The organism is Desulfonatronovibrio magnus, assembly GCF_000934755.1.
Lineage (GTDB): Bacteria > Desulfobacterota > Desulfovibrionia > Desulfovibrionales > Desulfonatronovibrionaceae > Desulfonatronovibrio > Desulfonatronovibrio magnus.
Genome location: NZ_KN882183.1, coordinates 1,800 through 59,470, shown reverse-complemented (window position 1 = coordinate 59,470; position 57,671 = coordinate 1,800). Strand labels below are relative to the sequence as shown.

The 57,671-nt window shown below is 45.0% G+C and carries 47 protein-coding genes, 1 tRNA gene and 1 pseudogene; 25 read left to right on the top strand and 24 right to left on the bottom strand.

Features of this window, described 5'->3' with window-relative positions; genetic code table 11:
- Positions 1-224: 224 nt before the first annotated feature.
- Genes LZ23_RS24820 through LZ23_RS24810 form a run of 3 tightly spaced genes read left to right on the top strand, consistent with a single transcriptional unit; the run spans position 225 to position 2,009 of the window.
- Positions 225-968 (top strand): FeoB small GTPase domain-containing protein, encoded by a 744-nt coding sequence (locus LZ23_RS24820; RefSeq protein WP_198146057.1) that lies wholly within the window; start codon positions 225-227, stop codon positions 966-968.
- Between the two features lie 11 nt (positions 969-979).
- The gene (locus tag LZ23_RS24815; protein WP_198146056.1) at positions 980-1,417 is read left to right on the top strand and encodes a nucleoside recognition domain-containing protein; all 438 of its coding nucleotides are present in this window, start codon (positions 980-982) and stop codon (positions 1,415-1,417) included.
- Positions 1,344-2,009, top strand: a complete 666-nt coding sequence (locus tag LZ23_RS24810; protein ID WP_198146055.1) for a nucleoside recognition domain-containing protein — start codon at positions 1,344-1,346, stop codon at positions 2,007-2,009. The genes LZ23_RS24815 and LZ23_RS24810 overlap by 74 nt, the downstream gene beginning before the upstream one ends.
- Positions 2,010-2,399: 390 nt before the next feature.
- On the opposite strand, the gene LZ23_RS19905 is transcribed toward LZ23_RS24810, so the two are convergent.
- On the bottom strand, positions 2,400-3,128 hold the full coding sequence (locus LZ23_RS19905; protein WP_084591154.1) for a DUF4198 domain-containing protein: 729 nt from the start codon (positions 3,126-3,128) through the stop codon (positions 2,400-2,402).
- 1,121 nt (positions 3,129-4,249) lie between these two features.
- On the opposite strand from LZ23_RS19905, the gene LZ23_RS19900 reads away from it, so the two are divergent.
- The 5 genes from LZ23_RS19900 to LZ23_RS19880 all read left to right on the top strand — a co-directional run bounded on the left by LZ23_RS19900 (position 4,250) and on the right by LZ23_RS19880 (position 9,785).
- The gene (locus LZ23_RS19900) at positions 4,250-4,513 is read left to right on the top strand and encodes a hypothetical protein (RefSeq protein WP_045217052.1); all 264 of its coding nucleotides are present in this window, start codon (positions 4,250-4,252) and stop codon (positions 4,511-4,513) included.
- A gap of 253 nt (positions 4,514-4,766) precedes the next feature.
- On the top strand, positions 4,767-6,818 hold the full coding sequence (locus LZ23_RS19895) for a heavy metal translocating P-type ATPase (protein ID WP_052507552.1): 2,052 nt from the start codon (positions 4,767-4,769) through the stop codon (positions 6,816-6,818).
- Between the two features lie 899 nt (positions 6,819-7,717).
- Entirely contained in the window at positions 7,718-8,131 is a 414-nt protein-coding gene (locus tag LZ23_RS19890) for an HMA2 domain-containing protein (protein ID WP_045217050.1), read from the top strand.
- 460 nt (positions 8,132-8,591) lie between these two features.
- Positions 8,592-8,903, top strand: coding sequence for a polyhydroxyalkanoic acid system family protein (locus tag LZ23_RS19885; RefSeq protein ID WP_045217048.1), 312 nt, complete (start codon positions 8,592-8,594; stop codon positions 8,901-8,903).
- Between the two features lie 585 nt (positions 8,904-9,488).
- Positions 9,489-9,785 carry a hypothetical protein gene (locus tag LZ23_RS19880; protein ID WP_045217047.1) on the top strand — a complete coding sequence of 99 codons (297 nt, stop codon included), beginning with the start codon at positions 9,489-9,491 and terminating at the stop codon, positions 9,783-9,785.
- A 599-nt stretch (positions 9,786-10,384) separates the two neighbouring features.
- On the opposite strand, the gene LZ23_RS19875 is transcribed toward LZ23_RS19880, so the two are convergent.
- Positions 10,385-12,559, bottom strand: a complete 2,175-nt coding sequence (locus LZ23_RS19875; protein WP_052507551.1) for a CHASE2 domain-containing protein — start codon at positions 12,557-12,559, stop codon at positions 10,385-10,387.
- Positions 12,560-13,688: 1,129 nt separating this feature from the next.
- On the opposite strand from LZ23_RS19875, the gene LZ23_RS19870 reads away from it, so the two are divergent.
- On the top strand, positions 13,689-14,978 hold the full coding sequence (locus LZ23_RS19870) for a TolC family protein (RefSeq protein WP_084591153.1): 1,290 nt from the start codon (positions 13,689-13,691) through the stop codon (positions 14,976-14,978).
- Between the two features lie 105 nt (positions 14,979-15,083).
- Positions 15,084-19,001: a leucine-rich repeat domain-containing protein gene (locus LZ23_RS19865; RefSeq protein WP_045217042.1), complete on the top strand. Its 3,918-nt coding sequence runs from the start codon at positions 15,084-15,086 to the stop codon at positions 18,999-19,001.
- Positions 19,002-19,221: 220 nt separating this feature from the next.
- Here LZ23_RS19865 and LZ23_RS19860 read toward each other — a convergent pair whose 3' ends face one another.
- From LZ23_RS19860 to LZ23_RS19835, 6 genes are all read right to left on the bottom strand, one after another.
- Entirely contained in the window at positions 19,222-20,109 is an 888-nt protein-coding gene (locus LZ23_RS19860; protein ID WP_045217040.1) for a hypothetical protein, read from the bottom strand.
- Positions 20,110-20,446: 337 nt separating this feature from the next.
- Positions 20,447-22,336, bottom strand: coding sequence for a SurA N-terminal domain-containing protein (locus LZ23_RS19855; RefSeq protein ID WP_045217039.1), 1,890 nt, complete (start codon positions 22,334-22,336; stop codon positions 20,447-20,449).
- A 202-nt stretch (positions 22,337-22,538) separates the two neighbouring features.
- Positions 22,539-24,464, bottom strand: a complete 1,926-nt coding sequence (locus tag LZ23_RS19850) for an aconitate hydratase (RefSeq protein WP_045217037.1) — start codon at positions 24,462-24,464, stop codon at positions 22,539-22,541.
- Between the two features lie 53 nt (positions 24,465-24,517).
- The gene (gene ade, locus LZ23_RS19845) at positions 24,518-26,245 is read right to left on the bottom strand and encodes an adenine deaminase (RefSeq protein WP_045217035.1); all 1,728 of its coding nucleotides are present in this window, start codon (positions 26,243-26,245) and stop codon (positions 24,518-24,520) included.
- Positions 26,235-26,495, bottom strand: a complete 261-nt coding sequence (locus LZ23_RS19840; protein ID WP_052507550.1) for a hypothetical protein — start codon at positions 26,493-26,495, stop codon at positions 26,235-26,237. Before LZ23_RS19840 ends, ade begins: the two co-directional genes overlap by 11 nt.
- A complete protein-coding gene (locus LZ23_RS19835; RefSeq protein ID WP_045217032.1) occupies positions 26,455-28,062 on the bottom strand; it encodes a carboxyvinyltransferase in 1,608 nt (535 codons plus the stop codon). Before LZ23_RS19835 ends, LZ23_RS19840 begins: the two co-directional genes overlap by 41 nt.
- A 789-nt stretch (positions 28,063-28,851) precedes the next feature.
- Here LZ23_RS19835 and LZ23_RS19825 point away from each other — a divergent pair.
- The 4 genes from LZ23_RS19825 to LZ23_RS25615 all read left to right on the top strand — a co-directional run bounded on the left by LZ23_RS19825 (position 28,852) and on the right by LZ23_RS25615 (position 31,228).
- Complete coding sequence (locus LZ23_RS19825; RefSeq protein WP_045217029.1) at positions 28,852-29,388, top strand: hypothetical protein; 537 nt, start codon at positions 28,852-28,854, stop codon at positions 29,386-29,388.
- A gap of 61 nt (positions 29,389-29,449) precedes the next feature.
- Positions 29,450-30,229 carry a SagB/ThcOx family dehydrogenase gene (locus LZ23_RS19820; RefSeq protein ID WP_045217027.1) on the top strand — a complete coding sequence of 260 codons (780 nt, stop codon included), beginning with the start codon at positions 29,450-29,452 and terminating at the stop codon, positions 30,227-30,229.
- A 312-nt stretch (positions 30,230-30,541) separates the two neighbouring features.
- Positions 30,542-30,955 carry an alternative ribosome rescue aminoacyl-tRNA hydrolase ArfB gene (arfB, locus tag LZ23_RS19815; protein WP_045217025.1) on the top strand — a complete coding sequence of 138 codons (414 nt, stop codon included), beginning with the start codon at positions 30,542-30,544 and terminating at the stop codon, positions 30,953-30,955.
- Positions 30,956-31,000: 45 nt separating this feature from the next.
- Positions 31,001-31,228, top strand: a complete 228-nt coding sequence (locus LZ23_RS25615) for a tyrosine-type recombinase/integrase (RefSeq protein WP_045217024.1) — start codon at positions 31,001-31,003, stop codon at positions 31,226-31,228.
- 173 nt (positions 31,229-31,401) lie between these two features.
- Here LZ23_RS25615 and LZ23_RS19805 read toward each other — a convergent pair whose 3' ends face one another.
- The 4 genes from LZ23_RS19805 to LZ23_RS19790 form a co-directional block, all read right to left on the bottom strand.
- Complete coding sequence (locus LZ23_RS19805; protein ID WP_045217021.1) at positions 31,402-31,620, bottom strand: DUF2283 domain-containing protein; 219 nt, start codon at positions 31,618-31,620, stop codon at positions 31,402-31,404.
- 27 nt (positions 31,621-31,647) lie between these two features.
- A complete protein-coding gene (locus LZ23_RS19800; RefSeq protein ID WP_232300551.1) occupies positions 31,648-31,857 on the bottom strand; it encodes a hypothetical protein in 210 nt (69 codons plus the stop codon).
- Between the two features lie 104 nt (positions 31,858-31,961).
- On the bottom strand, positions 31,962-32,342 hold the full coding sequence (locus LZ23_RS19795) for an Arm DNA-binding domain-containing protein (protein ID WP_045217019.1): 381 nt from the start codon (positions 32,340-32,342) through the stop codon (positions 31,962-31,964).
- Positions 32,343-33,820: 1,478 nt separating this feature from the next.
- Positions 33,821-33,897, bottom strand: a tRNA-Pro gene (locus tag LZ23_RS19790).
- A 79-nt stretch (positions 33,898-33,976) separates the two neighbouring features.
- On the opposite strand from LZ23_RS19790, the gene LZ23_RS19785 reads away from it, so the two are divergent.
- The 6 genes from LZ23_RS19785 (at position 33,977) to LZ23_RS19760 (ending at position 41,466) form a co-directional block, all read left to right on the top strand.
- Positions 33,977-34,690 carry an SIMPL domain-containing protein gene (locus LZ23_RS19785; protein ID WP_045217018.1) on the top strand — a complete coding sequence of 238 codons (714 nt, stop codon included), beginning with the start codon at positions 33,977-33,979 and terminating at the stop codon, positions 34,688-34,690.
- A 59-nt stretch (positions 34,691-34,749) separates the two neighbouring features.
- Positions 34,750-35,550, top strand: coding sequence for an SDR family NAD(P)-dependent oxidoreductase (locus LZ23_RS19780; RefSeq protein ID WP_045217016.1), 801 nt, complete (start codon positions 34,750-34,752; stop codon positions 35,548-35,550).
- Positions 35,550-36,917, top strand: a complete 1,368-nt coding sequence (locus LZ23_RS19775) for an aldehyde dehydrogenase family protein (RefSeq protein ID WP_045217015.1) — start codon at positions 35,550-35,552, stop codon at positions 36,915-36,917. The genes LZ23_RS19780 and LZ23_RS19775 overlap by 1 nt, the downstream gene beginning before the upstream one ends.
- 178 nt (positions 36,918-37,095) lie before the next feature.
- Entirely contained in the window at positions 37,096-37,809 is a 714-nt protein-coding gene (locus tag LZ23_RS19770) for an ABC transporter ATP-binding protein (protein ID WP_045217013.1), read from the top strand.
- On the top strand, positions 37,806-40,166 hold the full coding sequence (locus LZ23_RS19765) for an ABC transporter permease (RefSeq protein WP_045217012.1): 2,361 nt from the start codon (positions 37,806-37,808) through the stop codon (positions 40,164-40,166). Before LZ23_RS19770 ends, LZ23_RS19765 begins: the two co-directional genes overlap by 4 nt.
- A gap of 115 nt (positions 40,167-40,281) precedes the next feature.
- Entirely contained in the window at positions 40,282-41,466 is a 1,185-nt protein-coding gene (locus LZ23_RS19760) for an efflux RND transporter periplasmic adaptor subunit (RefSeq protein WP_045217010.1), read from the top strand.
- A 269-nt stretch (positions 41,467-41,735) separates the two neighbouring features.
- Here the strand turns inward: LZ23_RS19760 and pal are convergent, their stop codons facing one another.
- The 12 genes from pal to cutA form a co-directional block, all read right to left on the bottom strand.
- Entirely contained in the window at positions 41,736-42,332 is a 597-nt protein-coding gene (gene pal, locus LZ23_RS19755) for a peptidoglycan-associated lipoprotein Pal (RefSeq protein ID WP_045217009.1), read from the bottom strand.
- Positions 42,333-42,492: 160 nt separating this feature from the next.
- Positions 42,493-43,839 (bottom strand): PD40 domain-containing protein, encoded by a 1,347-nt coding sequence (locus tag LZ23_RS19750; protein ID WP_045217007.1) that lies wholly within the window; start codon positions 43,837-43,839, stop codon positions 42,493-42,495.
- Between the two features lie 12 nt (positions 43,840-43,851).
- Complete coding sequence (locus LZ23_RS19745) at positions 43,852-44,673, bottom strand: energy transducer TonB (RefSeq protein WP_045217006.1); 822 nt, start codon at positions 44,671-44,673, stop codon at positions 43,852-43,854.
- 4 nt (positions 44,674-44,677) lie between these two features.
- Positions 44,678-45,085 carry a biopolymer transporter ExbD gene (locus LZ23_RS19740; RefSeq protein ID WP_045217004.1) on the bottom strand — a complete coding sequence of 136 codons (408 nt, stop codon included), beginning with the start codon at positions 45,083-45,085 and terminating at the stop codon, positions 44,678-44,680.
- A gap of 139 nt (positions 45,086-45,224) precedes the next feature.
- Positions 45,225-45,923 (bottom strand): MotA/TolQ/ExbB proton channel family protein, encoded by a 699-nt coding sequence (locus tag LZ23_RS19735; RefSeq protein ID WP_045217003.1) that lies wholly within the window; start codon positions 45,921-45,923, stop codon positions 45,225-45,227.
- A gap of 20 nt (positions 45,924-45,943) precedes the next feature.
- Entirely contained in the window at positions 45,944-46,726 is a 783-nt protein-coding gene (locus tag LZ23_RS19730) for an NAD-dependent deacylase (RefSeq protein WP_045217001.1), read from the bottom strand.
- Between the two features lie 37 nt (positions 46,727-46,763).
- Positions 46,764-47,429 carry a histidinol phosphate phosphatase domain-containing protein gene (locus tag LZ23_RS19725; protein ID WP_045217000.1) on the bottom strand — a complete coding sequence of 222 codons (666 nt, stop codon included), beginning with the start codon at positions 47,427-47,429 and terminating at the stop codon, positions 46,764-46,766.
- A 24-nt stretch (positions 47,430-47,453) separates the two neighbouring features.
- Positions 47,454-47,948 (bottom strand): bifunctional nuclease family protein, encoded by a 495-nt coding sequence (locus tag LZ23_RS19720; RefSeq protein WP_045216999.1) that lies wholly within the window; start codon positions 47,946-47,948, stop codon positions 47,454-47,456.
- Complete coding sequence (gene miaB / locus LZ23_RS19715) at positions 47,948-49,279, bottom strand: tRNA (N6-isopentenyl adenosine(37)-C2)-methylthiotransferase MiaB (protein ID WP_052507549.1); 1,332 nt, start codon at positions 49,277-49,279, stop codon at positions 47,948-47,950. The genes LZ23_RS19720 and miaB overlap by 1 nt, the downstream gene beginning before the upstream one ends.
- Before the next feature lie 407 nt (positions 49,280-49,686).
- On the bottom strand, positions 49,687-50,271 hold the full coding sequence (locus tag LZ23_RS19710; RefSeq protein ID WP_045216997.1) for an adenylyl-sulfate kinase: 585 nt from the start codon (positions 50,269-50,271) through the stop codon (positions 49,687-49,689).
- Positions 50,272-50,530: 259 nt separating this feature from the next.
- On the bottom strand, positions 50,531-51,613 hold the full coding sequence (locus LZ23_RS19705; RefSeq protein WP_045216995.1) for a phosphotransferase family protein: 1,083 nt from the start codon (positions 51,611-51,613) through the stop codon (positions 50,531-50,533).
- 404 nt (positions 51,614-52,017) lie between these two features.
- Positions 52,018-52,338, bottom strand: a complete 321-nt coding sequence (gene cutA / locus LZ23_RS19695) for a divalent-cation tolerance protein CutA (RefSeq protein WP_045217072.1) — start codon at positions 52,336-52,338, stop codon at positions 52,018-52,020.
- A gap of 677 nt (positions 52,339-53,015) precedes the next feature.
- Here cutA and LZ23_RS19690 point away from each other — a divergent pair.
- The 5 genes and pseudogenes from LZ23_RS19690 to LZ23_RS19670 all read left to right on the top strand — a co-directional run.
- Positions 53,016-53,582, top strand: a pseudogene (locus LZ23_RS19690) (peptide-methionine (S)-S-oxide reductase); the annotation flags it as partial.
- A gap of 713 nt (positions 53,583-54,295) precedes the next feature.
- Positions 54,296-54,919 carry a hypothetical protein gene (locus tag LZ23_RS19685; RefSeq protein WP_045216991.1) on the top strand — a complete coding sequence of 208 codons (624 nt, stop codon included), beginning with the start codon at positions 54,296-54,298 and terminating at the stop codon, positions 54,917-54,919.
- A 154-nt stretch (positions 54,920-55,073) separates the two neighbouring features.
- The gene (locus LZ23_RS19680) at positions 55,074-55,661 is read left to right on the top strand and encodes a hypothetical protein (RefSeq protein WP_045216989.1); all 588 of its coding nucleotides are present in this window, start codon (positions 55,074-55,076) and stop codon (positions 55,659-55,661) included.
- A gap of 38 nt (positions 55,662-55,699) precedes the next feature.
- Entirely contained in the window at positions 55,700-56,245 is a 546-nt protein-coding gene (locus tag LZ23_RS19675) for a glycine cleavage system transcriptional repressor (RefSeq protein WP_045216988.1), read from the top strand.
- 1 nt (position 56,246) lies between these two features.
- Positions 56,247-57,620: a PFL family protein gene (locus LZ23_RS19670; protein ID WP_045216986.1), complete on the top strand. Its 1,374-nt coding sequence runs from the start codon at positions 56,247-56,249 to the stop codon at positions 57,618-57,620.
- Positions 57,621-57,671 lie beyond the last annotated feature (51 nt).

Genomic DNA, 57,671 nt, shown 5'->3' with positions numbered 1-57,671 from the left:
GGTTTTAGCGTATTTGCTACTCAAGCTTGCCCGGTGAAATTGACCGAAGGTCTACGGCTACTCAGTACTTACTTGGGCGAGTTTTCGAACTGGCAAGTGACAATAATCTCTTATGTCCTGGCCTAAACATATATTCAGCTTAGATTTAAGCATTTTCCGGCAAAGTGCGCATTAGTGACTTACCGTTTCAATCCTGTAGAAATAAGCATAACCATGTGCTGCTCATGGGACCTCCCAATGTTGGAAAAAGGGTAATCTTTAACTATCTGACAGGAATGAATGTCAATTGCGCCAACTATTCAGGGACTACAATAGATTACCTGGCAGGAAAAATTTCCATTGCCGGCAAAAAAATGCTTCTTGTAGATGTGCCCGGAACCTATACCCTGAATGCTACCAACCAGGCGGAGCAGGTAGCAGTAGATATGCTCAAGGGGCTGCACAGGGCAGGTTATCAGCCGTCTTTCATGCACTGCAGTAATGATACCGGGGACTATTCCAGTGCCCTCTCACCAAGACCTGGCTCTGTTGTCTGCGTGCTGGATGCTAACAATATTGAAAACAGCCTTTATCTATTGTTGCAGATTATGGAGTTCAAAATCCCCACCATAGCGGTTTTGAACAGGATGGATCTTGCCAGGGATAAAAACCTGAGCATTGACCATGTAAAATTAAGCAAGGATCTCAATATTCAGGTTATTCCAATGGTTGCAGTTGAAAACCAGGGATTTGATCAGTTGGAATCTGCTCTGGAAAATATTGTTCTAAACCCTGTTGAGCCGGAGGTAAACTGGGATATCAATTGTTCATGCCTTTGGAAGGTTGCTGAGAAACTACGCGGAAAAATCTGCGTTCAGGGAAAGCTGAAAAAACTTTCCAATAGAAGTGTCTGGGGTAATAAACTTGTCAGTCCCTGGCCTGGCCGCCCTTGGCCTTTCTCGTTTTACTTATCTCTTTTGCACTCATAGTGGGCGTCGGCATGCAACTTCACCAGCTTATTCTTTTACCGCTGTTCAGAGGGCTTATCATCCCGCAAATCGTTATGATAGTTGAGGCCCTTGTCCCACAAGGAGTCATCAGAAACATCATGATTGGCGAATACGGTTTTCTAGTCAAGGGCATTGAGTGGCCATTCACCCTGGTCATGCCATATGTGCTTTCATTTTACGGGGTAATGGCTGTGCTGGAAGACAGTGGATATCTGCCCAGGCTGGGGGTTCTTCTGGACGGTATTCTGAATAGAATAGGACTGCAGGGATCAAGCATTATTCCTCTACTGCTGGGCTACGGATGCGGCATTCCAGGGATTCTGGCCACAAGAGCCATCTCGACAGGAAAGGATTATGATCGCCACCATGATCTGCATGGCTGTTCCATGCATATCTCAGACAGGTGCCTTTATCGCCATGCTTTCTGAACGTTCAGTATCAGTAGTTCCTGCAGTTTTTATGCTCTCATTTGCAGCATTGCTTGTTTCGGGCTTAATTATGGATAGATTATTTAAAGGGCCAAGACCTTTGACTATCATTGAAATTCCGGAACTCCTGCTTCCAAGAAGACAAGTTCTGATGAAAAAAATCTGGGTCAAGTTAAAACACTATGTTATGAACGGTGCTCTGCCCATGATCATTGCTGTGGCCATTGCGGCTCTACTTTACGAAACAGGAATCATGGCCTCTGTGGGGAGTCTGCTCAGCCCCCTCGTGGTTCACTGGCTCAGAATGCCCGAGGAAGCATCCATCCCCCTGATCCTGGGTATAATGCGCAGGGAACTGGCAGTCCTGCCGTTGTTAGAGATGAAACCGACTACACTTCAGCTTTTTGTGGGCGCAGTAGTGGGTTTATTCTACGTGCCCTGCATTGCTATAATTGCTACTCTGGCCAGGGAATTCAATGTCAAAACCGCCTTATTCATGCTGATTCTGACAAGCACTACAGCTTTTCTTGCAGGAGGCATATTTGCTAGGATGGAGTTTCTGGAGTTTATGTTTAATTTTAATGAGCTATAGAAGTGAGCATTTATCAGCATTTTGCATGGTTTAAACCGAAACCGAACCCGTGGGTAACTGTCTTGATAAGTTGAGTCTGAATTATGCAGGCTTTTAAAAATGCGGAAGTAAGCCTCCTTCACATCGAAGGACAGTCACTTTTCTAATAATCAGGTCAGACCTGCAATGTGCAGTTACTATGACAAACAGCTGATTATTTATGTTTTCAGTAATACGTAATGCTCTCAATTAAGAGTCATGCAGCTCCTCAGCCATGCAAGGCAGAAGAGGGGAATCTATTCGTCCCCATTATCGTGAAAAGGGCGAACACGAGGTTCGCCCTTAATTTTGAAGGTAAGCAGTGGTTTTGCCTGGGTCGTCAAAGTCAACGTTGGTAATTGGCAAATAAATCTACATGGAACCTATGTACAATGTTGACCTGAACCTGACTTCTGTTATGGCAATGCCGGTGCCGGCTACTTCCCTGGCTGGTACTCTGTGATCAGTTTCAAGAACATATCTTAACTCAGGATTAATTGTGAAGGTAACTTTGCCGTCTGCAGGTACATCATACTCCGCAATTTCATCATAAAGTATTGAGGTTGGCTCCAGGGACTCAAAAACTTCAATCTCCCCTCCAGATACTGGCTGACCATCGTATAATACCTGGACTGTCAACTGTTTGTGTCCATTTGGTAAATCTGTAATTTCTACTGGAACTATTTCTAATGGGATATCAACTGGATCATGGACCAGTGAGCCAGCCTGACTTGCCCAGACAACGCTTTTGCTAAAATCTCTGATTTCAGTAAGTCTGTATCTATTAGGGTCACGTTCAAGAACGAAAATGTGCTGCCCGCTATTGGCCAATGTTACAGATGCCTCGTAATGATTATCAAGTTCTGTGAGGTCTACCTGCTTAGTATCACCTCCTGGCGTAAATATGAACAGATTCAGATTGGTCAGCTCTCTTTCATCTAATGGATCGTCTGCATGAGCAAAGAAAGCTTTTAATTTAAAATTTTGGCCGGCATTTACCTGAAAGGGAACCTCAGTCCAAATGCAGTGAGCCATTGCTAACGTAGCTGTCGCAAGCATAATTAATACCGAAGCGCATAGTGTTTTGAACCAATAAGTCATGATCTTCTCCTTGGGTTTAGTTAGTGGTTAAAATTAAAAAATGGTAAATTTCCGTTCACGGTAAGCGCATAAGTTAATTGCTGTGAACGCTTAGTAATGAAAGTGATAAACGTTGTCAATATTTTTGTTTAAGTTTTTTTCTAATAAACAGGTCTGACGAGTAGCAGTTCAAGCTCACGGATTGACGGGACGAATCCATGAGGTAAACTTATTGGTACAAAATTTTGGTTCTTCGGGTTAAAGCGTGTTTGCTTCTTACAGGTAACTACAATCGTTTTGCTAATAAATTCAGATTACTATGGCTTTACCATACAGATTGCTTTGTTCGCTTAGGCTCCCTCGTGGGTGACAGGTTTTAAGCAACTACATCCCTGACAGCTCAGGTGTCATTGCGAGCGAGTCTTCGAGCGCGCCAATCCCAAACGCGTTAAGGCTGTTTTTTAGTGACTCCCAAGTTCGGTCCCGGACCGCCCGGATGAGGAGCTTACAAAAAGAATATTTCACCCCCGGCCTAAGTAGGCATAGAACCGCCCAGGTGAAAACCGTTAAGCTGAGACTGCGTCTATTTCACAGGGCAGGCAGGACCCACAGAGAGGAGGGCAGGCTAGAATAATCTTATATTCACATCCACCGAGCCGGTCTATATGCACTACATGCTCCTCGCCCGGGGCGGATGAACCTGTATTTTTCCACTACAGCCAGTTTCTGCCATGACTCAATGTGATCTCAATCTTTATTATTGTTTCTCGTTGGGAATGATCTAATTCGGGCTGTGCCCACAACCCAATTTAAACAAGGATCGTTAAGTTGTGGCGATAACCGTACTTTTCAGACTGAAGACTGAAGGGTGAAGGCTTAAAGCTAAAGAATAAGATTCCTGGGCATTATTGCTTTTTCAAGGTTAAAAAACTTTCTTGTATTTTCTACATCATTTTAACGGTAAGTTACTAAAGGATTCAAACTGTATGTTACTAATTTCCAGAGCAGGAGCGTCACTCAATGCAGTTTTCTGGTTTGGTCTCAGGCGCACAGGATAAAACGTTTTAAAAAAATACTTGACTTCAGAATGCTTGAAAGGTAGTGATATTAATTATCGTTACATGCAAACAAAAGGAGGAAGTATGAGTGACTTTGGAAAAGGATTAATTTTGTTTAGCGCAGGGCTGGTGGCAGGATATCTTGGTACCCGAATTATTGAAAACCCGCAAAGTAAAGCAAGGGGACTTGCGGTAGGTGCCATTTCCCAGGGACTTGATCTGAAAGAAAGGATCATGACATCTGTAGAGAAGGCAAAAGAGAATGTAGAGGACATGGTTGCTGAGGCCAGGCAGGAAAAGGACGGGAAAATTGGCATTGCTGAAGCTGGAAAGGAAACACAGCAATAAGTTTAAACTTAAAAAAACAGCAGCAGAAAGGTGCTGGTCTGATTAAATAGTAATGGGCGATTGCGTTTCGGCCATTTATATTGTTGCTTGTTAATAGGGTGTCGTGACTTTATAATGGACCTTATGCTTGCATTTTCAGTTCATCAGGCCAGGTGTCTAAGAGTGTGAAGAAGTATCTTCAAATTTTTACGTAAAGGCTTTGTCCGGATTATGTCGCGGAGAGGTCTTCAGAAATGCAAACGGAGCTTAAAAATTGAACTCAACAATAAGAATAGTGCACGAACTGCCTGGCAGGATCAGATATAGAGTTGATCCCGGAATTGACATCCACTTGCTTGCTGCAGCAATCCAAGATGAGCCGGACGTCATTAAGGTGGACTACTCTGCCAGAACCCGCAGTTTGCTGGTCTATTCATATACGTCGGAAAATGAAGATGTTTGGGGCATTGCCCGAGAGTTCGACAGTCCTTCATGCACTACTCAGGCAGGAGGAATCCCTTTGCCTGTTGTTAGACGCAATCCCCTTTTCCTGCCCTTTTTTCTGCTACGACGTTTCCTACCCGTCTGGGTCCGGTTTCTCATGTCTTTGAGACGGGCCTGGCCATTTCTTGTCAAGGGGTTCAGGTCGTTCATGCAAGGCCGGGCTGACCTGAACCTTCTTGACTCCTTAGCCATTGGCATTTCATTGGTTAAGGGAGAGTTTCGTTCAGTTATGATAATTACAACCCTGCTTAACCTGGGAGAATACTTAGAAAAATGGACTCGCAAACGATCTGTGGAGAATCTGGCCAACGCTCTTATGTACTCCAACGACAAGGTCTGGATCTCTCAAAATGGCACAGAGATTGAGAAGCATGTTAAGGATATCCAGCCAGGGGAGATTGTAGTAGCCCGCAGCGGACTTCAAATACCGGTTGATGGTGTTGTCACTAAGGGAGTCGCCATGGTGAATCAGTCCACCATGACTGGAGAACCACTGGCAGTACCCAAGGAAATTGGAGGCAGTGTGTTTGCAGGCACTGTAGTGGAAGAGGGTGAGGTTCATATCAGAGTAACCAGGAAAGAAGATGAAACCCGGGTCTACCAGCTTATGAAGATTATTGAGGAGTCGGAAAAACTCAAGTCAGGGCTGCAGGCCAGAGCTGAGTATGTAGCGGACAGGATTGTTCCGATGACTCTCATGCTAAGTTTGTTTACCTATCTTTTCAGTAAAAATTTAAACCGGGCCCTGTCTGTTCTGCTGGTTGACTATTCCTGCGCCATTAAGCTGTCAACGCCCCTGACCACGCTTTCAGCAATGCGCGAAGCAACTTGCAAAGGGGTGGCCATTAAGGGAGGAAAGTTTCTTGAAACCATGGACAAGGTGGATACTTATGTTTTTGACAAGACAGGGACTTTGACCCAGGCCAGACCTGAAGGTAAGGAAGTAATCGCTTTTAATGGTTTTGAAAGACATGAGGTCCTCAGGATGGCGGCCTGCCTTGAAGAGCATTTCCCGCATCCTGTTGCCTCGGCCGTGGTCAAGATGGCGGACGATGAAGGGATCATCCATAAAGAACGTCATTCACAGGTCAAAAATATTCTTGCTCACGGCATTCTTTCAACCTTAGACGGTCAGGAAGTCATGGTGGGCAGCAGGCACTTTATCGAACAGCACGGACAGATTGATCTTGTTCCATATAGTCAACAGATATCTACTCATCTTGCAAAAGGCCTTTCAATACTTTATGTGTCAAAAGGCAAGCAACTGGCAGGTTTGATTCTGATTGAAGATCCTTTGCGGGAAGATGCAGCAGACTTTATCAGACGTTTACGGGCCTCTAACCCAAAGGAGATTCATCTTCTGACAGGTGATGGCTCTCAAACAGCGCGTCAGGTTTGTGAAAAGCTGGGTTTGATCCATTACAAGGCAGAACTTTCGCCGGAAGACAAGGCTGTTTATGTCAGAAATTTAAAGAAGCAGGGGGCTGTGACAGCCATGATTGGTGACGGGATGAACGATACCCCGGCCCTGTCAGCGGCGGATGTGGGCATTTCAATGAAGCACGGAGCTGATCTGACAAAAGAGATGTGCGATATACTCCTGACCAATTCAAATCTTGATGGAATATTCACTGCCAGGAGAATTGCTTCGGGTTCCATGTTTAGAATCAAGCAAAACTACTCTATTATTGTAGGGGTGAACTCAGCGCTTATATTACTGGGTCTTGCAGGCAGGATTTCGCCAATGCTCTCAGCGACCCTGCATAATATGACAACCTTGCTGGTAAGTCTCAACAGCCTGCGCCCCTTGGATCCGGAATAAACAAAGTATCTGCTGCTAATGCGGGCTGTACCCACAACCCAATTTAAAACAATGATCGTTAATTTGGGGCGATAACCGTACTTTTCAGACTGATGGCTGAAGGCTGAGAGCTGTAGTCTGAAGGCTGAAGGCTGAAGGTAGGAGACTGATGGCTGATGAATGAAGACTCAAGGCTGAAGAATAGGGTTTCTAAGCATTATTGCTCTTTCAAGGGTAAAATTTTCTTGTTATTTTTTACAGGACTGAAACGGTAAGTTGCAAAAAATAGGGAATGTCCCGGAATAACACAGTAAGAAACGCGTATTGCTCCTATTATTAACATTTAACTGATAACTTGTAACTCCTGCTTTCATGAAGAATCAGAATGAATCTGATTTTGTATCAGTTTTTTTGAGAGTTCAAAGTTCCTGATTGCAAGCGCTTTGAGGCTTCCCCCATTGGTTGGACAAAAAATGGGTCAAGTTAAGGTGTAGACCTCGTAGTATTTTCAAGGGCAGGGACAGAACCTGTGAGTAACTTATACCCCTTGTTCCTAAGCTGGAGTCTGGGAATAATAGTAATAAGGAAGTGATCATTTAGATCAAACCACCCCCAACCCCTGCTGAATTAAGGAAGTGAGTACACCGTGCTGTGCTCCAGATACGACAAGGTTGTGTGACATCAACCTTCTGAAATAATTGACATAAATTGGGACAGTCCACGCGATGTATTATCTGAAAGTAGAATAATGTGGTGAACAGACACTACTATTGATTACAAAAAAATGACTGGTCTGTAAATAAATGCTGCTGATTAATCTTTTCATACTGCAAAAGTTCCTGATTCGAAGTTTAATGAGTTAGTTAATGTTTATAGTATCGCAGGACAGTTAACGTTCAAGCGCCCGAAGGAGTGATGATATGCTGGTAAGTGCAATTCCCGGTAGACTTAGAGTAAGACATGATGCTCTGCAATTTAATCAGAGCGCCAATGCTGTTCAGTCCACACTGTCTGAACTGGAGGGCATACAAAATTTATCGTTGAATACAAGAACCTGCAGTGCCCTGATTGAATACGACCCTCGTGTCATTGATCAGGCAGTAATAAGCAGCAAGCTGGCAGAGTTTCTTCCTGATCAGAAAAGGTCAGAAAAACCGAGAACAGCCTCCTGGAACAAGGGACGAGTCTCCAAGAGAGGAATGCTGGCCTGCCTTGGGGCAGCTCTAATTATGGCTGTTCTGGATGAGGAAGATGCTCATATTATGTTTGGTATAGGCTTCCTGGGTTTTTTGGGCCTGCACCTCAATGTACATAGCAAGAGAGTTCTCAAGTAAAATTATCTGATGCGGGTTGTGCCCTTAACCCAGAAGTATCTGTTTAGCGCTTTACATGTGGCATGGCTTCCTGCCCTGAGGCATACAGCCCGGAGGGGGACTGGCTCTTTCGGGACCCACTTGTCCCCAAAAATGAGATATTTGAAGCACAAAATGATGTTTAAGTGGGTCCCGGAGTGCCTGTCCCCTGCTTTCCTTAAAAGCGCTAAACAGATACACCCAGAAAAATATCTTTTCAGCCCCCTATGCGACTCAAGCTCGCCCGGATGAATAAAACTGCGTTTACGGCTACGCCGTATTTAATTAGGCGAGCCTTCGAGTGGGCGAGAAACAACATATTCTTATGTCTTGGTCCAAACATATATTCAAAATGGATTTAAGCCTTTTCCCGGCAATGCAAGCTTTAGACGGATGAACCAAGAAATTCAGCCATTCCAACATTTAATCACGAATATTTTTGATGCCACACGCTTCCATAGTTGTTAAAACACCACTCAATCCGGATACAGTATTAAAGAGAATTCAATACCTTGCAGATGATTTGCTCAAGGAACATGGTACACAAGTTATTACTTTACATAATAACCTTGATTCTGAGAACCCGGATGTCACTCTTAATATAGGCGGCTACACTCTGCACGGCAGATTGTTCATATATAGTGGCTGGGTTGAACTTAATGTAAAATATCCCTGGACTGCCTCAATTTACAAAAACAAAATCAAACAAGAGGTACACGAGATACTTTACAGTCTGCTTAATGGTGACACATAAGAGTTGGTTTTTGTAACAGCTTAGACGTTGAAATCCGCGCTGGGACTGTTATTCAAGGTGGCGGCGGTTCCCAGCCGCCTGGACTTTAATAGCCTGCAGGATGCAGGCTCCGCTTACCAGGACAGTTACTCACAGGCTCCGGCTTATAGAAAGGCCGTAACTGATGCATTTCTAAAAAAGTTTTAAATATGGTCTTGACAGTCGTAAAATATGCATTATAGTTCTATTAAGTTCAATTTTTCACAAGGGTAGAGCTTATAACATTCTGAAAATCTCATCGTTAACATATAAACATTAATATCAGTGTTAACGCCCTGCCAATTGTCAGTTTCAAAGCTTCTAATCAACCAGAAATTCAAACTGCCACTCCTTTCTCAAACCTGACACTGCTTGCTACGAGTATTCAACGCTAAACTGATTCTACTTATTAAATTCGAATTATTCGCCTCTTTTACTGAATCGCACATCGATTCTATGCTATTTGTTACGTAAAGTATTGGCCAATCTGATTCTAACCAAAACTTAAATGCATCTAAGCTGCAATTGATAGGGATATTAACCTTTATACAGTAAAGGAGGTTGGATATGTCAAACTTTCTGAACAAAGCTTACAGGGCATTTTTTGTATTTGTTGCAACTGCTGCTTATCTTCTGGTTGCCAGCCTTGGAAGTGTGAAGGCCACTGAAATTGCCTGGCACTACTATGACATGCATGGTCAGATGATGGGAGCGCCAAAACTTACTGATCCTCTAACTATAATCGTGACATTTCTTATCATTTTCTCCATAGGCCTGACGATCTGGGTGGCAAGCAGGAACGCTGACGAGAAGGAAAAGGAAGTTGACGAAGGAGTGAGCAGATCCCTTGAAGTTCCAAACTGAAACTGTACCCTTCAAGTATCTGACAGTTGCCCACACTTGACCCCAAAATTTATTTTAACCGCGAAGAGCGGTTAAAATTCTTATTTAGTGCTATAAGTACTATAATCTTATGCTAAATAAGTGATAAGAATAAAATAAAAAATATCAAAAGTATTACGCTTGTTGAAAATGTGCTCGATTTATTTCAAATTGGCCATACCCCACTCGTAGTGGGGTCATGTGTGGGCAACTGTCAGTTCAAGTATGGGGGCAAACAAAAAAAACCGGTCCGAATCACTTAACTATTTAAGCTGTTTCGGACCGGTTTTCATTTGTCAGCACCAATGCGGGCTGTTCCCACAACCCAATTTAAACAAGGATCGTTAAGTTGGGGCGATAACCGTATTTTTCAGACTGAAGTCTGAAGGCTTAAGAATAAGGTTCATGGGCATTTTTGTTCCTTCAAGGTTAAAAAAACTTCACTGTTTTTTTCTACAGGATTGAAGCGGTAATTTACTAAATGACAAACAATTGAGAAAAATGCCCGTGGCCGGTTTAGTAAACTTAAATGGCTTATGGCCTGCATGGATATACTAGCCCAACACACATACCGATCCCGATTACTTGGTCTGCATGACCCATACTCCATCCCAGTCAGGGCCAGGTGGAGACTTTGCCATTTGTCTGCATCGATCAATGTACTTAAGACAGGGATAATCCTGAGGTTTAAGGGTCAAAGCTTTTTGAAACTCTGAAATTGCCTGTTCCCATTTCTGGGAGCGGTAAGCAGCCAGACCTTGTTCAAAAGGCGCGATAAAGGCAAGTTCTTCCTGGGTAAAATGATAATTTCTAAAAGGCTCAAACACTGCGACAGGCTTTTGTTTTCCCTTGACCCTGACCAGGTCTAATTCTCGATAGGCAAAATCATCTCGCGCCTGATTTCTGGTAAATTCACTGACCAGTATTTTGACTCCATACATTTTGGTCAGGCCTTCCAATCTTGAGGCCAGGTTGACCTGATCTCCCATAACTGTATAGTCAAATCTTTTAGCTGAGCCCATATTGCCTACAATGACTTCACCGCTGCTAATGCCTACGCCGATCTCTATGCTGGATTGTCCTGGTATGCACCACTTTTCCTGGCACTCATGCAGCCTGTCAAGCATTTCAATAGCGGTTTTCTGGGCAACTCGGGCATGGTCGGGCATGTCCTCCGGGGCTCCAAAGAAAGCCATGATTGCATCACCCATATACTTATCCAGTGTTCCCTTGTTCTTTAAAATTACCTCAGTCATGGCAGTAAGATAGTCATTCATGAAGTTGACAAGTTCCTCTGGCTCCATGGCTTCTGAAATATTGGTAAAACTTCTGATATCGGTAAAAAGAATAGACAGGTTTTTTTTATCGCCGCCAAGTTTCAGCAGAGATGGATTTTTGACCACCCGTTTTACTACATCAGGGCTTAAATAGTGTTCAAATGTGTTTTGCAGCTTTCTCTTTTCCTTTTCTTCAATCCAGAAGTTTTGGAATGTCAGCAGACTGAAGTTTCCGGCAAGCGTCAATAAGGGCATAAAAGGTGAAAAATAAATGCCCTGGGACTGAAATAGATACATTGTGCCAAACCATAACCCGGCTGCACATAGCATTAAGGGCAAAACAAGCCACAGTCCGGACAACCAGATTATGATGATGGTTGAAGCTATTCCTGCCGCAAGGATAAGAATCAGTTCAGTGCCCAGTGCCCAGTCAGGCCTGTGCAGAAAATCGCCGGTAAGAATATTGTCAACTACAGTGGCATGGGCCTCAACTCCTGGAAAGACATTGTCCAGTGGCGTAGACCGTATGTCCTTAAGTCCGGCAGCAGAAGTGCCAATAAAGACAATTTTATCCTGAAAAAGTCCCTGGCTGGTTCTGTCACTGAGGATGTCAGATGCTGAAACATAGGGAAAAGATTTGCCTGGTCCGCGATAGTTCAAAAGAAGTTGTCCTCTTGAATCCAGCGGAATAGTTTGAGCACCAATGCGAATTGATTCTACACCTCCTGCAGAGGATCGAACCGCTGCCTGGTTCAGGCCCAATGCATTAAGTAAGGCTGCCAGGGCAAGGCTGGGATAATAGTTGTCATCGTAGGACATTAGAAGCGGAACACGCCGGATAATGCCGTCGGGATCAGCAGCGACATTCATAAAACCTGAACTATCTACTGCTTTGGACAGAATATCTATGTTGCCTGTAATGCCTGCAGCATGAAACAAAGAATCGCTTAAAGGAGGAGCTCCCGGTTCACTGACAGTGGCTATGCGCAAAGGATGAATATGTGCCCGGTTGTTGCTGACCGGCTGAAGGACATGATCTCGCACAAGATCGAAATAAAAACCCAGGGTAAATGGACCTCCCTCTAAGATATTGGCCAGAATCTGATCATTATCTTCAAGCCCCTGGGGTAAATTGGAAAAACTCATGCTTACGCCAAGTTCATCCTCCAGCTGTTGCTGAATGATATACGGGGAGGTCCGATCCAGTTCAGCAAAAACCATATCCAAGGCTATGGAGGCGGCTCCGTCCCTGCGGATCTTTTCAAGCATGAGAGCTACTCTGTATCTGGGCCACGGCCATTGACCGAATTCAGAGAGACTTGCTTCATCAAGATCAACAATAATAACTGATTCGTTTACTTTACCATCATAAGATAAACGAAACACAGCGTCAAAAACGTTTAGTTCAATAACCCGCAAAAACTGAGGCTGAAAAATGAACAAGCCTGCCATGAAAGCAGTAAAAATGCTGCCAGTCATAAGTGGCAAGCTCTTTAAGGCCCTAAGTCCAAATAATTTGCGCAGAAATTGCATGACGATACTGACCTTTATCTCAGCCGCAAAAAAATGGCTTGAAGTAACTGGATTTTTTTTGCTGGCGAGATCACTAAAAATAATGTTACATGACGTCTAAGTTTTTCAATTTTCTGATTTTTGTTAATCAATATTTGGAATCAGCCTTAAGGTCAATAGAGGTCGAGCAGGTTTTAACTGAATGTATTTCAGCTTGACTCCAAAGGCAATGTGCATGTCAAAATTTTGATAATTGCAGAGAACTGTCATTTTAGTGCGATTTTGCTGTTGACATAATAGTGAATTTATGTCCAAATTTTATATAAAGAAGATGTGTTTTTCAGGTCATACTGCCGGGGTTTTACGACTTTGATCATACTCAGCTATATTCATGCAGATGACCATTATGTGCTTTACTTGATAATTAACTGCAATCGTATATGTAATAAAATCAGTGTATTATGGTTTTGCCATGCAGATTGCTTCGGTCGCTTAGGCTCCCTCGTGGGTGACAGGTTTTCAGCAACTACATCCCTGACAGCTCAGGTGTCATTGCGAGCGAGTCTTCGAGGGCGGCAATCTCTAACGCGCTAAGGCTAATCTTTAGTTACTCGCAGGTTCGGTCCCGGGCGCGCCCGGGTTAGGAGCTTACAAGTAACTTCAAAAAAAACTGGACCCCGGATCAAGTCCGGGGTGACGGTTAAAGCAAACTATTACTCTTTATCGTCATTCCGGCGAAAGCCGGAATCCAGATTTTTTCTTGTTCCCAGGCTGGAGCCTGGGAACAAGGGGCAAGTACGGGTCTGTTCTTCAATGTGGAGGCGGCTTCCAGCCGCCAGGAATTTAATAGCCTGCAGGATGCAGGCTCCACTTTAAAGACAGTTACTCGCAGGTTCGGTCCCGGGCCGCCCCAGGGGAACAAATATGTGACAGTTCTTCAAGGTGGAGGCGGCTTCCAGCCGCCAGGAATTTAATAGCCTGCAGGATGCAGGCTCCACTTTAAAGACAGTTACTCGCAGGTTCGGTCCCGGGCCGCCCGGATGAGGCGCTTCTAAAATTTGTATTTTAAACATCATTTTTTTCATTGAGGTGTTTTATGATCAGGATATCCGTGCTGGTTTTTTTTGTCTTTTCCTGTTTGTTGATTCCAAAAGCGCACTCCATGTCTCTTTATCAACTGCTTGAAAATGCTGTTGAGGAGCATAACCTTATACAAGCCGCTGAAGCAGGCAGGCAGTCCGCTATTCAGGGAGTAAGACAGACAAGAGGTGAGTGGTATCCACACGTTTCCGCATCAGCCAATATTGGTCAGGAGCACATTGATCCAGCGAGCAGCAGGTCTGCGTCAAGTAAAACAAGAAATCACCAGACACTCAGGGCTTCTCAGCTAATTTATGATTTTGGTCGCTCCGGAGCCGGCATTGATCGGTCTCTGGCTGTGCTGAATCGCTCTGAAGTAGAGCTCTTAGCTACCCGTCAGGATGTAATGCTTCAGGGTATCAGCGCTTATCTTGATGTTTACAGGTTTGCGCGCAGGCTTGAGCTTGCCAGGCAATCAGAGAAGAGAATAGTTGATTTAACAGGAGTTGAAGAAACCCTGGTAACGAGAGGAGCTGGTCTTGCTTCTGATGTTCTGCAGGCCAAATCTCAGCTTGCAGCAGCCAGGGCCACACGAGTCAGGGCTGAAGGACAACTAATAAACGCCAGGAGTCGCTTTAAGGCAGTCTTTGGTTTAGATCTCACCGATGAGCAAGTAGGTAGAATGTACCGTCCAGCCAGACCTCTTGATTATCTGCCGGCAACTATCCATGAGGCTCTTCAGGCAGCTTCTGAAAAAAGCCTTGATATGCATCTGGCAGAGCATAATATTGATATTGCTGATCATGAAATACGATTCAGACAAGCAAGGTATCTGCCAGAAGTGCATTTAATTGGAGAGCTTAAGCGAAAGCAAAATGATTCCGGCATCAGTGGTACCAGAAATGAGGCCCTTGGCATGGTGGAGGTGACCTGGGACATATTCAGTGGTGGCAAGGAGCGAGCAGCTGTTATGCAGGCCATACATAACCGTCAGGAAATGGAAAGGGTGCGAGACGATCAGGAATATCTTGTTCAGGAAAGAGTGGTTACCGCCTGGCAGAACCTGATCACCTCAAGAGAGACAGCGCGTTTTCTTAAAGATCAGGCCGAGATTCTTGAAGAATTTCTGGAGCTTGCCATGCGTGAAAGAATGCTTGGCACCAGGTCGCTGCTTGATGTCCTCAACGGTGAGGTCACTTACCTTGCAGCCCTGAGTAACTCCATTTCCGCTGAAATAGATCAGGATCTGGCCATGTATTCAATGCTCTATACAATGGGTACATTGGAGCTTGACGTTTTGAGATAAAATTTTGGTAATAGTCATGTACTTTGCATGTGGCATGGAGACTGCCTGTCACCTGTTTCTTCTTAAAAAGTGCTGAACTATTACAATTTTTGCAGGAGAAATGATATGTCTTCCAGCCCAGGACAGGAAATCGGCAGAGTTATTGGATCCAGCGGAGATGTAAGGGCAGAGCAGGACAATGCTTTGCGTCCTCTGGAAATTAATGATCCGGTTTATGAAGGTGAAAGAATCATAACTGGTCCGGATTCCAGCGTAGAGATCCGTTTTCTTGATAATACCATTTTGTCTCAAGGACCAGATTCAGCACTCAGCCTGGATGAATATATATTTGACCCTCAGGATATGGACAACTCGGGTCTGTCATTTAATCTCATGCAGGGTGCATTTCGTCATGTATCCGGCAGGATTGCCGAGGAGAACCCGGAAAGAGTCAATCTTGAATCCCCGCTTTCCCTGATAGGTATCAGGGGTACTGTTACAGTACACAGAGTGATGGTAGATCAGGAATCTCATGGAGCTGAAATTATTTCGGAGGGCTTCAGTGTTATTATTCAAGACACTTTTGGCGAGATCAGAATTATTACTTCACCCATGAATATGATGGACGTTTTTAGAGACCAGCCCATGGGTTTTATGCGCCCCATAACTCCACAGGAACTGCATTTCTTTCATTCTTTTGCACCTAATGCTCTGGCTGAAACAGGCCCTGGCGGTTATTTCGATTCTCAGGATATCTCGGGTTTTGATGATACACCGGATATTTTCTCACAAGATACTGCAGCTGCTCCAGATGACTCTCGGGAAGTGCCTGAAGATCCCCATCAGGATATTCCAGACCCAACGCCTCAACCTCAAATTCAGGCACCAAATCAGCTGCAGGATCAACCAGAAGAAGATATGGTTGGTGAACCGGCACCTGTAGACCTCGCCCAGACCAGGGCACATAAGATTACAACCAAGGAAATGTCTGAAATAATTCAACCTGCACCTGTTTCTACGCCAACTCCAACCCCTGCACCTACACCTCAGCCTACACTTGGGCCTACTCCTGAGCCGCAGCCAACACCTACTCCAACACCTGAGCCAACACCGACACCTACGCCTTCACCAACACCTACGCCTGAACCGACTCCTACACCTACGCCTGAGCCTACTCCAACTCCTACACCAGAACCGACACCAGAGCCAACACCAACTCCTACTCCCGAACCAACACCAACACCTACTCCAACACCTGAGCCAACACCGACACCTACGCCTTCACCGACTCCTACGCCTGAACCGGAACCAACACCGACCCCTACTCCAGAGCCTGAACAAATAGACATCTCCGATGCAAACTTGAAAGAAGCCATAATGGTCGAGTTAGGCAGAGGTCATGAACATATACTCAACAGGGACGATATGGAGGAATTGTTAGTTCTGAATGCATCACAATTAGATATAACAGATCTGACTGGCCTGGAATATGCAGTGAACCTGAATCAGCTGTACTTGAATAATAACAACGTGAGTAATTTGTCAGCTTTAGCTGAACTTGAAAGTTTGACACATCTACACTTGTGGAACAATAATATCAGTGACAGCAGTTTGTCAGACCTATCCAAGTTGGAAAGCCTGACTTTCCTGCATTTGGGGAGCAACATCAGTATTAGCGATGTGTCTGCCTTGGGCAATCTTCTTAACTTGCAAGAACTTCACTTATCATTCAACAATATCAGCAACATATCTGCTTTGACAAATCTTGCAAGCCTGCACACTCTGAATTTGTGGGGCAATAATATTAGCGATATATCAGCTTTATCCAGTTTAGAGAATCTGCATAGTATTCAACTGGGCGATAACAATATCGTTGACATATCTGCATTGGCTCAGCTTGCGAGTCTGCACAGTCTTTACTTACGAGGTAACGACATTAGAGAAATATCCTATCTGTCTAATCTTGAAAATCTGAATTTACTTGATTTGTCTGCTAATCAAATCAGCAATATATCTCATTTGTCAGGTCTAAACAGTCTTGTCTATCTTAACTTGGAGAACAACAACATTAGTGATATTTCCCCTTTGTCAGGATTAACCGAGCTTAAAGATCTTTTCATTGACGGGGTCGATGAGGTGATTTTTGGTAGTGACGGTGATGACTTTATTGACACTTTTACTGTTTCTTCTGAAAGTAGCGTAGCTGTGTTAGCCTTTGGTGGTGATGACACTATAGATGCATCCAACAGCACGGCTACCAACTATCTGTTAGGCGGGGGAGGAAACGACTATCTGATCGGCGGATCAGGAGATGACATTATTTATGGTGGGAAAGGTAATGACACTATCTTAGGAGGAGAAGGTGCTGATGAACTTTGGGGTGGTGATTCCAGCAATCCAGGGATGGGAAGTAATGTATTTGTATTTAGAAGCTTACTCGATTCCCCAGCAGATTCATCATTCAGCAAAGTAATGGATTTTAATCCCGTGGATGATGTTCTGAAGTTTGAGATTCAGGGATTACAACAAGATATCGGCTACATAGGCAGCGATTCATTTACAGGGGGTGGCAGTCCTCAAGCCAGGTTTGCTGAAGGTATTCTTGAGATAGACGTTAATGGCAATGCATCAGCTGATATGAAGATCGAACTTCAGGGAGTGGGTCTTGAACAGCTCGGAGATCCGGCCACAGGCTCTGTCATAGATTGGCTTGACTGGATATATGATGGGCCTGATCCAGAAGACCCACCAGGGCCTGAGCCTGAGAACTGGGAAACATTGACACATACTTATGATGATAACCCAGGGTATTATGCCTGGTTTACTGAACGCAATTTTGAAATTCTTGTGGATCCCAATGGGGATGGCGACAGTCCTGAATTATCACCTGTAACAGGCAGTGATTACGCCATCTTCGGCTTTGGAGGTAATGACAGCATATCAGTAGTTACAAGTGCCAATGATCATTATATTTACGGCGGTGAAGGTGATGACAATATTGTCACAGGATCTGGTCAAAACACAATTTTTGGTGGTTCTGGCAATGATACTATCGTGTCCGCTGATGTCGGCCATAATGGACTTGGCCATGCAACTAATGATATACTTGATGGCGGGGATGGCGAAAATGAGCTTCATCTTATGAAAGGTGATTTTGATGAGAATGTATTTGATACTGATGACAGTTTGCAAAATATTCACATTATTCGACTTTCAGGTGGCGAGGATGGGGCAACAGGAGTCGATCTGTCCGGGCAAACTGAGGGATTTGAAGTGCACAGCAATAACAGTGTATTTGGAAATGACATCATAGGCGGTTCGGGTAATGATACGATTATAAGTGGAGCAGGATATGATCACCTGACAGGTGGGGAGGGTGATGACCTTTTTCATATCACTGGAGGGGAGGTACTTATTGAGGACCTGGGCAATGGACAGGACAGCCTGGTTGTTGAAAGCGGTGCTGGAGTGACTGCTTGGGTTTATGAAAGCGGTCAATGGATAGCCACAAGTGACTCAATAAATAATGGTTCGGCCACAATAGATGCCCACTATGGAGTTGAAAATGTAATTGATCTTTCCCAGGCTGGAGGGGACAATGGTTGGTTGATCAGAGGTTTCTTTGAATCAGACTCTCTAGTTGGCTCTGACCAGGATGACACCATAGAAGGCGGTGGGGGTAATGATACTATTACTGGCGGAAAAGGCGCAGACGAACTGTGGGGAAGAGGCGGCATTAATGTCTTCAAGTACTTGAGTGAAGATGATTCCAATTTAGAAAGATACGATACAATTATGGATTTTAACGTTGCAAGCGATAAGCTATACTTTGACATTCAAGGCTTTCATTCTTTCGAGTGGAGAGGTTCTGATGAATTTGATGGCAGTGGTCCTCAAGCACGATATGAAATTGATAATGGGGCTGCCGTACTTTTGATTGATGTAAATGGGGGAGGAGCGGCTGATATGAAAATTCTACTTGAGCAATTGGCTGAGGATGATATGGCAGATTTTGGATCAGAAAATATTGTGCTTGCCAACTGATGATTGCTTTGTCCCTGGTTCCTGAGCTGAAGCATTTCAACAAGAGCCAAGTACCTGAAATGGATCTCCTCAATGGAAATAGGAGCAGCCCCTGCGAGGAACCATTAAAAAGCTTGATAAAGTCTGTGATTTTGGCAGAATTGAATATTTAATATTTTATAGATAAATTGCAGCAGGTATGCATGGGGACAGGCACTCTGGGGCCAGGACGTAAGTGAGTTTAGCTATCCTGCTTTTGAGCAATTCTGATTTTTCCACCTATCAGTCCGGCAAAAGCTGTGCCTGCATGCATGATTTCCAGAAATTGAGCATATTCCCTGGCAGGCTTGTAAACTTTGAACGTGCGCATTATCCCAAGACTGGCAGCACTTTCCAGCGGTCCAATGAATCTGGCTGATCTGTCCATGAACCAGGGCCTGGCTGCAAAATGTTCCATTTGAGCCTGGTTCAGGAAAAAACAGCCTGAATGAGGGTTGAGCGTTCTGGAAAAGATTAAGGGCATACCCATTATCTCTGCCTTGATGGCGGGCTGCTGTCTGACATTTTGATATTCACTGGTAATATCCGGTCGCAAATCGCCGTCAATATATACTTTTGAGTAAGGCCCTCTGGCTGTGTTTTCGTATCGATGTGGCAAAAGCACGCATATGTTGCCAGTGTTTTTTGTGAACCAGTGCAGTTTGGCAAAAAAAAGAGGGTCATTTATTATGAGATCGTCTTCTAAGTAGCAATAATAGTCATATTGTCCAAGTCGTTCCTGCATCAGTCTATGACATTCGTAACCCAGAAACAAAGGATCTGCATCTGTTTCAATATGCTCATATAATGTCTTGCAGAGAGGAAGGCGGTGTAGAAGATGTTTTTTGCCTGTTGTCAGCATTGCAGCATGGATGTTGCACTGCATGGCCTGGCCTGCTGGTATGGCGGTCCTGGAGGCTATGTGCAGCATGCAAACAGAATGTCCGAATATCTGGTGCAGGGATAAAACTTGCCTGACTAACCCGCGAAGACGTTTTTCAGCTTTTTCTTTTTGCGAGCCATGCTTTGCTCCTTTTGCTATTTTTGCTTCTGAGTCAAAAAAATGGGGTATAGTGAATAGTATACGCATGCCGTTAATGTCTCTAATGCGGGCTATGCCAACAACCCAATTTTTAACAAGGATCGTTGAGTTAGGGCGATAACCGTACTTTTCAGGCTGAAGGCTGAAGAATAAGGATCCTGAGCATCATTGCTCTTTCAAAATTAAACTACTTTCTTGTTTTTTTTTACATGATTGCAACGGTAAGTTAGTAATTACCATTCCCCGGCTTACGCTGCAATAAGCACTTGGACGCATGCCGGGAAAAAACAATGCCAGTTATAAAAAAAGCCCTCCATTGGGAGGGCTTTTTTGTGCAATCATTTTTGTGAATAATTGAGCTGAACGGGGTCTGGTGCTTTATATCTTAGCTGTCAATAATATCAGGACGAAGAATTCTGATTCTTGCCTGATTGCGCAGCATATTCACGAAAGACTGGAATGCTTGCTGTTTTTGCATTTGGGCAAAGTGTTCGACCCATTGGTCCTTTTCCTGCTCAAATTTTTCAGGGTCAGGCAGAATGATTTCAGAAACTCTGGCAATAACGTATCCGTTGCCTATTCTGTATACTTCAGGCAGCCATTGTCCTTCACCTGCAGCAAATGCAGCCAGTGCAATATCCGGAGACATGCCAAGACCTGGTATAAAGCCCTGTCTGTCGAAGGCACTGCTGCTTTCCAGTGATGCGTTGATATCACCTTCCATATCATCTTCATTTATTGAGGCCAGGTATTCTGCAGCTCTTTCCCGAGCCATTTCCATGGCTTTCTGTCTGGTAAGTGTGTTGACGATATCGTCCTGGACCTCTTCCAGATCCCTGACCTTTGCATCCCTGGCATCTATTTTTTCAGCAAAAACATAGCCCTGTTCAATCATGACAGGTGTTTCTGTCACTTCTGAAATCGTCATGTTGAAAAGCTGGTTAATTGCAGTAGAAGGCAGGTCCAGATCCCTTGGTCCATCCTGCATGGAGAAAAAATCTGTTGTCCGGGTATCTAAGTTCAGACGCTGGGCAGCTTCATCTAAGGTACCTCCGGTCAAGAGAATCTCCAGGATATCGTCCATGATATCAGCAAGTTCGTCCATAGCCTTGTCTGCGCCCAGTTCCATTCTGATGCTTGCTCTTACCTCATCAAGCTCCTGGGTGCCTTCTGGTATGTACTCATGCAGTTTGATGATGTGCCAGCCAAACTGTGTCTTGACAGGTTCGCTAATTTCTCCTGCCTCAAGGTTAAATACCGCATCTTCAAATTCCGGAACCATTCGTCCCCGGCCAAAAGTTCCAAGGTCACCCCCCTGGCTGGCGCTGGGGCATTGGGAATGCTCCATGGCCAGTTCTGCAAAGTCTTCGCCATCCTGAAGTCGAGCGCTTATGGCAGTTATTTTTTCTTTAGCCTCGTCCTGCTCATCCTGGGAAGCATCCTGCGCTAAAGTAACTAGAATATGGGATGCTCTGACTTCTTCAGGAGTAGTATATTCGGCCAGATTAGCCCGATAATATTCCTCGATTTCATCTGAAGAAACATCCTGCATGGGGGCAAGGGCTCTGGGAGTAAGCTGAAGGTAGCTGATCTTTATTTTTTCCGGGACCATAAACCTGGACTGGTTTTCCCGGTAGTGGGCTTCAATATCTTCCTGGCTGATCTCCAAATCCTCTTCAAAATCAGACCAGGAAACTTTAAGGTAGTCAACTTTGGCCTGAGACCTGATATAGTTGAAAAAATCCTGCACTTCTCTGGGATTGGGTCTGGAAGGTAGAGCAACATATTCTTCCATTTTCTGCATAAGCAGATTGTTTTGAAAATCCCGCTCAAACTCAGCTGGCGTGAGATGATGGGCTCGCAATATCCCCTGATACAGCTCGGGGTCAAACTGGTTGTCCTCTCTCAGAAAGGCTGGCAGCTGCGTAATTTCCCTTTGCAGTTCAGAACGTGATACCTGCAGCCCAAGTTCTCTTGACTTTTGCAGAAGCAGGGTGGAGTTAAGCAGCTGATTGAATATCTGTTGCCTGAACTGCATTTCCCTGAGGTCTGCTGCTGTAAGATCAGGATTCTGTTCGCGTACATTTTGGGCAGTGGTTTCATAGGCTCTGATAAAATCATTGATGAGTATGGGCTCATCATTGACAATGGCCAGCACTCCATCACGGTCTCCGGTAAAGCTGCCCACTCCCCAAAATACAAAGACGATGACGATGACAGCAAAAAGCAGTTTGACAATCCATGATTGGGCATTGTCTCTTAACACATCTAACATAATATCCTCTCTTAACTCTCGACAAATTATTACTTAACCAGTTGAAATGTGGACAGCTCTAAGAGGCGGCTTTCAGCCGCCTGTTGCAGCTGCCTGCTGGATGCAGGCTCCAAAAATAAAGGCCGTTAATTCCAGACAATGAGCCGGACGTGTCCATATGAGCCCCTTAAAACAGTCACGCAACAGGAATAAGAACAAAAACTCAGTTTTTCTCAGCTTTATTCTTAACAAAGTTCAGCAACCCACCTGCTCTAATAATGTCCAGTTCACCGGCAGTCAAATCGTTTTTAACTTCAATTGTATTGCCTGATGAAGTTGAAATGGTTGTTTGCTGTCCCGGCACAAGGGTTTCAGTGTCCAGGGAAATTATTTCGTCCTTTTCAATTAGATCGTAATCCTGCGGTTTGGCCAGGGTCAGTGGCAGGATGCCGAAGTTTACCAGATTGGCTCTGTGGATCCTGGCAAAGGATTTAACCAGAACAATCCTGACGCCCAGAAAGCGTGGTCCGAGAGCTGCGTGTTCGCGGCTGGAACCCTGTCCGTAATTATCTCCACCGAGAATAATACCCTGACCGGCATTTTTTATTCGCCTGGTAAAGTCAGGATCAACTCTGGAAAAGATATATTCGCTTATGGCAGGAATGTTGGAGCGTAGTGCAGTTACTTCTGCTCCTCCCGGCAGTATATGGTCCGTTGAAATATTATCTCCGCATTTGATGGCAACCGGCAATTCAAGCCTTTGCGGCAATGGGTCAAATTCAGGCAAGGGGACAATATTGGGTCCACGATATATTTCCACATCAGTTCCATCTCCTGGAAACACAAATAAATCTCTAATGGATGGTACTTTGTCAGGTAATTGGGGGCGAGGCAGTGGATCTCCCCAGGTATCAGGACTGGTGAAGCAGCCATCTACAGCGCAGTGAGCTGCTGTTACCGGACTGACCAGGTAAACCTGAGCATCCTGGGTGCCGCTGCGCCCTTCAAAGTTACGATTAAAGGTCCTGGCGCTAACTCCGTTAGAGATTGGAGAGCCTCCCATACCTATACATGGGCCGCATGAACATTCCAACAGCCTTGCTCCGCTGTCCAGCATATCACTCAAAAGACTTTCCCTGGAAAGCATTTTTAAAACCTGCTTTGATCCGGGTGAAATCATCAGGTCAGTATCTGAATGAACTTTCTTGTTCTTCAGGATCAAAGCACTGATTTTCAAGTCGGAATATGATGAGTTGGTGCAGGAACCAATGGCCACCTGGTCTACCTTAAGACCTGCTATCTCAGATATATTAACGCTTAGATCCGGCATATGCGGACGTGCAGCCATAGGTTGGATTTTAGAAAGATCAATTTTTATTTCTTCATCATAGTCTGCGCCTGGATCTGCATTTAATGCTCTAAAGTCCGACTCGCGGTCCATGGTTTTAAAAAATTGCCGGGTAAGTTCATCAGCAGGAAAAATTGAAGTGGTAGCTCCCAGCTCAGCTCCCATATTGGTAATGGTAGCCCTTTCCGGGATTGATAAATCCTCTATTCCCGGGCCGCAATATTCCATAACTTTTCCTGTTCCCCCCTTAACTGTGAGCTGGCTAAGAATGAACAGAATAATGTCTTTGGCTCCTGCATGCCCCTTAAGGCTGCCTTCAAGGTACACACGGACAACCCTGGGCATGTTGATAACATAAGGTTCACCTGCCATGGCCAGGGCTACAGACAGTCCGCCGGCCCCCATAGCCAGAGAACCTACACCGCCGGCTGTAGGGGTGTGGCTGTCTGATCCGATAAGGGTCGCCCCGGGAACAGCAAAGTTTTCTAAGTGCAACTGGTGGCAGATTCCTGTGCCGGCTGGAGAAAAAACAATGCCGTATCTGGCAGCCACGCTACGAAGATATTTATGATCGTCAGGGTTTTTAAAACCCATCTGCAAGGTATTATGATCAACATAACTTACGGACAAATCTGTCTTTACCCTGGGCAGACCCATGGCTTCCCATTGAAGATAGGCCATGGTACCGGTGGCGTCCTGGGTCAGGGTCTGATCGATTCTTAAACCTATTTCACCTCCAGGCGTCAGGTCTCCGTAAATTAAGTGTTCTTTGATAATTTTCTGTGTAAGGTTAAGACTCACTTGTCCTCCTCAAGTATTAAGTTTTTGTAATGGTTAATCGAAAAAGTGGGGATTTAGATCCATAAGTCAATAATCTCAAACTTATCAACATCTACCAGTCCTTTATCCGTGAGTTTGAGGCTTGGTATAACAGGCAGGGCCAGAAAGGAAAGAGTCATCAAAGGGCTTTGGTGGTTAATGCCCATTTCTTTAATGGCCAAGTTAAGATTGTCTTGTAACTCAACAACCTTTTCTAATGGCTGATCACTCATAAGGCCGGCAATGGGCAGGGGCAGGGCGGCTAGAACATGGCCATTGTCCACTGCACATAGCCCCCCTCCCATTTCCGTCAGCTTAAGGGCCGCAACGAGCATATCGGAATCATTGGCTCCTGCAATGATCAGGTTGTGGGAGTCATGGGCAACAGTTGAAGCCAGTGCTCCGCGTGACAAACCAAGGCCCTTTACAAAGCCCAGTCCTACATTGCCGGTTTGTTTGTGCCTTTCAATAACCGCAAGTTTGATTAAATCCTGGTCTGGAGCTGACCATGCAAAACCATCCTTGATAACAGGATGGGCTTTTATGGATCCAGTGATGACCTGCTCAGCAATGATTTCAATGGCGCGCACAGCAGTGCCTCTAACAGGAACTGCAAAAGTCTGCTCAGTAATTTTACATATGCGCATGGAGTTGCCAGGCATTTTGGCAGGGGATATAAATGAGTTGTCTTCCAGCCTGCGCCCTTTCGTATATACATCCAGGATTTCAAAATCATGCAGATTTCTAAGCAGGACCATATCTGCCCGATAGCCGGGTGCTATGGCTCCGCGTCGTTTAAAATTGAAATATCTGGCGGGATTGATGGTCACCAGCTGCACAGCCCTGACCGGATCAAGCCCCATCTTTACAGCACAGCGCAGGTTATGATCAATATGGCCCTGTCTAATAAGATCTTCGGGGTGCCGGTCATCGGAGACCAGGGAAAAACCTGGCCAATTGCTGTCATTGACTAAGGGCAGTAACGCCCTGGTGTTTTTAGCTGAAGAACCTTCCCTGATCATGATAAACATGCCCTTGCTGAGCTTTTCTCGGGCTTCTTTTAAAGTAGTGCACTCATGATCACTGCCAGGACCAGCCAAAATGTATGCGTTAAGGGGTAAACCTGAGAGCCCGGGAGCATGACCATCGATGGGTATGTTAGCGGCCATTTCAAGCTTGGCCAGCACTTGGGGGTCTTTGTAAACTACACCTGGAAAATTCATCATTTCACCAAGCCCGGCAAATCTATGGGAGTATTTTTCCAGGAGATCCTGGAGTTCCTGGTGATCCAGCAATGCACCTGCATTTTCAAGGTGTGTGGCAGGTACGCATGATGGTAATGTCAGAAAGATGGAAATGGGCAATTGGCTGGATGATTGTAAAAAGTATTCGATACCCCTTGTGCCCATGACATTAGCAATTTCATGCGGGTCACAAACAACAGTGCATGTTCCTCTCTGCGCCACAGCTTTTGCAAACTCCGGAGGAGCAAGAAGTGTGGATTCAATGTGGATGTGTGACTCAATGAACCCGGGGCAGAGAAAAGCGTTGTTGCAATCATGAACCTGCTGGGCTTCGTAGTCACCAAGGCCAATAACAAACCCATCTTTTACTGCAACACTTGTTTTTTCCACCAAACCGGCCAGGGTGTTGACAAGTTGAACATTGGTCAGAACAAGATCGGCTGGAATATCTCCTCGGGCAGCATCAATGAGCTGTGGCAAATCACGATAAATCATATCAGAATAAATATTATGATTCATATCCGAGGTTGAGTCTGTTGATTTTTTTACGGCAGAACTCCACCTCCACTTCAAGGCGCAGACTGTCCTGCTTCAGGTTGAATATTTCCTGGTGATGAAAAATCTTTCTGGAGGGATCCTCGGCAGCCATGAGCTCTTTTACTTTTTGCTGACAAGCTTTTTTTTGGGCCAGAAACTCCTCCATTTGAATATTCAGCGACTGAATCTGCTCAGTCAACGATTTTTCTTCGGACTGGGGCCTTTGGGACATTAGGCGCATCTCCCGTGTTTTTACTGTTTGATTTGTCAACCCCGGAAAGATTGGTAAATATTTTCCAGAAACCAGGCCAGATGGAGGTGATTATGCCTGGATTGGCAAGGCAGATACCTTTATCTTTGAAAGACAGAAGGCAGTATCCCAGAGTCCAATATGGATCAGGGCTGTTCCAGGGCTGGTCTTTGGTGCTGTTTTTGTTTCTCGGGTATATTTTGAGTCTTCCTTTTACGTAATCAACTTCATGAGCATAACCAACATTGTCTAAGATGTCAGCAAAAATCTCCAGTTGTGGAGAACTGGGGGGCACCAGCATATCAGCCTGCCTGTCTCTCACAGAGGCAAGAGCCAGGGGCAAAGCCAGCGGTAACTGTTCTGAGAAAGAGGTGAAATCAAAAAAGTAGTTTGGATCCAGAGAGCCAACCTGCGCGCTGATGCTTTGGCCATGGATGTGCACTTGTACACCACATACTTTAAGAATCTGTAAAACCTTGTCAGCCTGCGGGCAATTGGCAGGCCAAACTCCCTGAAGTTCAACCCTGCCTTTGCTTAGTCCTGCCATGGCAAGCAGAAAACCGGAAAGTAGCGGATCTGCCGGGATGGCGATGTTTTGGGGCTTTGGCTTGGAAGGATGTATTACGATTCGGTCATTATGATGTTCAAGTACAACTCCTGCCTGACTGAGAACAGAAAAAAGGGAGTTGAACTCATTATCCATAAATGCAGAATAATTGAATGTTATTGGTTTTTCATACGTAAAGGCTGCCAATAAAAGAGCCTTGACAAAGTCCGCATGGATGGACGCCGGAATGTACAGCTCTGCAGGAATAACTGCGCCGGTTTCCAGTCTTGCAGGCAGTGAAAAGCTGCCAGGTTCAATGGAGTTAAGCCTGGCTCCCAACTGTGGTAAAAAGTCCTGGAGCCATTTGAGATCTACAACCTTTAACCGGGCTGAGCTGTTGAACTTGATGCGATTAGGTGCACCCAGGGCCAGACAAAGAAAAAGATAAAAATTGAAAAGACTGTGATTGATGAATAAGTTGCGGTTGTCCATATCTAAGACATGATCGTCCTGACTGGTCAGCAAATTATCATTCCAGTTAAGACCTCCACCGCACTCATTAGCGATTTTAATCAGTTCAATTATATTATCATTGATGGTGAAGCCGGCAAGTTCAGTTTTGTCAGTGCATATGGCGAAGAGAAAGGCTGTGTAATGAGTTTGATCAACCGAACCGGGAGCTGGCAGGTTAAGGCTGACAGGCCTGCCTGTGGGATAGAGACAAAAGGGTTTGTCAGATGACCCTTTTTCGGCCATGGAGTATGCTAAGCTGTTGAGCATGGTGAACATGCGGCGTAGAATGCTCTGGTTGGATCTTTTCAATGAATCTTTCCATATCCCCCATAGTTCCTTTTCCAGTTCAGGGTCAGAGAAACTTTTGTGATTTTGCTGTCTAATGCGGGTTAATCTGCCGATTATTCCTGATCTTTTGGCTATGAGTGAAGCAAGTTTGCGGTCTATATCCTTGAGCTCATCATTGATGTTCATATTGTGTTTTTTCATAAACTTCCCTTAGTATTGAGGTAGATGCAAGAACATTATAGTATCAGAAGGCGCTGAAGGGCAAGTAGCAATTTGTGTGCTTAAGTTTAAGCGTTAACTAATCCTTGTGTGTTTTATATTATTTGGAAGCATAATCTGATTTGACTGCCGAATAAAACAATGATCAAATAAATTGTCAGCAGGTTGTAAACACAGAAGACCAAGCCCCCTGCTTTTCTTGAAAATGGCTAAACACTCTCCAAAAAACCTCTAAGTAACTACAAACGTATATGTAATAAATTCAAAGCATTACGGCTTTACCATACAGATTGCTTCGGTCGCTTAGGCTCCCTCGTGGGTGACAGGTTTTGAGCAACTACATCCCTGACAGTTTAGGTGTCATTGCGAGCGAGTCTTCGAGCGCGGCAATCTCAAACGCGTTAAGGCTATTACCTCTTTTTTTGTGGCTTAAGCCACATTTCAAAGAAGCGGCTGGAGCCGCAAGAACTAAACGTCCCCAGGCTGGAGCCTGGGAACGAGGGTACAAGTTACTCACAGGTTCGGTCCCAATTTCCAAATATGGGACTGTTCTTCAAGGTGGAGGCGGCTTCCAGCCGCCTGGAATTAAATAGCCTGCAGGATGCAGGCTCCACTTTAAAGACAGTTACTCACAAGTTAGGTCCCGGTCCGCCCGGGTGAGGAGCTTGCAACATATACTACATAACTGATGACAAACAACAGGGTTGCGGGTACAGGCTCGACAATATAACTTTATAACAAACCGTAAAGGATAATAACAGGGAGCGCAGAGTGAAGATACTGGATGCTAAAGAAGTGGATATAAAAATTCCTTTTGATCTGGAAATTTTTATGGGTCTTGCCCAGGTCAGGGGGTTGGAGGGCAGAGAGACAGCGGAAATGATAGAGTACTGGAACAGGTGGCGCCCAGACCTGAAGATCTTTACTCTGGGAAGGAAAAGAGGTTATATCCTCGTATATATGGGCAGGGATGTTGAGGATGAACTTGAGGCTTTATGGGACCAGTCGCCGTCCAAAGGATTTAAGTTGCAGGCCCTTGTTCAGACCATGATTATCGGAGTCTTGAGAGAGCTGCTTCCTGAAATAAAGGAAAACCAATGTGCTCCAGTGCCTAAGCCGGGGACTGTGCTTACTAAGTCCTTGAGAAAAATCGGGTTAGAACTTTATGAGGATGGGGCCATGAATTACAAATATTCCACCTTGACATTTTATCCTTATAGAGATGGATGTGAGATATGCTACCTGAAAAGCTCATGCCCAAAGATAAATCTGCCTGAAATGGCTGGCCTGTTCAAAGCAGGGGAATAGTCACCTTGATTACAGGCAGATAATCATTAGTCAGCCGGATTAACCGGCACAGGAGAAAAGCATGACTAAAGAAAGCTACATGGCAAACCGCGAGTTCCTGAAAGATTCACTGCGTAAGAGAACTGATTTTTCCATGACCGATCAGAACAGAGGAATTCCAGCTCCTCCAATTGAGAAGCCTTTCGATCCTGAAGTTCTGAGAATCAAGCTGGACGGTCCGGAGAGCTGGACAGAACATATTAACAGTGCAGGCTTATATCAGTTAGTGGGCAAGCGCAAAAGCAGGAGAAACTACTCAAGGGAACCTCTTGATTTTGCGGAGCTTTCTTTTTTGCTTTGGGCAACACAGGGAGTACGTAAAAGGGCTGGTCTTGGGACAGCTTTCAGGACTGTGCCTTCGGCAGGTGCCAGGCACAGTTTTGAAACGTATGTTGCAGTTTTGAATATTAAATGCCTTGATCCAGGTCTATACAGGTTTCTTCCTTTAAGTCATGAGCTTCTTTTCATAAAGGATATTCCCGATGCAGAGCTTTTGCTTGCCGAGGCTGCTTTTGGACAGAGATTTGTCGGCAGCGGAGCTGCTACATTTATTTGGTCCTGTATCCCCTATCGTATGGAGTGGCGCTATGGCCCCACGGCATACAGGGTGATCCTTATGGATGTCGGCCATGTCTGTCAAAATCTCTATCTGGCCTGTGAAGCCATGGGAGCAGGCACATGCGCTGTGGCAGCCTATGACCAGGAGGCCATGGATGACCTGCTGGGTCTTGATGGTCAAGACGAGTTTGTCATATATCTTGCTCCAGTTGGCAGGGCTTTGAGCCTGAGACCTGGATCATAGTTAATATCTCTCGCCAATGGACGTCCAGCTTGAAGTTACTTGATTCTTGCCAGGCTGGTACTTTTTTTTGTAAAAATGTATCTGCTTAGTGCTATTAGACAAACCAGGTTAGGCATCCCGGGACTAAATTTAGCAGCATTGTGAGCTTAGAATATCTCCCTGTTCAAGACAAGTGGGTTCTGGAAGAGTCAGTCCTCCTCCGGGCTGTATGTCTTTGGGCAGGAAGCCGAGCCACATGCAAAAAGTGCTGAACAGATAAGTAAGAAAAATAGCCTGATACATGAAAGGCATGCAAAACAAGCAGTACTTAAAATGCAGATAACCGAAACCGTATTTATACCAGACTGTGAAATAGATTTTCAGGCTGTGCGGGCATCAGGTCCGGGCGGGCAGAATGTGAACAAGGTATCAACAGCTGTACAGCTTTTCTTTGAAATCAAGAGTTCATCTCTGCCGGATAACTATAAAGACAGGCTGCTGGGCTTAAATGACAGGCGTATTACCAGGGATGGCGTGGTGGTTATCAAGTCCGGCAGGTTCCGGTCACAGGAAAAAAACAAAGAAGAAGCCATGAACCGGCTTAAGGATTTAATCCTGAGCGTGACCAGGGAACAGAAAAAACGCAAGCCTACCCGGCCTTCCAAAGCTGCTCATAAGAAACGCTTGGACCTGAAGGCAGAAAAGAGTCAAAAAAAGCAGATGCGCAAACCTGTTGAGCCTGATTAAGCCCAGCCATTGAGATTAGGGGGATCATCAGCATATTCAACATTAATGCTCGATGTCCGCTGGGAGGACATAGAGCTGGAACGTAAGACATGGAAGTTCCCGGTTACAAAGTCAGACAAGCCCAGGACTGTGCCGCTTTATGACAAAGCTCTGGAGATATTACAAGATCTGTTCAGGGTAAATGAGTATGTGTTTCCGATAAAGTCTGTAACAATTTCGAGCAATTCTATCTGTTCTATAGATAGCTTAATCTCTGATTTTTCAGCAAGGTAAGTCAACCGGTGAGATAATGGACCTTGTGGCATGAAACAGTTCCGCACTGATCACAGGGGCGAACTGAATCCCGGCAGCAACAACTGAAAAAATAATGTCCCTTATGTTGATTGCTGCTCCATAATCAAAGCTCCTTCACAATTTTTGCGATAAGACTTTCACCGAGGTCTATGCTAAGCAGCTACTGTCATGATGTTAGGATCAAGACCCTTGAGATAAAAATCCTGCAATTGAATCTTGTGCCCAGCGTTATCTATATCGATTCCAACAAGTTTTCCTTGGGCATCATAATCAAGGACTACTCCCTCAGAAATCTCCACACTTTCAGCGCTCGATTCATCTGATAATTCAATATACAGAGAATCTGTTTCATCGTAATAATTTAACTTCATAGCTTAAACCTCCTGTCCGGGAAAGCATTATGTATGGTCCTTGTCATCTAAAGTAACCACGCGCAGAATACGGTTGTCCAATTCCGGTATCCTTCCCCAGAAGCGATATCGATTATGTTCTTGTGGCTCTGATTTGATTGGATTTTCAACTACTTCTACGCACCATTCTTTTTTTAGATATGGTCGCTTTTTCAGGACCTGTTCTTCAAAGTATTTTGTATACAGATAAGTTGGCATACACCGAACAATTCCTTTGTCACAATATTTTTTGATAGTTCATCCATGTAAAACTGATTGGCAAGGTACACTTAAAAAAATAATGGCATTTTTCCGGTCCGCCATCACCCGCTTGGATATCTTGCCCTGGAATTATGGATAAGTGCAATAGATACTAACATAATAGGCTTTTTAATCGCAGGCAAGGGGGAATTGCTAAGCCTGGCCAGTTCTTCTCTTGGGTCAAATCCGATTATGGTCTGGCTTTTAAGTGCCTTGGCCCGGGACCTTGCCTCATCTAAGGACATGGTTTCAGGCGTGCCTATTTTAACCTGTTTGAGTTTTCCCAGTTTGTCCCTGTATCTAAGGTAATGCGTGGACCTTCCACTGGACCGCACTTCCGGCATAAAGCCTGCAATCTGTGAGTCGAAGTAATCAACTTTTGCCTTATCTGTGGGTAGTGTTGGGTTTTGTACAAAATGTGGTTTTAGATCTACTTTGGGCATAACTGCCTCCTTTTCAAGTTATAGGTTCCTTTAGAACTTACAAGTAACTGGAATCGTGTTGCTAATAAAATCAGACGGTTATAATTTTCACATTTTCACGATTTTTGCTTATGATTGATGCACATTTGCCAGAAAAGTTCCGTCAAAGATGAGAGCGTTACGCCCGGCACAGCTTCCTGCCCGGAGGCTTACAGCCCGGAGGGGGACTGTCCCAATTTCCAGAAAAGTGACAAAGTCTTAAAGTTACTCACAGGTTCGGTCCTGGTCCGCCCGGGTGAGGAGCTTAAAACGAGAAACAGGGCAGTATTTTGAAACAGGAGGCCCTTCATGGATGCTTTTGGATGTGTCAGGCATGCAAAAGAGCATAAACGCTCTTAAAATGGACGTTAGGGGGCTTAAATTGGAAATGCATAAAAACCACCAGCCATAAAGCCAGTGGCTCTCAGTAAAAAAGAATATTTTGTCTGTCCCTCATGGTTGTGTTTTGTTGTCCCTCATGGTTGTGCTTGTAACAAAGGAAGTGCTGGGGGCTGTCATTGATATAAAAAAATCACCTGGCAAAGGAAGTCCTTGACAGCTGGATGGAATTTCCTGAAAAATTCAATGTATTTCATAAGCCTGATGCGGGCTTTGTTCACAACCCAAATTAAACAAGGATCGTTAAGTTGGGGCGATAACTGGACTTTTCAGGCTGAGGCTGACGGGGGAAGACTGAAGACTGAAGATTGAAAATTGAAGGCTGAAGGGGTAAGAATAAGGTTCATGGGCATTATTGCTCTTTAAAGGTTAAAAACCTTTCTTGTTTTTCACTACGGCTACAGGATTGGATCGGTAAGTTGCTAAATCAATAAAAATGAGAGAGGTTTCAGTGTAATGGCGGTGACCAAAAGGAAAAACGGTCGATGGCAGGTAGTCTTCAGAGACTATAATCAGAGGGTGGTTAGCAAGTATTTGCTTAGAAGCTCCTCACCTGGACGGACCAGGACCGAACTTGTGAGTAACTTTACGAGTCTGTCACTTTTCTGGAAATTGGGACAGTCCCCGCGAGGTACTATAAAAAAGATTGATACTGCATTGGTTCCTGGAAGAGATTTGCTTTGATGACAAAATTTACACAGCGAGGGACAGTCCCTGTGCCAGGCGAAAAGCTCTCATCTTTGACGGAACTTTTCAGGCAAATGTGCATCAATCATAAGCAAAAATCGTGAAAATGTGAAAAATATAACCGTCTGATTTTATTAGCAAAGCGATTCCAGTTACTTGTAAGCGTGCAGGGTAAAAAAAGATGCGTGTGTTTATGATGCCGGGATAAAAGCTATGAAGGCAGCACAGAAAGAACTGTCTGAAACACGTAAAAACAGTTTACTATCATCCCGGACCTGACCAGTAAGCCCGCAGGAAAAATAACTCAGGGAGATGTGCTGTCTGTAAAAGAAAAAAGGGGGCTAACGAATAACTCGTTAACCCCCGTGAATTCGTGGTCGGGATGAGAGGATTTGAACCTCCGGCCCCTTGAACCCCATTCAAGTGCGCTCCCAGACTGCGCTACATCCCGTGAAATTTACTCGTTAGTGCTACACTGTTATATTGTCAATATTTTTTTCATTGCCAATTAATATTAAAAGGAGGAAGTAATGGATAATAGAGCTTCCAACAATTTTATGGCAAGTATCATTGTCTCTCTTGCCATTGTGACAGCAGCCCTGGTGCTGAGTTCAGGTATTGAAGATTTCCGCTCATATGACAGGTATGTCAGTGTGCGCGGTTTTGCCGAGCGTGAAGTTCAGGCTGATCTTGCTTACTGGCCCATATCATTCAGTGCTGCCGGCAACAATTTGCAGAGCATCCAACTGGAGCTTGACGCATCAGCTGAGGCTGTGTTCGACTTTTTAGAATCACAGGGCCTTGGCGGAGCAGAGGTTTCAGTTTCTGCACCACGCATAACGGATCAGCATACTTTTGGTTTTGCAGAGCACCAGCAACCGGCTAACCGCTTTACAGCTCAAAGTGTAATTACTGTCCGAACTAATGATGCAGCAGCAGTCAAAAATGCCATGTCAGCAGCAGGAGAGCTTGTATCCAAAGGGGTTGTGCTGATCCATTCCTATGAGTTTCAGCCTATATTTGAATACACCGGACTGGCTGAGATCAAGCCTGAAATGATTGCTCAGGCCACCCAGGATGCCCGACAGGCAGCCCAGCAGTTTGCTCGTGATTCCGGCAGCACTGTGGGGGCTATTCGCAGGGCGAGTCAGGGCCTTTTTACAATCAATGATCGTGATCCTTTTACCCCTGAAATTAAGAGCGTTCGAGTTGTGACCAGTGTTGATTACTTTCTGGAGGAATGAAGTCAGCTGTCTTCAGCAATGATTAACAACCGAGACAGGGGGCATGAATAATTTTGAAAATGAAGAACACTTCGGTTCTGATTACGGGTGGAGCGGGTGGGCTGGGCAGTGCTTTATGCTCAACTCTTGCGAGAGAAAGTGTTGGCAGGATCATTATTTGGGACCATGACTCAAAAGCTGTGCAGATAATGCAGAAAAAATATCAGAACAGCAGTTTTGAGTTCATCATACAGACAGTTGATGTTGCTGATCCCAGGCAGATAAAAGCTGCATTCAGTCAGCTGGGCCTGGCCGGCATCACAATTGACCTTCTCATTAACAACGCGGCAATGGCTCACAGCAGTTTTTTCAGCAAGCTCCATGAGCAGGATATATTGAACTGCCTTGCAACTAATGCTGCCGGACCCATGTTAATTTCTTCAATCCTTCTGCCGAAAATGATGCGAAAGGGCAAGGGGCATATTGTTAACATCTGTTCAGCTGGAGCCCTCATCCCGCTTCCAGGCATGTCAGTGTATGCTTCATCCAAGGCTGCGCTTGCAGCCTGGAGTGAGGCTCTGCACAGGGAGCTTGCAATTGATGCCTCGCCAGTTAAGGTTACCACTGTTTATCTGGGGCATTTATCAACGCCCATGTTTTCTCATGTTAAGGGCGCGGCCTGGATGCTTAGACTTGACCCTCAAAAGGTCTCACGCAGCATAATTGCGGCAGTTAACAAGGACCGCTGTGTTGTTTATATGCCCTTAATGATAAGATTTGCGCATATGGCTAAGGTTGTACTGCCCAAATCCTGGTTTGATGTTTTTTTTCGCATGCTTATGCTGAACAGCTTCATGAAAACTCGTGAAAAGGCTCGCTGATGGATATTGATAAACTTTTCAGTCTTCAAAATGCTTTTTTTCTGTCTAATGAAACCAGGTCGCTGAGATTTCGACTCAACCATCTTGGGCAGCTTAAACTGGCGGTTCAAAAGGCGGAAAAAGATATCCTGCAGGCCCTCAAGCTTGATCTCGGCAAGTCAGAACTGGAAGCATTCAGTACAGAATTATCTGTTTTTTATAATGAAATTGATTTATGCTTCAGTAAACTTAAATCATGGTCTAAAGTTAGAAGAGTCCCCACTAATTTGATCAATCTGCCAGGGGCAAGCCGCATTATTCCAGAACCGTATGGTGTGTGCCTTATTATTGGACCCTGGAACTACCCGTTTCAGCTCACCTTCTGTCCACTGGTCTCAGCCCTGGCTGCAGGCAACACTGCGATAATAAAACCAAGTGAATTATCTCCAGCCGTTACCCGGATCAGTGGTGAAATCATTAATTCACTATTTTCACCTGAGTATGTGCGTGTGGTACCTGGAGGAGCAAAGACTGCTGCCAGGCTTTGTGCCCTGCCTGTTCATAAGATTTTTTTCACCGGAAGTACCAGGGTAGGAAAACTGGTTGCCTCAGCAGCTGCTGTTAACTTGACCCCGGTTACTCTTGAGCTGGGTGGCAAGAGTCCGGTTATTGTAGCTTCTGATGCCAACTTGCCTCTTGCTGCGAGGCGCATAGCATGGGGAAAAACCCTCAACGCAGGGCAGACCTGTATTGCCCCGGATTATCTTCTGGCCCATAAAAGTATTGTGCATGAGCTGCTTGAGGTTTTAAAAAGTGAGTTCAGCAGATACATCCGCAGTGTACCTGGTTCTGACCAGGATTATGCAAAAATTGTCAATTATAATCATTACCGCAGGATCTTATCCCTTGCTGATCGTGATAAAGTGATTTTTGGAAACTTTTCAAACCCTGATTCGCTTTATATCTCACCGACAATTCTTTATCCAGTCACTTTCAGTCATCGTTGCATGCAGGAAGAAATTTTCGGTCCGCTCCTGCCTGTTATGGAGTATGAAAATATTGATGAAATTATACACCAGATCAGAAAACTTTCCAAGCCACTGGCACTATATGTGTTCAGCTCCACCAGGAGCAAAGCGCAATATGTGCTGGATCACGTATCCTCGGGCGGTGCAGCTGTTAATGATGTGATTATGCATGCTGCTAATCATCATCTGCCTTTTGGAGGAGTAGGGCAGTCAGGTGCAGGGAGGTACCATGGCCGGGCTGGATTTAATGAATTTTCTAATCTAAAGAGTGTTTTATATAAACCATCAGGATTTGATGTACCGTTGCGCTATCCTCCCTGGACAGCATGGAAAAGGAAGTTGATGAGTTTTTTTCTTTGATAAAGGCTTTGCAAAACTCGGGCAGAAAATTGCGCATCACCCGGGGGACCGGGACCGAACCTGTGAGTAACTTAATCTTGCCTGTCCATGATTTTGACTAACGGGCTCAGGGCTGGTCAAAGAGGCAGTAATGGCGAAAACAAATCATGATGCAGGCTTTATCTGAAGGTAAAATAATGTGGAGAAGAGATACCCCATTTTTAAGATAAAAGGACTAACCAAGGTCTACACCATGGGTGAAGTGCAGATCCATGCTTTGCGTGGAGTTGATCTAAAGCTTTACCCGGGTGAGCTCATAGTTCTGCTCGGAGCTTCAGGCTCAGGAAAGTCAACTCTTATCAACATAATTGGGGGGCTTGACTCTGCAACAGAGGGTGATGTTTATTTTAATGAAAATCGCCTGTCATTTGCCAACAACCGTCAAATGACGCGTTTTCGCAGAGAACATATTGGCTTTGTCTTTCAGTTTTACAATCTTATCCCCAGCCTGACTGCTTTAGAAAATGTATCCATTGTAACTGAAATATGTTCTGATCCCATGGATCCCGGTGATGCTCTGAGCATGGTGGGTTTAAAAGACCGTCTGCATCACTTTCCTGCACAAATGTCAGGAGGCGAGCAGCAGCGCGTTGCTATAGCTCGGGCCATTGCCAAAAAACCCACTGTTTTAATGTGTGATGAACCTACAGGGGCGTTAGACTCCAGGACAGGCATCAAGGTACTTGATGTTATCCAGCAGGTCAATGCCGGCATTGGAACTACTACAGTAGTGATAACTCATAATGAGGTTATTGGTAAAATGGCTCATCGCATCGTAAGGATAAGTGATGGACGCATATCCGGGATAATTACCAATGAGCACAGAGCTTCTCCTGAGGAACTTGAGTGGTGAGCGTACTTAACCGTAAGCTTGCGCGAGACTTACTCAACTTCAAGGCTCAGGCTGCTTCCATTGCTGTAGTTGTTGGCTCAGGTGTAATGGTTTTAATCCTGTTTGCTACAACACTTGATTCCATCAGGCAATCCCGTGATGATTTCTACCTCTCCAACCACTTTGCACATATTTTCACAGAAGTTACAAGAGCGCCGGAACTTTTAGCTGAGCGCGCTGCCCGTATTCCGGGCGTTAATATCGTGGAGACAAGGGTTGTAGCCCCGGTAAGAATTGAAGTTTCTGGGTTTAACGATCCCATACGAGGCACAGTTTTATCTATCCCGGACGGTCGTCAACCTTTGCTTAATCAGCTGCATATCCATCAAGGGGTTCTGCCGCCAGCACATTGTGATCACCGGGTAGTTGTCAGCGAGTCGTTTGCCAATGCGCACGGACTAAAAGTAAGTGACACATTCAAGACCGTAATCCGGGGGAGAATGCAGAATCTGACCATTTCAGGCATCGGACTTTCACCGGAGTATATATATCAGGTGGGCCCGGCAGACATCATTCCTGACTATGAGCGCTACGCCATTATCTGGATGAATCGCAAGGCTCTTGCCGGGGCATTCAACATGGAAGGCGCCTTTAACAGTCTGATCTTGTCAGTACAGGCTGGAGCCAATAAGAACTCCATCATTGATGCTCTTGATCTTCTGCTTGAGCCTTACGGATCAGTGGGTGCTTACCAACGGATTGATCAGCTGTCACACCGTTTTCTTGATCAGGAAATTGATCAGTTGCGCGTGATGACAGTGGTCCTTCCAGCCATTTTTCTGAGTGTTTCCGCTTTTCTGCTGAATGTATTACTGGCAAGGATAGTCAGAACCCAGAGACAGCAGATTGCTGTATTAAAAGCGTTTGGTTATCAAAACCATACCATTGGTTTCCATTTCATTAAGCTGACTTGCATAATTATTGTTGCCGGTTCTCTGCTTGGAACACTGCTTGGTATGTGGGCTGCCGAGGCAATGGCAGTTCTATATGCAGAATATTTCAGATTTCCGGAACTCTCATTTAAAATGCGGGTTGAGTTTATTGTTGCAGCTGTGTCTGTTGCGTTTGGAGCCGGATTGCTCGGCACTGTTCGCGCAATCATGGAAGCTGTGAACAGACCACCCGCTGAAGCCATGCGGCCACCTGCTCCAGAAAAATTTACAAAAGGGGTTATGGACTCACCCTTGCTTAGTAAATTTATACACCAGCCAACCAGGATAATTATTAGAAATCTAACGAGGCAACGCGCCAAGACACGTATGTCCATACTTGGTATTGGCCTTGCCGGGTCACTTCTTGTTCTTGGCAGTTTCCAATTCGGGTCTGTGAACCACATGCTGGATACACAATACAACCTTATATTGAAGATGGACGTTCAGGTGGAGTTTGACGAGCCTGCTTCCCTGAGCGCTGTAGCCGGGCTTTCTATCCTTCCAGGAGTAATGTATGTTGAGCCTTATCGTGATGTGCCGGTGAGGCTCATACATAATCGGTCCCAGTTCAGAACAAATATCTCAGGTGTAAATCAGCAGCCAGTGCTCAGATCAATTCTTGACAATGATTACCAGCCTGTAGAAGTACCCCTGGATGGCCTGCTTATTTCTAACTATCTTGCTGAATACCTGGAAGTCACTATTGGCGATGTGATTCAGGTGGAGATTATGGAAGGCCGGCGCGGAATTTATGATATCTCTGTTGCAGGAACAGTTCAGGAGCCCATTGGTGTGAATGTCTATATGCACAGGCCTGCACTGAATAAGCTTATGCGCGAGGCCCCGGCTATTTCAGGAGCCTGGATGCTGACTGACACACAACTCAATGACCAGCTGTTTGCCAGGTTGGGCCAGATCCCCAAAGTTGCAGGTATCTCACAACTTTCCAAGGCAGAGCAGAATATCAGGGGATATATAGATACTACTATACTGTTTTTCATGTTTATATTGCTCGTGCTTTCAGGTTCTATAGTTTTTGCAGTAGTATACAACAACGCCCGCATTGCCTTTGCTGAAAGAATTCGTGAACTTGCAACTCTGAGAGTTCTCGGTTTTACCATGGGCGAGATTTCATGGATTCTAATCGGTGAAATGGTTATTTTGTGTATTATTTCCATCCCCGCAGGATGGGGTATTGGAATTTGCTTTTCATACTTTTTGAATCAAATGATGGCAACGGATCTGTTTAGACTGCCTTTTGTGCTTACTCTTGACATTTTTGCCTTTTCAGCAGCAGGAGTTTTGTGTGCGGCATTGTTGTCAGTTTTTTTTATTAAGCGCCGTTTAAACAGGCTTGATATGGTTGAGGCATTGAAGGCGGAATAGTGTTTCTAACGCTGGATGTGCCCACAACTCAACTTAAACAAGGATCGTTAAGTTGTAGCAATAACTTGACTTTGAAGGCTCAAGGCCGGAGGCTGAAGCATGAGGATATAAAATAATGCTGAAAAAAATAATAATGTTTCTTTTTTTTGCTGGTCTAACTGGTGTGCTGATTTATTTTTTGCTTCCTTCACCTCCTCAAGTAAATGTTCTATCGGTGCAAAAAGGAGAATTTATTGAGTTTACAGAAGATGAAGGCGTAACATCTCTCAGACACACGTATAAAATCTCTGCACCTCTTAATGGTTTTATGCAAAGAATTGATCTTGAAGTCGGGGATAATATTCAGCAGGGCCAAAAGCTGTTCAGCGTTGAACCTGCTCCGGTTCAGGCTCTTGACCTTAGAGCTCATCAACAGGCCCTGCATAATCTTGAAGCTGCTGAATCAAGATACAAGGCCATGATTCAGACCAGTGAGTCAGCCAGACATGAGCACAGCCTGATTGTTAAGGAATATCAGAGGAACAAGCTTCTCTTTGAGCAAAATTTGATTTCTCAGGCACAAATGGACAGATATGAAGCTGCATTCTATCAGAGTCAGGCCGGCCTTAGGGCAATTTTTCATAACGTTAAAGCAGCTGGATATGAAGTCAGTAACGCCAGGGCTGTGCTGGATATTGCCGCTGGATCAAGGTTTGGTGAAAACAGTTTTCTGTATATAAAATCACCTGTCTCCGGGGTTATAATAGGGCGAGAACGTTACCAGGAAGGGCCTGTTATCTCCGGGGAGTCCATTCTTAAAATAGCTGATTTGAATCAGTTGGAAGTCAGGGTTGATCTTTTGTCAGTAGAAGCAGTCAGAATAAAACCCGGCATGGAGGTTATCATAGAGCACTGGGGTGGTGAGCAGGCATTAACGGGTGTGGTCAGAATGATAGAACCTACAGGGTTTACAAAAGTTTCCGCTCTCGGTGTTGATGAGCAACGGGTGCCGGTCTATATTACTCTTAATACCCCAAGAGATGATTGGCAGAGCTTGGGGTACGGTTACCGCGTTGAGGCCAGGTTTATTATTTCAAGATACCAGGACGCAGTCTACATTCCAACCAGTGCATTGTTCAGGCAGGATGATAAATGGACTGTTTTTGTCATAATTGAGGACAGAATTTTTTTCAGGGCAGTAGAACCGGGAACGCGCAGCGGTTTGTTTACCATGATTGAAGAAGGCTTGGAACCAGGAGAACTTATAGTTAATCATCCAGGGGATAATTTGCACGATGGGCAAAAAATTGAGGTCAGGTAGATCTTGTCAGCAAATAAATTTGGATAGATATCTGGTCTCTATTCTCACATGGCACGGCTTCCTGCCCGGAGGCATACAGCCCGGAGGGGGACTGGACTTTATGGGGAGGCAGAATCCAGTCGTCTAAGTTTTAACCTTCTGCGGGATGCAGGCTCCAATGAGGGGACCGGTACTCAGAAACTTATCTATCCATCATGATTAAATGTCAGAAAAATAAGTTGTGCAAAAGCCAGTCCCCAGTCAATGTATAAGCGGTGCTGTAGCGTTATCTATTGGAGAATTTTGAACTCGGCTCTTCTGTTCTGAGCCCAGGCACTTTCATTGGAACGAGGATCCAAGGGCCTTTCTTCGCCGTAGCTTATGATCTGCAATCGCTGAGAAGGTACTCCCAGCAGGATCAGAAACTCGTAGGCTGCTCTTGCTCTTCTTTCGCCAAGGGCAAGGTTGTATTCGGCTGTACCTCTTTCGTCGCAATGTCCTTCAATGACTAAGCGCAAAGTGTCGAATTTTTTCAAATTCTCGGCAATCTTCTGGAGTTCCGACCTTGCTTCCTGGTTTAGTTCGTAAGAATCAAACGCGAAGTGGATGCGAGTAGCCAGAATGACATCAATAACCTCTTCAAGAAGCTGCTCATCGCTTACGCGGTCTCGTTCCCGGGCCAGCCTTTCCTCCTGCAGTCTTCTTTCTTCAAGGGCCTGCCGTTCCATCTCCTGTCTTCTTTGTTCTTCAGCCAGTCTTGCGCGTTCCTCTTCGCTCAACTGAGCGTGAGGGTCCCGGGGGGTATCTACAGTTTGTTTGCCGCAACCAAAGCTTAAGACCAAGGCAGCGAGCAAAGCCAGCAAAATAAAATACCTCTTCTGATTCATAACTTCCTCCTGTACATTCTAATCGTAGTTTAAAACACGGGTATGGATAAAAACAAAAAATTCTGTAATGCAGGATCATAGCATTTGGATCGCTCCAGTCTTGGTGCGAGAATAAACCTGTAGCCATCTCTTCCCTTCCCTCTTCAGCCTTCAGCCTTGCCTAAAATTCAGGCTCTCTTCCCCAGGCTGGGGCAGTGGCATGTCCGTCGCCTGTAGGTATAATTATTGGAGAGTCGCCGTTGCGGGTAGTCAGGTAAAGCCTGTAGCGTCCATCTCGATTGGATGAAAAGGCAATAAAGTATCCGTCTGGAGCAAAGCTTGGGTCCTCATCATTGCCTGGACCAAAGCTCAACTGTCTTTCTCTCCCTGTTTCGAGATCGGTCAGAAATATTCGGTGTCCATCCGGAGTTTGCCTTGTAAACGCGACATATCGACCATCAGGACTAATGGTTGGGTTGGTATTGTATCTGCCATCATAAGTAACCCTTTGTACCTGGTTGGTGGCCAGGTTAATAACAAAGATATGAGGATTACCGAGGCGGCCAGATGCAAAGGCCATTTTATTCCCAGAACGATCAAAGCTGGGCGAAACATCTATGGCCCAATGTTCCATTATTGCTTTGTCCATGCGAAAATCTCTGTCTAACCAGTAAATGTCCGGTCTTCCCATGGGATCAATGCTCACGCTGAGTCTTCCGTCTGGAGCAAAAGCAGGGGATATGACTGTATTGCCAGGTAAATTATATACACTGACTTCATCTGTGCTCCTTGTCCAGACTCCAAGAGAGTTTCTGTTGTCCTTGAGCAGGGTAAAGGCGATTTTTTCACTGTCAGGAGACCACTCAGGACTTAGTGCTATGGCATTCAGACTGGTGATCCTTCTAAGGTCATGCCCCAAAGGAGTAACAGTCCAGATTTCCTTTATATCATCATGTTTGCGCTCAAATGCGATCTTTGCCTGGAAAAAGCCACCATGACCGGTGAGGTAATCCATAAGTTCGGCACAAAAGCGACGCACCATCAGATGAATTTGATCGGGTTCGTGAACCGTATAGGCTTTTCCCAGGACCATACGTTGCCCAAACACCTCAAAGGCCCTGAGCTCCACAGACCCTGGCAGCCCAGCCTGCTGATCCACGCCAATAGTAATGAGCATATCAACCCTGGAAAGATTGAATTTTCGAAAATCAATATCTGCTCCACGAACCCCAGCCACTTCAGGGCCTCCAAGAATTTCAGCGTCACGGGTATCTCTCAGAAAGGGCAGCAGGCGTAAGTTCTGTCGTAACAGATTGCGGATACGTTCAGGATGCTCATTATCCTGGAAAACGTCATGGCCAAGGGGCAGAGCAGGTGCAATGAAAATATTGATCTGGTCTTGACCTGGTCCGAAGATGTCAATTTTAAGGCTTTCCTGGGCCAGCAGAGATGAGTTGGACATGAGCAGTAAAACGCTCAACACGATTAAAAAAGTAAGTTGTTTGGGAAGAATTTTTTTTATAAGCATATTTTAACCTTATTATTTTTTGAGATCTAAGTGGGCTATAAGCGTAATTTCTGTTTGGCTGCGCAGGTCCTGGAGGTTGAAGTCAATTATCAGTGTTCTGATTCTTGTTGTAGGTGGTTCAGGCAGTTGTGCGGTATCCTCAATGGCTCGCAGGGCTGAATGGTCAAAATCCTCTCTGCCTGAGCTTCGGACTACACGGGAACTGATAATCCTCCCGGTCTGATCTATGCCAACCTCAATTCTAACCACAAGGTTGGAAGAACCTCCGATTCTCGGGTATCTCCAGTTACGTTTGATCAGCCTTTCGGCTCTTGCTGCATAAATTTCCTGAAGTCCGGCCTGCTCTCTTGGAGCCTGTCCCTGGGCCTGTCTTTCAACGTCTTCTCTAAGGGCTGCAAGCTCTTGAGCCAGCCGCTCCTCTGCTGAAGGAGTTTTATCCTGTGCTGGCTCAGGGGGGGGCTCTGGCGCAGGAGCAGGCTCGGGTGGAGGCTCAGGTTTGGGAGCTGGCTCAGGCTCAGGCTGCGGCTCTGGTTCCGGCTTGGGTTCAGGTGTTGGATCCTGAGGTATTTCCACTTCTGCAGGTTCAGGTTCAGGCACTGGCTCTGGTTCCGGAGGAGGAGATGGTTCAGGAGGTGCCGGAGGGTCTGGTGCTGCAGGGGCAGGTGGGTCAGGAACAGGTGCTGGTTCTGGTTCAGCCATATATACAAGCTCCACCATGTGTACCTTGCGGTCAAGGTCAATGGGGTGCTGTTTTGTAATGCCGGTATAAGTAACCGAAACAATGATGAAAATTAGATGCACTGTAATAGAGACCAGGAACGAGGCTAATTGCATAGTGTCAGTCCTCTTCAGGGAGGGCAACAACTCCAAGTCGGTCTATTCCAGCTTCTTTAATTCTTGACATTACATTAACCACAAGTCCGTATGGAACCACTTCGTCAGCCCGCAGGTAGACAAGTCTGTCCCGGTCCTGAACTATTCTTTCCAAATGCGTAGCTATCTGACTTAATTCCACTTCATACTCATCAATACTGATTTTATTTTCCCGGTCTATGCTGATGACTAAGTTGTCATGATCTTGTGGCAGGGTTTCAACGGTTGTGGTTCTTGGCAGATCAACCTCAAGACCCTGGGTGAGCATAGGAGCAGTGATCATGAAAATAATGAGCAAAACAAGCATTACATCCACAATGGGAGTAACATTAGTCTGGGTAATAAATCCCTTACCCAGGGGATCAAAATCCATGATTTTTCCTCCAAAGCAACATGAGAGTCAGATATTTTTCTGCCCGGTGGTTTACTTATTTCGTAATAGTTTAGACCGTTGGATGTAGCATGGGGCCCGGAGTGCCTGTCCCCTGCTTACCTTAAAAAAGGCAAGACTATTATTTTTTTTCCATCCAGGGCAGTTCACGCTGGGCCCGGTTCAAAAAAGATCCGGCAAAATCAATAAGATCGGATTGAATGTTGTTGAGCCTTTCCCATAGAAGATTATAAAATATGGTAGCCGGGATTGCAACTACCAGCCCGAATGCAGTAGTAATAAGAGCTTCAGATATGCCTGGAGCCACTGTAGCCAGTGTAGCACCTCTTTGCACCCCAATGGAATGAAATGAATTCATAATGCCCCAGACCGTACCGAGCAGGCCTATAAGCAGGGATGAGTTGGCGCAAATGGCCAGAAAAGTCAAAGATGAGGCAAGTCTTTTCAAATGAGAACTCACACCCTGGCGCAACACTCGTCGCACATTGTCCTCAGCTATGCGAAACTTGACACTGGCAGAGAGATTACTTTTTTCCAGTTTCTGAATTTCCTTGAGAGCAGCCAGGCCAATTTCATAAAGGGGCGAATGAGCACTCTGGCGCGATGATTTCATGGCTTCAGCCAGATCAGCGGCCCGGTCAAAGTTTTCTATTTGTTCCTGAACTACAGATCTGAAACGCTTGAAGGTAATAAATTTGAATATAATTATGGTCCAACTGGACACAGACATAATTAAAAGAACAAGCATGATGAACTGTATCAGCAGGGATGACTGGACCACCATGGACCAGAGACCCTGCTCTGGAATTAAGGTATTCATACGTTCAGGCCTTTTTATGCTTAGCTTGTGTTATTTGTTAATATATGGTGTTCTATTTTGCTTAAAATTTCTGGAAGGGCGATTTCTGCAGGCATGTCCAGTTTGATATCAGACAAACCGTCGTAGGCCGTGGAGCCGAGATTGATTTCTATCACAGTGCCGCCATTGTTTTTGACCAGGGTTGGTATAATATTGGCTGGAGCTACTTCGCCGGATGTGCCGATGATCACTACAAGATCCGTCTTGTCTGCATATTCACGGGTTTTATACATAGCCTGTTCAGGAATGCTTTCACCAAAGAAAACCACAGCTGGCCGAATGATGCCCTGGCAATCCATGCACAGCCAGGGGATATCATTCTTTGTAAGATCTAAGGCCATGACAGATGGATAGGTTTTAGCGCATGAATTGCAGAAAAAAGACCCGCAACCTCCGTGAAATTCAACAACTTCCTTGCTTCCTGCCTCCTGATGCAGGTTATCAATGTTCTGGGTAATGACTGCCTTGATTATTCCTGTATCTTCAAGACCAGCCAGGGCGCGGTGGGCTGGATTAGGTTTTGCCTGGGCAAACATTTTAACAGCATCCAGTAGAAACTCCCACACTCCAGCCTGATTGTTTCTCAGAGCCCATTCAGAGCATACTGATTCCGGATCAAATTTTGACCATAATCCTCCAGGACTTCTAAAATCAGGAATACCGCTGGGTACTGATATGCCGGCTCCGGTCATGGCAATGGCAAAATGGGATTTTTGCAGGGCTTGAGCAGCCTTTGTGCAAAGTTGTTTCTGGTAATCTTTCATGTTTTTTAGGTCTAAGGTCTTCCAGTTAAAATCAAAACTATTTCGCTATTCGTGTAGAACCTGCTTTGGCCAGGATGTCAAGAGAGTTTTGTTCAGCCTGAAGATACTCCTGTTCACTCATGCCGGCTCCAAGAGCGATTTTGTAGCGCATTTCCTTGCTTACAAGATCTCCCGGGGCATGGGCATCATTGTTGATAACCAGTTTAAATCCATATTTTCTCGCCATGGATAAAACATGACCATTGGTCAGGCTGTGCCCCTTTCGTGTAGTTATTTCCACATAAACTCCTTTGTCTGCAGCAAGCGAGGCGTCTTGTGGAGTCAGCAAGCCTGGATGGGCCAGCACGTCCACCCCGGCCATAATTGCTGCATGATTTGTACCTGCGGCAACAGGCTCAACAATGGTCTCCCCGTGCACGACAACTATCTGGGCACCAAGATTTCTGGCTGTGTCCATGAGCTGGGGAATAAGGGCCGGAGGTACATGAGTCAGTTCAACTCCGGCAAGAATTTCAATTTCAGTATAAAGCGAATAATCATTGACCATTTTCTGCAGGTTGGAGAGAATATGCTCAACATTGGAATGGTCTGCATGGTCGGTGAAGGCAATGGCCTTATATCCAATGGCTTTAGCTCGTCTAGCCAGTTCTGCAGGGATAAGCTCCCCGTCGCTGTAAACAGTATGCATGTGAAGGTCTATCAATTGCAATCTCCGCTGGAAAAAATTTTACATCTTGTACTTGGTGTCATCAAGGCTATATTTTTCGAGTATTTCTGTCCATTTTTTGCCTTCTTCGTCGTTTAAAACCACCTGATAATCACCGTTATTTTCTTTCATAATCTGTTCCAGGATAGTTTTATTAACCAGGATGGGAGCCTTGGCCCGCACTGCCATGGCAATGGCGTCAGAAGGTCTGCTGTCTACCCGGAACTCCTTGTCACCATGAGTAAGAACAATTACTGCGTAGTAGGTCGAGTCCTTGATCTCGCTGACCTCAACATGCTGGAGCTCTGCATTGAGCTGTTCCAGCGAATTGAGAAACAGATCATGAGTCATGGGTCGGGGCAAAGTCATGCCTTTAAGAGGCAGAGAAATAGCCATGGCTTCCATGGCCCCGATCCAGATGGGCAGAATATATTTATCAGTGCTGTCTTTAAGGATCACCAATGGCATATTGGTTTTTTCATCCATAGCCAGTCCGAAAACTTCCATTTTTATCATCATAATAATGCTTCCCCCTCTAAAGAATGTTTTTTGGCCCTGGTGAAGATGACTTCAACTATCCGTCCAGTCTGATCTTCAGAAGTGTTGAAAAGAATATTTACCACTCTTCCTCCGGAATCTCTTCCTTTCCAGAATACAGCTTCGGGGGCCTGCTTTTTGCTCAGTCCCTCAATCAAAATCTCATCTTTACGTCCTATTCTGGACTGTAATTTTTTCAATGTCCAGTCTTCCTGTAATTTTTGAAGGATCTGAAGTCGCTCTGTCTTGACTGCTTCGGAAATTTTAGGCTCCATTTGAGCCGATCTGACACCGGGACGGTCAGAGTACTTAAAAGAAAAACTTGAATCAAAACCTACCCGGTTCATGACATGCAGGGTGTCCTGAAAGTCACCATCCGTCTCGCCGGGAAAACCTACCATCAGGTCGGTGGTCATGGTTATATCAGGGCAAGCCTCACGCAACATGTCAATAAGATTAAGATATTGTTTCTGATTGTATTTTCTGCCCATGGCCTTGAGGATATTATCTGAACCTGACTGCAGGGGAAGGTGAAGCGAAGGACAGAGGTTGTGCAGGCTTTTAAAGGAGTTGATTACATCTGAGCTCATGTCTTTGGGGTGTGACGTGGTAAAACGCAACCTTTTCAGCCCCGGCAAGGCATCAATGAGTTCTAAGAGTTGTGCAAATGTTACATCTTCTGCATGATTATCCTGTCCATAACTGTTAACATTTTGCCCAAGAAGGGTGATTTCCTTGACTCCTCTTGCTATAAGTTCCTGACATTCCTGAACTATATCCTGTGCAGCCCTGGATTTTTGTCGCCCACGGGTGTAAGGAACGATGCAGTAAGCACAAAAATTGTTACAGCCCTGCATAATATTGACATAAGCCTGAGGAGGCAGGGTATCAGGCAGATAATTGTCACGCTGCGGATAATGCTCAGAAAAGTCCAGAAGACTCAGTTTGAGTTTATCATGGTCCAGAAGACGCTGCAGGGCTGATGGAACCATAACCAGACCATCAGGTCCGAAAACCAGGCGTACAAAAGGAAAACGTTCCAGAAAACCTGTGCCCACCTGTTGAGCAACGCAACCGCCAACACAGACAAACACCGCAGGATTACGTTCGTATTGATCTCTTAGTCTGCCAAGAAGACTGTAAACCTTTTGTTCAGGCTTTTCCCTGACACTGCAGGTATTGACGATGAAAAACTCAGCTTCGTCTTCCTGCTCAGCCACGACATGCCCCTGTGCGTTAAGGGCCTGTTCAAGCCAGATAGAATCGGAGACATTCATCTGACAGCCAAAGGTTAGTATCTGATACTTCATTATAGTTAACTGCTTATCTTTTGGCCAAGGTATATAGTCTAATGCGGGCTTTGCCAGCAACCCCCCAAAAAAAATTAACCGCCCGTTCGAAGACTCACTCAAGACGCTAAGGACGCAAAGGAAGAAAGAAGTTTTTTCATTTGCCGGGGAACGGCAAATGAAAAGGCTGCCTGTTTGAGAACCGAAGCCCGGTTTTCAAAAAAAAGCTACTGTCTTTAGCTTTGAGATCTTGGCGCCTTTGCGGTTCAAATTTTCTTGTTATTTATGACTGGGTTTCAGGAGTAAGTCGCTAAAGTCCAATGTCCAATGTCTTCAGCCTTCAGCCTTTTGCCTTCAGCCTTTTGCCTTCAGCCTTTTCCATCCTGAATATTGATCTAATCAGCTTGAGTTGCGGGCAATCTCAACTGCTACTCCAGCTTAGCTTTAATACACTCAAGAGCCTTTTCAACCGCCTGTTCCAGCGTCAGATCATCATTTTCTATGACGCATTCAGCATTGGGATCTTTTTCAAAAGGGACATCAACTCCAATTACCTGACCTAAGCCTGAGAAATCCTTGCCAGTTTTTTTTCTTTCCAAAGCCTTGGTATAAAGATCCGCCATGACAAGACCTTCAGGGCGTTTAGACTCACGCTGCATCGCAGTCTCTAAGGAGCAGGCTATGTGTATTTCTATAAACCGGGAAATAAGGTTTCGGGCCATGTCTCGCATTGTTTTTTTGGGAGCAGTTGCGTCCATAATAACAAAGTGGCCCTGTCCTGCAAGATCAGCTGCTTCTTCTGCAAAAAGCTGGTAAGCCTTTTTTCTTTCTTCGCTTGTGTAGCTCGGTTCAGGGAAGTATTCTTTGCGGCGTTGATCCATTTGCAGGTGAACAGCATAAAGACCTTGCTCTTTAAGCCTTTCATAAACTTTTCGGCTTATGCTGCTTTTGCCTGATCCGGGCAGTCCGGTAAACCAGGCTGCCTGTCCCTTTGATGCGGAATGTATAGTCATCTGACTTAAGTCCTTTGCTGTATGCGGTTTACCCTGGCGGCTCGGGACCAAACCGATAAGTAACTGCCTTTATCAATGAAGTCTGCAGTCTAAAGCGGGCTGTGCCCGCAGCCCAGTTATCTGTTATTTGTTAATTGTTATCAGGGTAAGGGAGTAAATTCAGGCTCTTGTTCTTCAACAATTAACTGATAACAATTTTTTATGACAGGGTTAAAAGAGTAAATAACTAAAAAAGCGCTGGGAGCCACCTCCACATGCATTATCCTCTCAGATAGCGATTAATATTTTTGTAGTCAAAAACATCATCATCCAGGATTCCTTCCATGAAGCGAAACAATGCCTGCCTGACTTCCAGGGGATGCCCGGGATACCATTGGGGAGAGGCAATTACTAATCCTCGGAATACATAGAAAGGGGCAATAACTTCAAGTATTTCCCGGTCATTGGTAGCTTCAAGATAAGTATCCCAAAGAGATAAGTAAAGAGTTTCAAAGTCACCTTTAAGTTCAGGTCCGGAATAAAGAGAGTATAATAAATAGTTGCAGGTCATGGTTGAGACGTCATCAGCAGGATCGCCCCATCTGCCCCGACTCCTGTCCAGCACATAAAAATCGCCATCATCTTTGATTAGAACATTCCATGGATGAAAATCACCATGAACATCACTCAGGCGATGACTGTAATTTCTGAGTTTCCAGCGCCAGCTGACAAGTTTCTGCTCCAGTGCAATACAGCGCTCTGCAGGAAAATGCTCGTAGGGATGGGGGTAACCGTCAAGGATGCCAAAGATGCACTCGGAATCTCCTAACAGCTGGCGTATTCTTCGTTCGTACAGGTCAGTCTCCGGGCTTTTGACTGAATGCACTCTGGCCAGCCAGCGAGCAAATTCTTTAGTGAGCTGTATGTCCTTATCTTCAATACCTTTATCCTTAATCCTCTCAAGATCCAGAAAATAGTCATTGCCTTCAACTTTTTCATTAAGGATAAAAAACTCCTTAACGTCTTTAACAGGAACAAGGGTTCCGGACTCGTCAATGTAGCCCATTCCCATGGGATTAACATGTTTTTCCATAAGATTGCCGGTTTCGTATTGAAACATGAGTATGGCTGCTCTGTCCCAGTAAAATTGATGACCGTACTTATCTCCTTTCATGGCTGAAATAACTGCCTGTTTTGGCTGTCCATCCTGCTGAAATTTAACCAGCATGGGCTTGCCGTAGCCAAAGTCTTTCATGCCCTGCTCATCCAAAGAACCTATTTCTCCAACTCCGGTGAGTTCTACATTTCCGGGTAGAATGGCTTTGAGGTAGTTTTCAAGATTTTCAAGTTTCATATCAAGCATTATTGACCTTCCTTTTAAGTAACTACATTTTTATGTCAATTATTTCAAGTTGTTATGGTTGTCAGTTTTTTACGATTTTTCCTTAAGATTCACTTACAATTACCAAAAAAGTTCCGTCAAAGATGGGTACTTTGCGCTTGGCACAGGGACTGTCCCTCGCTATGTAAATTATTTCATTAAAATCGATTTTTGCCAGAAACCTATGCAGTATCAAACTTTTTAACGTTTCCTCGCGGGGACTGTCCCAATGTCCATAGATGAGACTCATTTTCAGTTACTCGCAGGTTCGGTCCAGGTCCCCCCGGGTGAAAAGCTTTAAAATAGCTATGACTGGCAAGTTTAAGTTTTCAGTTTTTGAGAGGCTCGAAATGCTCCCGGTCTGACTGCATATTCAATCAAGAACATTATTTTTCAATGGTTTCCTGTTTAATCCAGTCCAGAAAGTCCGGGTTGCCCCCTGTGACTGGCAGGAAAACCACGCAGGGACATTCATAGCTGTGAATTTGCTTGACTTCCTGAAGCAAGGCCTCTTTTAATGAGTCAGTTGTTTTGGCAACAAGGACGGTTTCCCTGTCAGTTTCAACTTTGCCTTTCCATTTGTACATGGACTGCATGTTTTCAAAAATATTGACGCAAGCAGCGAGCTGCTTGTCTACAAGCGTGCTGCCAATTTTTTGTGCTTCAGCGAGATCCGCAGCTGTGATATAAGCAAATGAATATGACATTTGAAAAAACTCCTTCAGCACTACAGCAGCATTTAATGCTCCCTGCTGCATTGTGTGCTGGTTTGCTTTAAAAATAGTAAGCCCTCACGCATCCAAGTGTTGCTGTTTTTTGTTTCATATTTTCCTGCTTCTGTCTATGGTCAGGTTTCGGTCAATGATCATTTACTGATGCGGGCTGTGGTCACTGCCCAATTTAAACAAGAATCGTTAAGTTGGGGCGACAACCCCTGTTTTTCAGGCTGAAGACTGAAGACTGAAGACTGGGCATTATTGCTTTTGTCAGGTGGAGGATTTAAAAAAACTTTTTTTTGCTTCAGGGTTGAGGCGGTAAGTTATTAAGGTATCCTGCAATCAAAGGGATTCTGCCCATAACACTGCAACGACACCTTATTTAAGCTGGAAAGGGACTGGCTCTTTTGTCGCCGGATAGTCAGGCTGTTGAATGGTTTAAGTTCCGCAAAAGTGTATGACACCGGCGTTTGAGGTTGTAATCAACACTAAACGTCGCTGTAGTGATAATAAAACTGGAGAAAATATCTTGAAATCAGAAAGGGGGAAATATGTTATTCAATACTGCAGAAAATAAATATGAAAACCGTTTATATCCTGAAATTGATAAGACAAGGCCGGAAAAATTAGAAAGAGCAACCTTTGCCCTGGGCTGATTCTGGGGGCCGGACGCCAGTTTTGGCGTTATTGAGGGGGTATATTCTACCTTGGTAGGATATTGCGGGGGAACAACTGTCAACCCAACCTATCACCGCATTGGTGATCACATGGAAAGCATACAGATAGAGTTTGACCCGAGTATCATTTCTTATGATAAGCTTCTGCGTATATTTTTCCAGGAGCACGATTACACTGCACAACCATGGTCGAGGCAGTATATGAATGGTGTATTTTACCACTCTGAAGAACAGAAACAGAGTTTAGCCCGGGCTGTGGAGGCTATGCCGGGGACCGTCAGAACTGAGATTGCCGAGTTTACTGCATTTTTTGCTGCTGAAAATTACCATCAGAAGTTTTATCTGCAGCGTCATGCTGAGCTTATGCAGGAATATCAGGTCATTTATCCAGAATTTACAAGGCTGGTAAGATCAACAGCTGTGGCCAGAGTGAACGGTTTTCTGGGCGGGTATGGTCATTCCGGATTACTTCAAAGCGTACTCTTTGACCTTGGTCTTTCAGAACAAGCCGGTATATTTCTCCTGGAAAGGCTAAGAATGCGTGAAATTTCGGGATAGCTTCTGCTTGCATTAGCTGTCTTGGGACGTGTCCGGGCAAATACTTCCACCTGTCTTTTGACTATGCTGGTGAATAATTCTTTACTTCATCTTTTGAAGAGGTGAATGTCTGCATCACTATAGCGACACTTTGTTTAAGCTGATAGGGGACTGGCTCTTTTGCTGCCAGAAAGTCCGGCTTTTTTACGGTTGGAGGTCGGCAAAAGTGCCTGTCCCCTGCGGCCGAGGCTAAAATGTAGGCAAAATGTCGCTGTATTGTTAATCCTGGAGGTAAAATCTTTATTTACTGCTGCACTTTCATGGTATAGAATATTTCATGAGGAGCGGGCTGTGCCCACAACCCAATTTAAAAAAGGATCGTTAAGTCGGGGTGATAACCGTAGTTTTCAGGCTGAGGGCTGAAGGCTGAAGGTTGAAGGCTGAAGAATAAGGTTCCTTGGCATTATTGCACTTTCAAGGTTAAAAAACTTTCTTGTTATTTTTTCTGCAGGATTGAAACGGTAAGTTACTAACGCGGATTGTACCCGCAACCTAAATTAAACAAGCATCGTTAAGTTGTGGCTATAACTGGGCTTTTCAGGCTGAAGGCTGAAGGCTGAAGGTTGAAGTCTGAAGAATAAGGTTCCTTGGCATTATTGCTCTTTCAAGGTTAAAAAACTTTCTTGTTATTTTTTCTGCAGGATTGAAACGGTAAGTTACTAAAGGAGAGACTTGTGTTTTGGAAGATTGTTTGTCTCACTGCTATCCTTTCATTTTATTTAACACCCTGTCTTGCCAATGATGAAAAACCTGCCGGTTCCAACCCCAATGAGGAATTTACCTGGGCTTTGAGTCTGTATTCCGGGCTTTATACCAGCCGTACCTTTGGACAGACCACATTCAACATACCAGGAGAAATGGAGAAAAAGTATATGCACGGACTTGGTCTTTCAAGAAAGATTCATAGTTTCTGGCAGTACTTTGCACTGGAAGCCGAAGGCATGTTTGTGGCGCACCACGGAAAGCATGACCATGGGCGACAAAACTATGAAGAATATGTTCTGGCTATTTTGCTGCGTTATGATCATTTCCCATGGAACAATTTTCTGCATACTTCTCTTGCTGTAGGAGATGGACTGTCCTGGACTTCCAGGCTGTCGAAGCGTGAAGTTCAAAGTCGGGGCAAGTCCCGGCAGTTTTTGAACTATCTAACCGTAGAGTTGGCTTTTACCCTGCCTGATCACCCAAGGTACAGCCTGGTATATAAAATTCATCATCGTTCTGGTGTGTATGGACTGTTCGGTGGTATCAGAGGGGCTTCTGACTTTTATGTTTTAGGGTTGCGTTACAGGTTTTAAAGCAACCATTTCAGTTCCCTTCCATGGAATTGACCTCAGGACATGCTCAGGCTATACAGTAGCTCTTTGCATGTTTGATAAACCGGGCATGTTTTAGTGTTGCTAACAGCAAGGTGGATGGTAATAAACAAAACAGGTAATCCTGGAGGCTAATTTGCGCGCCAAAGGTTTGATCATGTTTGCTTTGCTTTTGTGGTTTTTTTTTCCTGCCAGGAGTATGGCTTTTGATTCACAGCATGCCCCAGATTATGTTTTAGAGCAGGAGAATTATTACAGCCTTTCGCTGTCGGAAAATGATGATGACCTTGACAGCTGGTGGACCTGGCTCAAAGGCCGTTCTGCCAGGGATGCCCTGACTATGGGCATGTGGAGTATCCACATGGATGGTTCAGGTGATATTTTCGGCAGTGGAAGAAATAACGAACATAATCATCTGCTGGGAATTCAGTACAAAGGGGTTAACGCAGGAACCTTTATCAACAGTCATGATGACCGGACCTACACTGTGGGCTTGTCCAGAGAAGTTTACACCAGACAGATCAGTCCTGATGTGCGTTTTGATGCCGGATATAAATTAGGTCTGCTTTACGGTTACAAGGATAATCTTCCGAGCATCATGGATGTCAGTGGATACGCCATGCCGGTGGTGGGTCTTTCCTGGAAGCGGGTGGGCTTTGATATCGGCCTTACTCCTGTAGGGGTTTTGACATTTAATTTTCGTGTGGATATTGATCGCAGGTAATTGCTGGCAATACAGTGTCAGGGAGGAGCGCTTTTTTGATGAATAAGTTTGTATTGTCAGTACTTGGATGTGACCGTCCGGGAATAGTTGCAAAAGTAAGCGGGATCCTTACAGATCATGACTGCAACATAGAAGACTTAACCCAGACAGTGCTGCAGACAGAGTTTGCTGCTATATTTATTTTTTCCATACCGCCTGGTGTGCAGGACAATCTCTACAAGTGTCTCAAGACAGAGCTTGAACCGGATGGACTCAGCGTAAGACTGAAACGTATGGATACTGACTGTGTATTTTTGCCGGTATCAGATCCTTTTGTTGCAGTGGCCATTGGTCCTGACCACAAAGGCCAGATAGCTGCCCTGACCAGAGGAATCAGTCAATACGGATGCAATATCACTTCGATCAAAGCCATCAATCGCAGCGACCTTTATCCAGAAAAGATAGTTATTATCATTGAAATGGACGTGCCTTCCAAAATTGTCATATCAGAAATGCGACTTGAACTGGAGCGGGCTGCAAGGCAGCTGGGCCTGCAACTCAGCCTTCAGCATCAGGATATTTTTGAATCAATCCACAGGATATAAAATGCTTAGTCATAAAGAAGTTCTGGCCTTTATAGAGATGGTCAAAAACGAAAATCTTGACGTTCGAACCATTACTCTCGGAGTTTCACTGTTTGACTGCGTATCTCACGATGCTGGAATTATGCGGGAAAAAGTCTTTGCCAAAATTGTATCCAAAGCCAGATTGCTTGTGCAGATCTGTGATGAGGTTGGAGAAAAGTACGGGCTGAGAGTGGTTAATAAGAGAGTTTCCATAAGTCCTATGGCCATAGTTGGAGCGCCGTTCAGTCCCGAGGAAATGGTTCTCGCTGCTCAAACCCTTGATGAAGCAGCGCGGGAGGTGAATGTCGATTTTATTGGCGGCTTTTCAGCTCTGGTGGAAAAGGGGCTGGCTTTGGGCGATAACGCCCTTATTGAGGCTATCCCTGAGGCCCTTGCCAGGACATCAAGGGTCTGTGCTTCTGTGAATGTTGCCTCAACCAAGGCTGGAATTAATATGGATGCTGTTTATCTTATGGGCAAAACCATAAAGCGTGCTGCTGAGCTGACCAAAGATAAGGACGGTCTTGCCTGTGCCAAGCTGTGTGTGTTTGCCAATATTCCTCAGGATGTGCCTTTTATGGCCGGAGCCTATCTCGGCACCGGGGAACCGGACTCTGTTATCAATGTGGGAGTAAGTGGTCCAGGTGTTGTAAAAAAAGCCATTGACAGGGCATTAGAGGCTGATCCTCAAAGTAATCTGGGGAATCTGGCGGAAGTCATTAAAAAGACAGCTTTCAAGGTTACCCGTGCAGGAGAGTTGATCGGCAGAGAGGTTGCCTCAAGGCTTGGGGTCAGCTTCGGTATACTTGATTTGTCTCTCGCACCTACACCCAATGTTGGCGACAGTGTTGGAGAAATATTTCAGTCTCTTGGTCTTGATTCCATCGGTTCCCCCGGCAGTACAGCTGCACTTGCCATGCTTAATGATGCCGTAAAAAAAGGAGGAGCCTTTGCCAGTTCATATGTCGGGGGACTAAGTGGTGCATTTATTCCTGTTAGTGAGGATCTTAATATTGCACAGGCCGCTGAATCAGGAAAGCTAAGTCTTAACAAGCTTGAGGCCCTTACATCAGTATGTTCGGTGGGCTTAGATATGGTGGCTCTGCCAGGGGAAATTTCAGCAGAAACATTGTCCGGAATTATTGCTGATGAAATGGCCATTGGGGTAATAAACAAAAAGACCACCGCTGCCAGGCTGATACCTGTTCCGGGCAAAAAGACCGGAGACAGAGCCTGGTTTGGAGGCCTTCTTGGTGAAGCTGCAATCATGGACCCTGGCTGCAATAATGGTTCTTCAGGTTTTATTCAGCGTGGAGGTTTGATTCCGGCACCTTTGCAAAGCCTTAATAATTGAAGGAAGAAGGCTGAAGGAAGAAGGCTGAAGGCTGAAGGCTGAAGGCTGAAG

What these genes read in the sequence shown, in the direction of transcription:
- LZ23_RS24820 (WP_198146057.1), top strand. Translation starts at nt 225, where the DNA reads ATGGGACCTCCCAATGTTGGAAAAAGGGTAATCTTTAACTATCTGACA.
- LZ23_RS24815 (WP_198146056.1), top strand. Translation starts at nt 980, where the DNA reads ATGCAACTTCACCAGCTTATTCTTTTACCGCTGTTCAGAGGGCTTATC.
- LZ23_RS24810 (WP_198146055.1), top strand. Translation starts at nt 1,344, where the DNA reads ATGATCGCCACCATGATCTGCATGGCTGTTCCATGCATATCTCAGACA.
- LZ23_RS19905 (WP_084591154.1), bottom strand. Translation starts at nt 3,128, where the DNA reads ATGACTTATTGGTTCAAAACACTATGCGCTTCGGTATTAATTATGCTT.
- LZ23_RS19900 (WP_045217052.1), top strand. Translation starts at nt 4,250, where the DNA reads ATGAGTGACTTTGGAAAAGGATTAATTTTGTTTAGCGCAGGGCTGGTG.
- LZ23_RS19890 (WP_045217050.1), top strand. Translation starts at nt 7,718, where the DNA reads ATGCTGGTAAGTGCAATTCCCGGTAGACTTAGAGTAAGACATGATGCT.
- LZ23_RS19885 (WP_045217048.1), top strand. Translation starts at nt 8,592, where the DNA reads ATGCCACACGCTTCCATAGTTGTTAAAACACCACTCAATCCGGATACA.
- LZ23_RS19880 (WP_045217047.1), top strand. Translation starts at nt 9,489, where the DNA reads ATGTCAAACTTTCTGAACAAAGCTTACAGGGCATTTTTTGTATTTGTT.
- LZ23_RS19875 (WP_052507551.1), bottom strand. Translation starts at nt 12,559, where the DNA reads ATGACTGGCAGCATTTTTACTGCTTTCATGGCAGGCTTGTTCATTTTT.
- LZ23_RS19870 (WP_084591153.1), top strand. Translation starts at nt 13,689, where the DNA reads ATGATCAGGATATCCGTGCTGGTTTTTTTTGTCTTTTCCTGTTTGTTG.
- LZ23_RS19865 (WP_045217042.1), top strand. Translation starts at nt 15,084, where the DNA reads ATGTCTTCCAGCCCAGGACAGGAAATCGGCAGAGTTATTGGATCCAGC.
- LZ23_RS19860 (WP_045217040.1), bottom strand. Translation starts at nt 20,109, where the DNA reads ATGCGTATACTATTCACTATACCCCATTTTTTTGACTCAGAAGCAAAA.
- LZ23_RS19855 (WP_045217039.1), bottom strand. Translation starts at nt 22,336, where the DNA reads ATGTTAGATGTGTTAAGAGACAATGCCCAATCATGGATTGTCAAACTG.
- ade (WP_045217035.1), bottom strand. Translation starts at nt 26,245, where the DNA reads ATGAATCATAATATTTATTCTGATATGATTTATCGTGATTTGCCACAG.
- LZ23_RS19840 (WP_052507550.1), bottom strand. Translation starts at nt 26,495, where the DNA reads ATGTCCCAAAGGCCCCAGTCCGAAGAAAAATCGTTGACTGAGCAGATT.
- LZ23_RS19835 (WP_045217032.1), bottom strand. Translation starts at nt 28,062, where the DNA reads ATGAAAAAACACAATATGAACATCAATGATGAGCTCAAGGATATAGAC.
- LZ23_RS19820 (WP_045217027.1), top strand. Translation starts at nt 29,450, where the DNA reads ATGACTAAAGAAAGCTACATGGCAAACCGCGAGTTCCTGAAAGATTCA.
- arfB (WP_045217025.1), top strand. Translation starts at nt 30,542, where the DNA reads ATGCAGATAACCGAAACCGTATTTATACCAGACTGTGAAATAGATTTT.
- LZ23_RS25615 (WP_045217024.1), top strand. Translation starts at nt 31,001, where the DNA reads ATGCTCGATGTCCGCTGGGAGGACATAGAGCTGGAACGTAAGACATGG.
- LZ23_RS19805 (WP_045217021.1), bottom strand. Translation starts at nt 31,620, where the DNA reads ATGAAGTTAAATTATTACGATGAAACAGATTCTCTGTATATTGAATTA.
- LZ23_RS19800 (WP_232300551.1), bottom strand. Translation starts at nt 31,857, where the DNA reads ATGCCAACTTATCTGTATACAAAATACTTTGAAGAACAGGTCCTGAAA.
- LZ23_RS19795 (WP_045217019.1), bottom strand. Translation starts at nt 32,342, where the DNA reads ATGCCCAAAGTAGATCTAAAACCACATTTTGTACAAAACCCAACACTA.
- LZ23_RS19785 (WP_045217018.1), top strand. Translation starts at nt 33,977, where the DNA reads ATGGATAATAGAGCTTCCAACAATTTTATGGCAAGTATCATTGTCTCT.
- LZ23_RS19780 (WP_045217016.1), top strand. Translation starts at nt 34,750, where the DNA reads ATGAAGAACACTTCGGTTCTGATTACGGGTGGAGCGGGTGGGCTGGGC.
- LZ23_RS19775 (WP_045217015.1), top strand. Translation starts at nt 35,550, where the DNA reads ATGGATATTGATAAACTTTTCAGTCTTCAAAATGCTTTTTTTCTGTCT.
- LZ23_RS19760 (WP_045217010.1), top strand. Translation starts at nt 40,282, where the DNA reads ATGCTGAAAAAAATAATAATGTTTCTTTTTTTTGCTGGTCTAACTGGT.
- pal (WP_045217009.1), bottom strand. Translation starts at nt 42,332, where the DNA reads ATGAATCAGAAGAGGTATTTTATTTTGCTGGCTTTGCTCGCTGCCTTG.
- LZ23_RS19750 (WP_045217007.1), bottom strand. Translation starts at nt 43,839, where the DNA reads ATGCTTATAAAAAAAATTCTTCCCAAACAACTTACTTTTTTAATCGTG.
- LZ23_RS19745 (WP_045217006.1), bottom strand. Translation starts at nt 44,673, where the DNA reads ATGCAATTAGCCTCGTTCCTGGTCTCTATTACAGTGCATCTAATTTTC.
- LZ23_RS19740 (WP_045217004.1), bottom strand. Translation starts at nt 45,085, where the DNA reads ATGGATTTTGATCCCCTGGGTAAGGGATTTATTACCCAGACTAATGTT.
- LZ23_RS19735 (WP_045217003.1), bottom strand. Translation starts at nt 45,923, where the DNA reads ATGAATACCTTAATTCCAGAGCAGGGTCTCTGGTCCATGGTGGTCCAG.
- LZ23_RS19730 (WP_045217001.1), bottom strand. Translation starts at nt 46,726, where the DNA reads ATGAAAGATTACCAGAAACAACTTTGCACAAAGGCTGCTCAAGCCCTG.
- LZ23_RS19720 (WP_045216999.1), bottom strand. Translation starts at nt 47,948, where the DNA reads ATGATAAAAATGGAAGTTTTCGGACTGGCTATGGATGAAAAAACCAAT.
- miaB (WP_052507549.1), bottom strand. Translation starts at nt 49,279, where the DNA reads ATGAAGTATCAGATACTAACCTTTGGCTGTCAGATGAATGTCTCCGAT.
- LZ23_RS19710 (WP_045216997.1), bottom strand. Translation starts at nt 50,271, where the DNA reads ATGACTATACATTCCGCATCAAAGGGACAGGCAGCCTGGTTTACCGGA.
- LZ23_RS19705 (WP_045216995.1), bottom strand. Translation starts at nt 51,613, where the DNA reads ATGCTTGATATGAAACTTGAAAATCTTGAAAACTACCTCAAAGCCATT.
- cutA (WP_045217072.1), bottom strand. Translation starts at nt 52,338, where the DNA reads ATGTCATATTCATTTGCTTATATCACAGCTGCGGATCTCGCTGAAGCA.
- LZ23_RS19675 (WP_045216988.1), top strand. Translation starts at nt 55,700, where the DNA reads ATGAATAAGTTTGTATTGTCAGTACTTGGATGTGACCGTCCGGGAATA.
- LZ23_RS19670 (WP_045216986.1), top strand. Translation starts at nt 56,247, where the DNA reads ATGCTTAGTCATAAAGAAGTTCTGGCCTTTATAGAGATGGTCAAAAAC.